This is a genomic window from Photorhabdus aegyptia (assembly GCF_000612035.1).
Lineage (GTDB): Bacteria > Pseudomonadota > Gammaproteobacteria > Enterobacterales > Enterobacteriaceae > Photorhabdus > Photorhabdus akhurstii.
In genome coordinates this window covers 1-57671 of sequence record NZ_JFGV01000016.1, presented here as the reverse complement: position 1 = coordinate 57671, position 57671 = coordinate 1, and the positions used below count along the sequence as shown (strand labels likewise).

Genomic DNA, 57671 nt, shown 5'->3' with positions numbered 1-57671 from the left:
TATTTCCGGACGTATCGTTAATGTAGAAATTTGGCCACTGGCAAGGATAGAATCAATATTACATCAAAATACTTCACTAAGTCGTGTACCAGAGGAAGAATCCGCGTTATTACCACTTATCACTGATACCAATAAAGATGAAAATGATGCGCCAGTTATTCAACTTATTAATCAAACCTTATTAACTGCAATTCAACGGCGTGCATCCGATATTCATTTTGAGCCATTTCAACAAGGTTATCGTATTCGTATCCGGGTTGATGGAGCATTACACCTCTTATCTTCGCCATCTCCTCAAATGAATGCAAGCATTGCCGCACGCCTTAAGATAATGGCTAAATTGAACATCGCTGAAAAACGGCTGCCTCAGGATGGACAATTTGATTGGTCTGACACCCGACACAACTATGCTATTCGTATGGCGACTTTGCCAACAATACACGGAGAAAAAGTTGTACTTAGAATATTAAATACAATGCAACAATTGTCGTTAGATCAACTAGGTATTCCTGATCCATTGTTAAATCAGCTTCGACAAAAACTCGCGTTACCACAAGGGATGATTTTAGTCACTGGACCGACAGGTAGCGGAAAAACTGTGACTTTATATAGCTGTTTACAATATCTGAATCAGAATAAAAAGAATATTTGCAGTGTAGAGGACCCAGTAGAGATCCCATTGAACGGTATTAACCAGACACAAACTAACAGCAAAATTGATCTCAATTTTGCCAAAGTATTACGGGCGCTATTACGCCAAGATCCTGATGTCATTATGGTGGGAGAAATACGTGATAGCGAAACAGCCGAAATTTCAGTAAAAGCGGCGCAAACAGGTCATCTGGTTCTTTCTACATTGCATACTAATTCAACCATAGATACATTGTCCCGCCTACAAAATCTGGGTATCTCAGGTTATATGGCTGCTTCTTGTATCAAATTAATTATCGCCCAACGGCTTGTCAGAAAATTATGTCTTCGTTGCCGCAAACAACAAACAGAAGAAACTATTATTAATACTGAAAACAATTCTCTATTTATTAAGCAATGGCTAGCCGTTGGTTGTGAGCATTGTTTTTCCGGTTATTACGGTCGAACAGCTATTTATGAGTTTTTAGAAATAACAGATGATATTAAACAGATATTATCAGAACAGAACTCCCAAAATGGGCAAAAAACCATTATAGCTCAAAGAAAAGATACTTTACTTTCATCCGGTATTTTATTAGTAGAACAAGGCATCACTACATTAGAAGAAATTTATCAAGTTACAGGTCAGGAATAATAATGAAAATTCATTATCTTTATAATTGGCAAGCAGTGAACAACAAAGGCGAAATATCAAAAGGAAAATCACTATGTGATAACCGAAAATCTTTATATCAGCAACTTATTCATTCTGGATTACAACCTTATAATATAAAGTGTGAAAAATTAATATTTTATCATCAACAACAAGTTGCTTACCGTCTGAATTTTATTCGTCAATTGGCAACACTATTATCATCAGGAATGCCATTACTAAATTGCCTCAATATTCTTATTCGTGAATGCGATCATCCACTATGGCACTGTGTATTATTAGATATTAGCAAGAAAATTACCCGTGGAGAATCATTTTCCTCCTCATTAAAAGATTATCCATTTCTATTTCCGCCTTTATTTTGTCAACTTATTACCGTTGGCGAATTGACCGGGCAATTAGAAGTCTGCTGTCAATTATTAGTTAAACAACAGGAGCAACAAGATAAATTACAGAAGAAAATAGCAAAAGCTCTACGTTACCCTCTGATTATTATCGTTGTTGCCAGTATCATTATTTTATTGATGCTTATTTTTGTTTTACCCGAATTTGAACATATTTATCATTCATTTGACGCACAACTTCCGCTACTCACTCGTAGTTTATTAATAACTTCCAACTGGCTAATTCAATATGGTGGCTATGGTGTTATTGGACTAATTATACTGCTTCTATTTTACCTACAATTACGTCAACGTCATACAATATGGATCACTCGTGAAAAAAATCTGATGTTACGTTTACCCGTTATTGCAAAATTAATTAGTTGCCAGCAATTAGGGCAACTTTTTCATATCCTATTTATGACACAAAAAGCGGGTCTGACACTCACCGCAGGGTTAGACAGTGCTATTGCATCAATAAATCATCCGGTATTTCTGCAAGCGACTAGATTCTTACGAGCTCAAATTAATCAAGGAATACCAATGAGCGAAACACTGAAACAACAATCTTGTTTTCCTGCTCTGTGTCAACAGTTTGTCAGTGTTGGCGAAGAATCTGGCAATCTGGAACTATTATTGGGAAATCTCGCTAACTGGTACCAACAACAAGCATTGGAAATTTCTGATAATATGACCCAGTTATTAGAACCAATACTTATAGTCATAATAGCAATTATTGTCGGTACACTATTGCTCGCAATGTATTTACCCATTTTTCAGCTAGGTACGATACTCACCTAAAGTAAAAACGATTCCATCGCTTTGTCTCTAGGTCATCTGCCCCCTTTCGGTTACAATCCCGAAATAGTATCAAGTAATATTAAGGGATAGGATGACTTATATTATTGCACTCACAGGTGGGATTGGCAGCGGTAAAACCACTATCGCCAATGCTTTTGCAGCTCTTGGCGTTCCTCTTGTTGATGCAGATATTATTGCCAGAGAAGTCGTTGCTCCTGGAACGTCGGCTCTACAAGCCATCACAGAACACTTTGGTCATGACATATTGACACCCGATGGCAGCCTTAACCGAGCACTGTTACGCCAGAAAATATTCACCAACAAACAAGAGAAACAGTGGGTTAATCAACTTCTTCACCCTTTAATACATCAAGAAACCCAACGGCAATTGAAACAGATAACTGCACCTTATGTTATTTGGGTTGTTCCATTATTAGTCGAAAATAATTTAGGGCATCTGGCGGATCGGATTCTAGTCGTTGACGTTTCACCTGAATTACAAATCAGCCGGGTAGCCACTCGTGATGGTATTAGCAACCAACAGGTTGAAAATATTTTGGCTGCCCAAACATCCCGTAGCGAGAGGCTGGCTTATGCCGATGACATTATCTCAAATCATGATAATGTACAGGCAATTGCTCCTCGTGTTGCCGAACTACATCAACAATATTTAAGGTTAGCTAGATCAGCCAGGCAGGATAATCATGATGAGTGACACAACTTCTACAATCATTTTTGAACACCCACTGAATGAAAAAATGCGGGCATGGTTGAGAATTGAATCTTCTCTGCAACAACTCACCAGTCAACGCCATTTAGACTCACTAGCAAGCAGCCTCGCCTTCTTCCGCACAGTGACTGAGTTACTTGAAGTGCTAGAACGAGGGGAAGTACGTTCAGAGTTGCTAAAAGAACTAGAACGCCAACAGGCAAAGTTAAAGCAATGGGCTGAAATACCCGATGTTGATATTAATATCGTCAATAGTTTCAGATTGAAATTGAAAGAGCGAGCTATCGCATTAAGTAAAGCACCACGGCTGGGACAATCCCTGAAAGAAGATAAAATTATCAGTATGGTGCGCCAACGTCTCAGTATTCCAAGTGGTTGTTGTGGTTTTGATCTACCCACTCTGCATCTATGGCTTCATTTACCGCAATCAGAAAGGGATAAAATGGTCGCATTCTGGATTGATAGTTTGCTACCTCTCCAACAAGCACTAGAAAGTATTTTAGAACTCATCCGCCAATCCGCTATTTTTCGTTCAGAAATCAGTAAAAACGGTTTTCATCAGAATACGGCAGAAGGCGCAGATTTACTGAGGTTACGCTTGCCATTAAAACCTTTACTGTTTCCTCAAATTTCCGGTCATAAGACCCGGTTTGCTATCCGTTTTTTACCATTGGATAATGAAAAAGGCTTCGTGCCTGCCCATTTACCATTTGAATTAGCACGTTGCTAATATTACGAACCAATTATTAGGAAAGTTATTATGTCTGAGTTATTAACGATTGAATGTCCAACATGCGGTAAAACCGTGGTTTGGGGAGAAATAAGCCCATATCGTCCATTTTGCAGTAAGCGCTGTCAATTAATTGACTTAGGCGGATGGGCAAATGAAGAGAAACGGATACCAAGCCAAAGTGAAAACTCCGATAGCGATGATTGGAGTGAACAACCTGAGCAATAACAAATAGCCGCGTTATTATAATGCGGCTATTAACAATTCAAGCGGTCAGTAATGCAACAATACTGCGATTAGCTGGCGGAAATTCATCAGCAATTAAATCTTTCTGTAATACCCACCGAGAAAGTTGGCCTTCTTTACCGAAAGGTTCATTTTCCCATCCATCCACCAAGAAGAAATACAGGGTAATCAACCTGTCAGGAAAATCATGTTCAACCGTTTTTACCAGCTCATAATGAGTAACAATAATACCAATTTCTTCCTGTAACTCACGTACTAAAGCCTGTTCAGGGGTTTCCTGTTTCTCAACTTTCCCGCCAGGGAATTCCCAGAAACCACCCATATGGGCATCAGCATGACGCTGAGTAATAAAAATTTCATGTTGCGTATTTCTAATGATCCCAGCGGCTATATGCAGGTGTTTCTTTTCCATATTACTCTTACTTCTTCATCTATATATTCGTTTTAATTGATCAACGACCAATAACCAAATGCTACATCCAACGTTATTCGCTTAAACCTAACAGCAAAAAGGCGGTTTCCCGCCTTTTCATCATTACTGCAAGCGCCCGTGGCAATGTTTATATTTTTTACCCGATCCACAAGGACAAGGATCATTACGGCCTACTTTACGAGCGCCGCTGGCAATCTGTGCTTCTGTTGTAGACATCAATGCGCCTTTTTCAACTTCATGGCTTAATTGCTGCTGCCTTGCCAAACGTTCAGCTTCCGCCCGGCGCTGTTGCTCCAATGCCTCTACTTCTTCCGGCAATCTCACTTGAACTTTGCTCAATGTACTAATCACTTCATATTTCAGCGATTCCAGCATGTTTGCAAACATAGCGAAAGATTCACGTTTATATTCCTGTTTTGGATCTTTCTGAGCATAACCACGTAAATGGATACCCTGACGTAGGTAATCCATTGCTGCCAGATGCTCTTTCCACAACATATCCAGAGTCTGCAGCATGATACCTTTTTCGAAGTTACGCATCATTTCAATGCCAACAATCTCTTCTTTACGTTTATAGACTTCAACAGCCTGTTCAAGGATACGCTCACGCAACGTCTCTTCATGTAGTTCAGGCTCTTTATCCAACCACTCTTTGATCGGCAGCTCTAAATCGAAATCAGTCATTAAACGTTGCTGCAAACCTTCCACATCCCACATCTCTTCCAGAGATTGAGGGGGAATATAAGCATCAATGGTTGCTTTAAATACATCTTCACGAATGCTGCTAATGGTTTCACTAACATCACTCACATCCAGCAAATCGTTACGTTGAGCATAAATAGCACGACGCTGATCGTTAGCAACATCATCGTACTCTAACAATTGCTTACGTATATCGAAGTTACGGCTCTCCACTTTACGTTGAGCATTGGCAATGGCTTTGGTTACCCACGGATGTTCAATTGCCTCACCGGGTTTCATACCCAGTTTACGCATCATGCCGGTGACACGATCAGAGGCGAAAATACGCATCAGTGAATCTTCCATTGATAAATAGAAACGGGACGATCCCGCATCCCCTTGACGACCGGAACGCCCACGTAACTGATTATCAATACGACGAGATTCATGACGTTCCGTACCGATAATATGCAAACCGCCTGCGGCCAGAACCATATCATGGCGTTCCTGCCATGCGGCTTTAATCTCTTCAATCTGAGCTTCTGTTGGCTCTGTCAGTTTAGCAATTTCTGCCTGCCAACTACCGCCTAGCATAATATCCGTACCACGACCAGCCATGTTAGTCGCAATGGTTACCGCGCCCACTTGACCAGCCTGAGCAATAATATCCGCTTCCATTGCATGAAACTTGGCGTTAAGTACGTTGTGCTTGATACCCGCTTTAGTCAGTTCATGAGAAACCAGTTCAGACTTTTCAATAGAAATAGTCCCCACTAATACAGGCTGCCCTTTACCGGTACGTTCGCGGATATCTTCAATGATAGCTTCAATTTTTTCAGCTTCGGTCATATAAACCAGATCCGGCAAATCATCACGGATCATTGGGCGGTTTGTCGGCACCACGATGGTATCGAGCTTATAAATAGAGCTAAACTCAAATGCTTCTGTATCGGCTGTACCGGTCATACCCGCCAGTTTTTCATACAACCGGAAGTAGTTTTGGAAAGTGATAGAAGCCAGGGTTTGGTTCTCATTCTGAATTTCTACACCTTCTTTAGCTTCAACAGCCTGATGCAATCCATCAGACCAACGACGCCCCTGCATGGTACGGCCAGTATGTTCATCAACAATAATGACTTCCCCCTCTTTCACGATATAGTCAACATCGCGGGTAAACAACGCATGGGCACGTAACGCAGCCGTAACATGGTGCATTAGCATAATATTGGTTGGTGAATATAGGGATTCACCTTCTTCCATCAATTTAGCTTCCGCCAATAATTGTTCAATCAAAACCAAACCGCGTTCCGTCAAGTTAACCTGACGGGACTTTTCGTCGACAGAAAAGTGACCTTCTCCCTGGAAAGTCTCTGAATCATCTTTTTCCTGACGAATCAATTTAGGGATCAACTTATTGACTTTGATATAAAGTTCAGAGCTATCTTCCGCGGGGCCAGAGATAATCAATGGCGTCCGCGCTTCGTCAATCAGAATGGAGTCAACTTCATCCACTAGCGCATAATGTAGTTTGCGCTGCACACGCTCTTCCGGACTAAACGCCATGTTGTCACGAAGATAATCAAAGCCATATTCGTTGTTAGTACCATAGGTAATATCCGCCGCATATGCCTGGCGTTTAACAGGTGCCGGCATACCTGGCAGGTTAATACCAACGCTCAACCCCAAAAATTCAAACAGTGGGCGGTTATTTTCAGCGTCGCGCTGTGCCAGATAATCATTTACTGTGACTACGTGAACACCACGCCCTGTTAATGCATTCAAATAAGCAGGCAAAGTCGCTGTTAGTGTTTTACCTTCACCAGTACGCATCTCAGCAATACAACGTTCATTCAGAACCATCCCCCCCAATAACTGAACGTCGAAATGACGCATAGCAAACACGCGCTTACTCGCTTCACGTACTGTTGCAAATGCTTCAGGCAACAAATTTTCCAGCGACTCCCCTTTTGCTAAACGGGCACGAAATTCGGCTGTTTTACCCTTCAATTCATCATCAGACAATTTTTCAAACTCTGGCTCCATGCGGTTGATCACATCAACAACTTTACGCATACGACGCAGTGTACGGTCATTACGACTACCAAAAACCTTTGTTAATAATTTAATCAGCATAGTTAATTACATCTCAGATAAGGCCGTTATCTCGCAGCCAACAAATAGTTATTTATTATTTCGGAATTTGTAAAAAAACGAAGATTCAGAGATAAGCAGTAGGACCTGCACGGATACCTTGGGCTTTAGCAATCCAAAACGTTGGAGTATAAGAAGATTGTGATGCAATATTCAGGAATGGTATATCTGAAACTGGTTCAGGCGGCTTAGGTTTCTGAGTTAATAGTGCATTCAGAGTTTCTAGTACAAGCTGCTGAATACTGGAAGAACTTAACCGGATACTTTGTTTTGTTGTTTCATCGTTCATAGGTTGAGAAACAGAAAAAACAAAAGAAAGCTGCCTGATCACATTGCGTACCGCATGTTGTTGCCAGTAATTAACGCCATTGGCAGGCTGATGTTGAACATTCTGCAATGAGAATAGGTTATCAAAAGCTGATAAAGCCTGATTTTGCCAACTCTGGCTAGGGGAGGTATTAGCTTGTGAAATATTATCGGCAGCACCCGCTAAAATGGTAGGAACGCCAATACTTGCCGCAACCACCCCTAATAACAGATGTGACCAGAAATAACGTCTGCCAAATTGTCGCCAAAGATTTAGAATACCCATTAATCCTTCATCATACCGGAGCTACTGTTATTATGCGCGATAGCCGCCCACAATCATTAGATGTTCTTTTTGAAGACGTCGCTGCCGTTGAGAAAAGCCCGCTTCATGTTATCCAGCAACGTACCGTCGCTTTGTTAAAACTCAACCGTGCCGTTATCAGCTTGCTTCCCGCACAATTACATCCGTGGTGTCGGGTCGCTAATTATCGCAAACAAATTCTGGTACTGGAAGCAGGAAACGCCAGTTGGATGACCAGATTACGTTACGAGCTGCCAACACTGCTCTCTACACTAAGAAGCGAAATTCTACCATCATTGTCATCTATCGACATCAGGATTAACCCATCACTTATGATTAAGCATGGCAATAGTGCGCAGAGCTTCGCAAAAACGATAAGCGATGATCACAAAACGTTACCGATACGTCAGTTAAGTCAAGAGAGTGCGAAAGAATTAATAGTGCTAGCAAACCGCAGCCCAAAAAAGTTGAAGGAAAAATTAGAGCGATTAGCTGCACTGGCCGGAGAGAGTGCCAGCACAGCTAAAAAATAAGCGCTAACGCTGAGTAAAAAACATCAGCGAGAACAAAATCACTGATAACATAACTCACTGATATATCATTGAATTATTCTCAGCACACGAGAGAGTTACGCCATTACAGTTGATGGAGCACGAAAAGCCAACGGCATTTCAGCTTCATCTTCGAAAGTGATCAGTTCCCATGCACTTTCTTGCGCCAGAACTGCCTGCAATAGCTTATTGTTCAACGCATGACCCGATTTGAACGCAGTAAACGCGCCAATGATGTTATAGCCACACATAAACAGATCACCAATTGCATCCAGCATTTTATGACGGACAAATTCGTCTTCAAAACGCAAGCCATCTTCATTCAGTACACGATAGTCATCAACAACAATCGCACAATCAAAGCTGCCGCCTAAACATAAGCCTTTAGATTGTAAGTATTCAATATCACGCATAAAGCCAAATGTACGTGCACGACTGATTTGACGAACAAACGCTTCTGCCGAGAAATCCATACAGTAACGTTGAGAACTTGAATCAATCGCAGGGTGATTGAAATCAATAGTGAAATCCAGACTGAAACCATTATAAGGTGTCATCTCCGCCCACTTATCACCCTCCTCCACACGTACAGTTTCCTTAATACGCAGGAATTTTTTCGCTACGTTCAGCTCTTCAATGCCCGCATCCAGCAGCAGGAAAACAAACGGGCTGGCGCTACCATCCATAATAGGAATTTCTGGCGCGTCAACGTCGATAATAATATTATCGATACCTAACCCCGCAAGCGCTGCATTCAGGTGCTCAACCGTTGAGATTCGCACGTCATGCTCATTTACCAGGCAAGTACAGAGCATAGTATCACGCACGGATTTTGCATCTGCCGGAAAATCAACCGGTGGATTCAAGTCAGTGCGGCGATAGATGACCCCGGTATTAGCCGGTGCTGGGCGCATTGTTAGCGTGACTTTTTTACCGGTGTGTAAACCGACGCCAGTCGCCTGAACAATACGTTTAAGTGTCCTTTGTTTGATCATCGTTTTATCTCGCAATGTTATCCATCCTGCCAACCACTATACACTATGGTTGGCGGGGGAGTTTAGCACAAAAAGCGGAGAATCCAATTTTTTAGCTATTAATCGGCCTGTTTACGTAAAAATGCAGGAATATCCAAATAATCTGGCTCCTTGCTAGTTTGTACGCTCTGGTCATTCACCACTTTTGCCGCTGGTTTATTTTCTTCAGACAATGAAGACATACCGCCAGACATGTGCTGATGACGGTGTTCCATTACACTTGACTGAGAAGACTTATTGGTAACCAACGTAATTTCAGGACGTTTATCCATACCAATACCGGTGGCAACCACAGTCACACGCAACTCATCGTTCATGTCTGGGTCCAGAGAGGTACCGATCACGACGGTTGCATTATCAGATGCAAATGCGCGGATCGTGTTACCCACTGTTTCGAACTCATCCAAACGCAGATCAAAGCCAGCAGTAATGTTAACCAGAACACCACGAGCGCCTGACAAGTCGATATCTTCCAGCAATGGACTGGAAATCGCCATCTCAGCGGCCTCTTCTGCACGATCTTCACCCTGTGCGATACCAGAACCCATCATAGCGTAACCCATTTCGGACATCACGGTACGCACGTCAGCAAAGTCAACATTCATCAGACCTGGACGCGTGATCAGTTCAGCGATACCCTGAACCGCACCTTTCAAAACGTCATTAGCTGCGCCGAAAGCATCCAGTAATGAAATGCCACGACCAAGCACTTTCAGCAGTTTGTCGTTAGGGATAGTAATCAATGAATCGACATGCTTGGACAATTCAGTGATCCCTTGCTCGGCAAACGCCATACGTTTCTTACCTTCGAAATTGAAAGGCTTAGTCACCACAGCAACTGTCAGAATTCCAAGCTCTTTTGCAATTTCAGCTACCACAGGCGCTGCGCCAGTACCAGTACCACCACCCATACCGGCAGCGATAAATACCATATCCGCGCCATCAAGCGCGGTGCGCAATGCATCCCGATCTTCTTGAGCAGCAGTACGACCAACTTCCGGGTTTGCCCCAGCGCCCAAACCTTTAGTAATACCATTACCAATCTGGATAGTCTGGCCGACAGCCGTTTTACGCAATGCCTGAGCATCCGTGTTCACTGCAAAGAATTCAACACCTTCGATGCGTTCACGCACCATGTGCTCAACAGCGTTACCGCCGCCACCGCCGACGCCGATGACCTTAATCACCGCGTCATTGGTTAATTCTATTGGTTCAAACATATAGTTTCTCTCCGCTTTGTGCCTTTATATCGAGGCTAAAGAAAACGCAGCCTCTGTATAAAATTAAAACTCTTTTTTCAGCCAGCTACTGACTCTCTTAAACCAGCGACTCACTGAAGCATGTTTTTCAATATCCGCATCACCATTAAGATGAGAGGCTTTCCCGTAATGCAGCAACCCTACCGCTGTTGAATAATAGGGTTGCTGCGCATAGTCCGTCAGACCAGTAATATTAAGAGGTTGACCAATACGCACCTGAGCGTGGAACACACGCTGGGCACATTCAGCCAAGCCATCAATCTGAGCGCCACCACCAGTCAAGACAATACCCGCAGCCAGATGGTGTTTAACCCCCTGCTGGCGTAACTGTTCCTGCAATCGCAAGATTTCATCATTCACTAAATTCAGTAATTCGATGTAACGCGGCTCAATGACCTCAGCCAACGTCTGACGCTGTAAGCTACGTGGTGGACGTCCCCCGACACTTGGCACTTCCACACTTTCATCTTTGCTGACTAACGAACCTAGTGCGCAACCGTGGCGTACTTTTATCGTTTCTGCATCGCTTGGCGGCGTACCAAAGGCATAAGCAATATCACTGGTGACAACGTTGCCGGCATAAGGGATAACTTTGGTATGACGCAGCGCTCCGCCGGTATACACCGCAATATCCATCGTCCCGCCGCCGATATCTACCACGCAAACGCCCAATTCACGCTCGTCTTCGGTCAAAACAGCATAGCTGGCGGCCAACCCGGAAAAAATAAGCTGGTCGACTTTCAAACCACAGCGCTCAACGGCTTTTGCAATATTTTTCGCCATGTCATTATGACAGGTAATCAAGTGAACTTTCGCCTGCATACGCACACCGGAAAGTCCCACCGGATTTTTAATGCCTTCCTGATAATCGATGGCATATTCTTGCGGAATAACATGCAGTATTCGGTATTCATCACGCACACGAACTGATTTGGCAGTATGAACAACATTGTCTACATCTTCCTGAGTAACCTCCTCTTCGGAAATAGGAACCATCCCGATTTCATTCTGACAACTAATATGTTTTCCAGATAACGCCAGATAAACAGAGGAAATTTGACAATCTGCCATCAATTCAGCCTGATCGATAGCCCGCTGTACACATTTAACAACCGACTCCAGGTCGTTTACACCGCCTTTATCCATACCGCGGGATGGACAGCTTCCCACCCCGATAATATTAACCATACCATCGGGCAGAATTTCACCAACAAGGGCAGATACCTTTGCTGTGCCAATTTCTAGGCCAACTACTAATTTTCTGTCCGTCGATTTGATCATCGTTGTTCTGCCTGCCTCATATAATTATTGCCAGTAATTGTTTATTGCCCTTTGGCCGGAGCATTAGGATCACCAATAGGTAAAGGCGCCCAACCTACCGCTGCGCCACTGTCATAACGCAAATCCACGTAATCTACCCTTTTCTCTGTGTTCTGCTGTAACAGCGGATAAAGCTCGATAAAACGTTTAATACGGCCTGTTGTATCCATTCTTCCCAGCTTTAGCTGGACACCATTATCCAGCGTCAGTTGCCAAGAACGACGCGCCGTCATTGCCGCCGCTTTTAATTTCAGTTTATTGGCAGCGAGAAGTTTAGCCATAGCTCGGTAACCATCAAGTACTTCTTTTTCATTGCCTTGTGGGCCATAAAGCATCGGGAAATACCCTTTAACTTCCCATTCAGCCGGAATGCTGAATACCTGACCTTCGGCGTCCAGCATCTGCGTATCATTCCAGCGCACATAAGGGACATATTCTACCAGATGAATTCTCAGTTCATCAGGCCACTGTTTACGAACAGTGACTTGCCTTATCCACGGCATCCGTTCAATTTGTTGCTGAATGATATTCACATCCTGCGTCATGAAAGTTCCCGGTTGCCCTAATGACAAAATTGCCTGCCGGATATCATCGTTGGTAGTGTAGTGACGCTCACCCGTTACCACCAATTTTGAAATAGGCAATCTGTTCGCATCTTTCATCCAGTTAAGGACGGCCCAACCTCCCCAAATAATGGTCCCAATTACCATCAGGAAGAAGATAAGCCCTGCCAGGTAAGAGCCGTTACTAGGACGAGAACTGCTATTTTCATTATCCCGTCCCCTTACTTTCAGGGCCGCTTGAGACATATCAATCAGCCAACTCCAAAATCTTTGCCACCAACTGTGAAAAACTTAATCCAGCCTGACGCGCAGCCATCGGCACCAAGCTGTGGCTGGTCATCCCTGGCGATGTATTCACCTCCAACAGATAAAAACCACCATCACTATCCATCATGATATCTACCCGTCCCCAACCACTACATCCTACTGATTGATAAGCTTTCAGCGCCATTTCCACCAATTGCTGCTCTTTTTCATCACTTAAGCCGCTTGGACAAAAATACTGTGTTTCTTCAGACAGATATTTTGCATCATAATCATAAAAAACAGCAGCGGGTTGAATACGAATAGAAGGTAAAGCTGCATCGCCAAGGATAGCTACCGTGTATTCCGGGCCGTACAACCACTTTTCTATCAGTAAATCAACGTCATAACGAAACGCTGCCTCTAATGCGCCACGCAACTCCGAAATCTCATTAACCTTAGTCATACCAACACTGGAACCTTCCAGACTTGGCTTAACAATTAATGGCAGACCTAAATCTGCTACATATTCTTGGAGTTGAAAATCCGTCAATCGTTCAAATTGCTGAGAATTCATTGAAACATATGGCGAAACAGTCAATCCAATCCCTTGCCATAACTGTTTTGTGCGCAATTTGTCCATTGACAATGCAGAGGCCATCACGCCACTACCGGTATAGGGTAACTGCAAAAATTCTAATACACCTTGCAAAGTACCATCTTCCCCACCGCGCCCATGAAGCGCGATAAAGACTTTCTCAAATCCGGCCTCTTTAAGTTGAGTCACAGGAAAATCTTTTGTATCAACTGGATGAGCATCAATACCTGCTTCTCTCAATCCAGCCAACACGGCTTGCCCCGATAACAGCGAAACTTCACGTTCAGCGGAAGTTCCCCCCAACAGTACCGCGACTTTCTCAGCCATTGTGTTTTTCCTCATTCAAAGATGGCTGTAATTTTGTTTCAGCCAGATTACGCGCTATTTTGCCTATATTGCCGGCCCCTTGAACCAGAATTAAATCATTACCATCCAGCACCTGTGCCAATGCAGCGGTCACCTTTGCCGGATCAGATACCAAAATCGGATCTAACTTACCGCGGCTACGGATAGTACGGCACAACGAACGACTATCTGCCCCTGGAATAACCGCTTCACCCGCAGAGTAAACGTCCAACATCAGCAATACATCTACCTGATTCAATACATTGGCAAAGTCATCGTACAAATCACGGGTTCGGGTATAACGATGAGGTTGGAATATCATCACAATACGTTTATCCGGCCAGCCAGCACGGGCGGCTTTAATGGTTGCATCCACTTCCGTTGGATGGTGGCCATAATCATCAACCAACATTGCACTGCCATCTTTGCCGTTAACACGTTCCAGAGAAAAATCGCCCAAAAAATCAAAACGGCGCCCAGTTCCCTGAAAACCTGCCAACGCAGCCAAAATATCACTGCCAGAAATCCCTTCTTCAGTCGCAACAGCCACTGCCGCCGCGGCATTCAGCGCATTATGACGACCAGGCGCATTCAATACGACTTTCAGATCCGCCATATCTTGGCGACTGACAGTAAAATATCCCTGAGCGCCTTTTTGCTCATAATGGGTAATACGCACATCTGCTTCTTCACTAAAACCATACGTCGTGATATAGCGCCCCACACGAGGAATTAACTCTTTGACAACCGGATCATCAATGCACATAACTGCACGCCCATAGAACGGTAAGTTGTGCAAGAAGTTAATAAACGTCTGTTTCAGGTTTTCGAAGTCACCATGATAGGTATCCATATGGTCTGCTTCGATATTCGTAATGACCGCCACCATCGGCTGCAAATGCAAGAAGGAGGCATCACTTTCGTCAGCTTCCGCAATTAAATAACGGCTACTGCCAAGACGAGCATGTGTTCCCGCGGCTTTAACCAAACCACCATTCACAAAAGTGGGATCTAAGCCAGCCTGTGCATAGATGCTAGAAATCATCGCCGTTGTGGTTGTTTTACCGTGAGTCCCGGCAATAGCAATACCATGACGATAGCGCATGAGTTCCGCCAACATCTCCGCTCTGCGAATAACCGGAATTCGGGCCTCACGAGCCGCAACAATTTCCGGGTTATCCGCCTGAATTGCGCTTGAAGCCACAACCACACTGGCGTCCAGTATATTTTCAGGGCGATGGTTAAAATAAATCTGAGCGCCCAACTTAGTCAGTTGCCGAGTTACCGGGTTTGGCGCCAAATCAGATCCACTAATCTGATAACCTTCATTAGCCAACACTTCGGCGATCCCCCCCATGCCAGCACCACCAATGCCAACAAAGTGGATGTGCCTGACTTTTCTCATCTCAGGCACGAAAGCTCTTAATTTCGCCAGTTGTTGTGTATTCACGTTTTCTTCTTCACTATGTATGTTTGCTTCACCGCCCCTTTTAAGGCGGTCTAAATCATTTTTTTGCCGCATCGATTAATGCCGCCGATACTCGCTCAGTTGCATCAACAATTGCTGCTGAACGGGCTTTTTCCGCCATTTCCAACAATTGTGGCCGTTGCCACTGAGTTAATAATTCGATTACTGCATCAACCGTAAATTGTGGTTGCTCCAGTATTTTTGCCGCACCAACCTTTTCTAGAGGTAGCGCATTCCAGTATTGCTGACGATCTTTATGCTGAAATGGCACAAAAATCCCAGGTAATCCCGCAGCAGACACTTCACTAACCGTCAACGCGCCAGAGCGACAAATCACCACATCAGCCCAGGCATAAGCTTGTGCCATATCGTCAATAAATTCAGTAATCTTATGTTCGCATTTAACTGAATTGTTATAGGCATGCTGAACACTTTCTTTAGCCCCTTTGCCTGTCTGATGCCAAAGAGTAATTTTATCACCCATACCGGCGGCAATTTCAGGCATTGCCTGGTTAAGAATTCTCGCCCCCTGACTGCCACCAACAACCAGAACCCGAATCGGACCTTCACGCCCTGCCAAACGTTGTTTAGGTACAGGCAGTGCCAACACATCTTCGCGAACAGGGTTGCCCACAACGGGGGCTTTTGGAAATGCACCGGGAAATGCTTGTAAAACGGTCGTAGCAATTTTAGCCAACCACCGGTTTGTCAGCCCGGCAATACCATTCTGTTCATGCAACACAACCGGAACACCACACATCCACGCAGCAATACCGCCGGGACCAGAAACATATCCCCCCATGCCAAGCACGACATCTGGCTGATAGCGACGTAGAATCGCCTTTGCCTGACGGATTGCTTTGAAAATTCGGACCGGGGCAGCTAGCAATGCTTTGATCCCTTTACCTCGCAGACCAGAAATCTGAATAAATTCAATGTCAATGCCATGTTTCGGTACTAAATCGGCTTCCATCCGATCCGCGGTTCCCAACCAGAGAACGTCCCAGCCCTGGTCTTTTAAATGATGAGCTACAGCCAGCCCTGGAAAGACATGTCCTCCGGTTCCACCTGCCATCACCATCAAACGCCGGGTTTTATCACTCATCGGGGACTCCTTACAAACGCCTGAGCTTTTGCCAAGCGTGTTTCAAAATCAATTCTTAATAGCAATACGATAGCTGTAGACATAATCAGCAAACTTGAACCACCGTAACTAATCAAAGGCAAAGTCAACCCTTTAGTCGGTAACATACCTGCGGCGGCCCCAACGTTAACCAGAGCCTGGAAACTAAACCAAATACCCACCGAACAAGCTAGAAAACCCGAAAAACGCTGATCCATCTGTAATGCGCGACGACCTATCGTCATTGCGCGAAAAGCGACGAAGAATATCATTAACAACACCAAAACCACACCTACGTAACCTAATTCTTCTGCCAAAACAGAGAAAATAAAGTCAGTATGCGCTTCCGGCAGGTATTCCAGTTTCTGTACTGAATTTCCCAGTCCTTGCCCTAAAAATTCGCCACGGCCAAAAGCCATCAAAGACTGCGTTAATTGATAACCTTTGCCGTATGGATCTTCCCAAGGGTCCAGAAAGGAAGTTACACGGCGTATACGGTAAGGTTCAGCAATGATTAACAGAACCACCGCGAATACCCCTGAGCCAATAATCGCGAGAAACTGCCATAACTTCGCCCCGGCCAGAAATAGCATCGCCAACGTTGTTACAAACAGTACAACCACCGTTCCCAAGTCAGGTTGAGCCAGAAGCAACACCGCTAACACGACCATCACGCCCATTGGCTTACAAAATCCCCAAAAGTTATTCCGCACTTCCTCTACTTTGCGCACCAAATAACTGGCGAGATAGCAAAATAGAGAAAGTTTCGATAACTCAGCCGGTTGAATTCTCAAAGGCCCAATGGCAATCCAACGCGATGCTCCATTGACTGAATTTCCCACTACCAGAACAACCAGCAACAAAATAACGGAAATAAGCAGCATCAGATTGCTATAACGTTGCCAAAAAACCATCGGGATACGCAGTGTGATCAATGACAACCCGAAAGCCAGCAAGAGATAAGTCGCATCACGCTTAGCAAACAGAAACGGATCTTCTGCAAGACGCTGCCCAACCGGCATCGATGCTGATGTCACCATAACAAAGCCGATAATTCCCAATCCGAGTGTCAGCCAAACCAGTGTGCGATCATACAACACCATATTGGCGGCATCAGTTTCACGGCCACCAACAACCCAGTCTTTTAATCTACTGAATCCCGGAATAGACATCAGCCCAACTCCTCTGCCAAACGGGTAAACTCATGACCACGCTGTTCAAAATTACGGAACTGATCAAGACTTGCACAAGCAGGAGATAACAGCACCATGTCACCCGCCACCAGCCGCGGAGCAATATCACGCATCGCCTGCTCCATAGTTTCAGTTAATGTCGCTATTTCCGGGTGTAGTTGCGCCAGTCGTTTCCCATCCCGACCAAAGCAATAAAGCCGAATTTTATCCCCACAAAGGAGAGGCTTGAGCGGAGAAAAGTCTGCTGACTTACCATCACCACCTAACAGTAAATACAGCGTACCCTCCGGGTTCAGACCATCGAGCGCCGCCACCGTACTGCCAACATTGGTCGCTTTAGAATCGTTAATCCAACGCACCCCGTTGTTCAGATGAACAAGTTGGAAACGATGGTCAAGCCCTGGATAAACCGTCAATGTCGCCAAACTGGCTTCACGAGGAATACCAACCGCATCAGCTAAAGCCAATGCAACCAACCCATTGACGTAGTTATGTCGTCCAGTCAGCTTAATTTCATTTGTCGCCAGCAGTGATTGGTTGTGAACTTTCAAATAGGCATTTTCACTATCAAGTTGGTAGTCGCCACAATCGACACCAAAGCTGACACAACGGCTGTCCATACCCGTTTCAGGCAGTGTCAGGGGATCTTGAGCATTCACAATGCATCTCTTCGCCTGACGATAAATCCTCAATTTAGCCGCTCGGTACTGAGATACCCCCTGAGGATAACGATCCATATGATCCTCAGTCACATTAAGCACAGCGGCAGCGGTTGCGTTCAGGCCATATGTGGTTTCCAACTGGAAACTGGAAAGTTCTAAGACATAAAGCTGACAAGATTTCTCCAACAATTCTAATGCAGGCAGGCCAATATTACCGCCAACCCCCACCTGCCAATTAGCCGCTTTCGCCATTTCACCGACAAGACTGGTAACGGTACTTTTACCATTAGAGCCAGTAATGGCGACTATCGGAGCTGTTGCTTCACGGCAAAACAACTCGATATCGCCAACAATTTCGATACCTGCATTAGCCGCAACCTGCAATTCCGCCGTTGCCAAAGCAACGCCTGGGCTTACAACAATCAAGTCAGCATCCATCAACCAACCCGTATTCAGGCTTCCACTGTGACAATCAACACCATCGGGCAGCTTATCCTTGCCGGGTGGCGCCGCACGCGTATCCATCACTCGCGGGATCACACCTCGCGCCATAAAAAAGTCAACACAGGAGAGACCTGTCAGCCCCAACCCGACAATGACGACTTTTTTACCCAAATAATCTGCCATGATTAACGCACCTTCAATGTTGCCAGGCCAATCAGCACTAGCATCAGAGAAATAATCCAAAAACGCACAATAACACGCGGTTCTGGCCAGCCTTTCAATTCATAGTGATGGTGAATAGGCGCCATACGGAAAATACGCTGCCCGCGCAGTTTAAAAGAACCCACCTGTAAAATAACTGACAGGGTTTCTACCACAAACACACCGCCCATAATCACCAGTAGAAACTCCTGGCGTAGCAACACAGCAATCGTCCCCAATGCGCCACCTAATGCCAAAGAACCCACATCACCCATGAAAACTTGCGCCGGATAAGTGTTGAACCACAAGAAGCCTAGCCCGGCGCCAACAATCGCAGTACAGACGATAACCAGTTCGCCAGCATGGCTCAGATAAGGGATATGCAGATAGTTAGCAAAATTGACGTTACCTGTCGCCCATGCCACCAAAGCAAAACCCGCCGCGACAAAAACGGTTGGCATAATTGCCAAACCATCCAATCCGTCCGTCAGATTCACTGCGTTACTGGTTCCGACAATCACAAAGTAGGTCAACAGAATGTAAAGTACGCCCAGTTGCGGCATCACATCTTTAAAGAATGGCACGACCAATTGCGTTGCAGGAGTATCTTTACCGACGCTGTACATGGCAAACGCCACCCCTAATGCCAAGACGGACTGCCAAAAATACTTCCAGCGGGCAATTAACCCTTTAGTATCTTTGCGCACGACTTTGCGGTAATCATCCACAAAACCAACAATGCCGTAACCAATCAGCACAATCAGCACGCACCAAACATAGGGGTTATTCAAACGCACCCACAACAGTGTAGAAATCGTAATTGAAAGTAAGATCAGCAAACCGCCCATTGTCGGCGTACCACGTTTGCTAAAGTGAGATTCCGGCCCATCGTTGCGAACAACCTGCCCAATTTGTAATTTTTGCAGGAAGGCTATCATGCGCGGCCCCATCCACAATGCGATAGCCAAAGCAGTCAGCAGGCTGACGATAGCCCTAAACGTCAAGTAAGAAAAGACGTTAAAGCCGGTGTGATATTTGACCAAATATTCGGCCAGCCAAACTAACATGTGAAGCTCTCCTGTAATGCGTGGACAATATCTTCCATTGTGGTATTGCGCGAACCTTTAACTAACACTGAAATGACCTTGTGTTGTTGTAATAGCGGAACCAATGTTGCGATCAATGCGGCTTTATCCGCAAAATGCTGACCACAACCGCTTGCCTCACTAACATGAATACTTAATTTGCCGACACTGAACACACTATCGATACCGCAAGAAGCTGCGGTTTTACCAATCTGACGATGGTAATCTTCTGACTGTTCACCCAATGCTCCTATATCGCCGACTACCAGCACTCGATAACCCGGCATCTGTGATAACACCTGGACCGCAACAGTCATTGAACCAACATTGGCGTTATACGTGTCATCAAGCAGCAATTTTCCTTCTGCCAGATTGATTGGAAACAACCGCCCCGGTACCGCTTTCAGCTCCAACAAGCCCAGACGAATATCTCGTAAAGTCGCGCCAACAGAGATTGCCAACGCACTTGCCGCTAACGCATTAGCGACATTGTGTTTCCCAGGCAACGGCAAATTGATTTCTGTACTACCAATAGGCGTGTGCAGACAAAAATCTGTCGTCAGTTGTTTAACCTGAATATCCGTAGCGTAAAAATCAGCATCTGATGCTTGTTGCATGGAAAAACGCTGTACTGTTTTGTCGCCAATAACCTGTTGCCAGTGAGTCCAGTCACTGCTTTCCAGATTGATAATCGCCGTACCTTTTTCTGGCAGGCCGGTAAAAATCTCGCCCTTAGCTTTTGCAATACTCGCAAGAGAACCAAAATCCGCTAAGTGCGCAGCAAACAGGTTATTGACTAATGCCGTTTCTGGCCGGACCATTTCTACGGTATAGGCAATTTCACCGACATGGCTTGCACCTAATTCAACCACAGCAAACTCATGTTGTTCCGTCAATCTGAACAATGTCAGCGGTACGCCGATATCATTATTCAGGTTACCCGCGGTATAGAGCGTGTTGCCACACTGACGCAAAATCGCCGCAGTCATCTCTTTCACCGATGTTTTACCGGACGACCCCGTTAACGCAACAACACGCGCATTACTCTGCTGGCGAACCCAACCCGCTAATTTACCCATTGCTAAACGCGTATCTTTAACCACGACCTGTGGAAAGTTAACATCCAACACACGGCTGACAAGCAAAGCATCGGCACCAGCTTTTACTGCATCAGCAAAAAAATCATGCGCATCAAAGCGCTCACCTTTCAAGGCAATAAACAGGCTGCCATTGCCAGCCCGACGGCTGTCAGTAGTCACATCACTGATACAAATATTTGCTGCCTGCTGTTCAGTCACCTGATTCAATACGCCATTCGTGATTTGTGCCAGTTGTTGCAAAGTGAGGGAAATCATGCAATCACCCCCAATAACCGAGCAACAGTTAACCGATCCGAATAATCCAAGCGACGATGGCCGACCAATTGATAATCTTCATGGCCTTTACCCGCTATCAATACAACATCATCTGCTTTTGCCTGCATAATAGCGCTAGTTACCGCTTCAACACGTCCATGAATCGCTATCGCTCTCCCCGGGTCAAGAAAACCCGTCAGAATGTCAGCAACAATTGCCTGTGGTTCTTCATTGCGCGGATTATCATCAGTCACAATCACACAATCGGCCCACTGTTCCGCAACGCCTCCCATCAATGGGCGTTTACCTTTATCACGATCACCACCACAGCCAAAAACACACCAAAGCTTACCTTGACAATGCAAACGTGCAGCCATCAAAGCTTTTTCCAGCGCGTCAGGTGTGTGAGCATAATCAACAACGACAACGGGTTTGCCCGGCGCAGTGAATACTTCCATTCGTCCACAGACAGGTTCCAGGCAAGAAGCTGTTTCAAGCAGTTTTTCCAACGGATAATCCAGAGCTAATAGGGTGGAAAGCGCCAACAACAGATTGCTGACATTAAATGCCCCCATTAAAGAACTATCAATTGTACCGCCACCCCAGCTAGACTCGAAGGTGATAGATACCCCTTTATCGTGATACTTTATTTCACGCGCCGCCAACCAACGGCCCTGCCAATTTTCCGGCAGACGGTTTTCCATCGTTACAGCAACCGCTTGTGGTAAATGGGATAACCATTTCAATCCAATCTCATCATCAGCATTAATAATTTGTTGCTTCACATTATGAGTGGAAAATAGCAGCCATTTAGCGGCTTCGTAGTGTTCCATATCACCGTGATAATCAAGATGGTCACGGCTCAAATTGGTAAACACTGCCGCCTCAAACGGCAACGCAACCACACGCCCCTGAACCAGTCCATGAGAAGAGACTTCCATTGCCGCAAAAGTCGCCCCTTGCCGAACAAGTTGTTGCAAATCCAGTTGGATATCAACAGCCGAGCCTGTGGTATTTTCACTTGGCGCCACATGCCCCAGTAAACCATTGCCAACAGTTCCCATCACGGCACTGGTTTCCCCTAACCCGTGACTCCACTGCGCAAGTAATTGAGTAGTGGTTGTTTTACCATTGGTTCCGGTTACACCAATCAAGTGCAATTTATCACCAGGGTGACAATAAAACTCACCAGCTAACTGTGACAACTTATTATTCAAATCGTTCACATAAACAACCGGAATACCATGCATAATTTGTACGGTTCCGTTATCAGCCTCGCCCTGGGCTTCTGCAATAACCGCCGCAACCCCTTGTGCGATGGCTTGAGGAATGTAGTGTCGACCATCTGTCTGGTGCCCTTTAATAGCAACAAACAGATCTCCGGCAGACGATTTACGGCTGTCCAATGTCATTTCGCGTAACTCACGCACTGGGGTGTCAATACCCAACGGCGCGAGTAAATCGCGTAGATTACGATCTGCCACCTGTATCCTCTTTCTTATTAATCACAAATTCGTTTTTATCACCTGCCGCCAAAGCATCCGGCTCCACATTCATGATGCGTAGAACGCCCCCCATAATGGCGCCAAATACCGGCGCAGAAACCACACCACCGTAATACTTACCTGTCTGTGGATCATTAATGACCACAACCAGTGCAAATCTTGGGTTACTTGCCGGGGCAACACCTGCGGCGTAAGAGATATATCGATTAGCGTATTTGCCATCCGGCCCGACTTTCTTAGCTGTACCCGTCTTGATTGCAATCCGATAACCTTTTATCGCCGCCCGCACTCCACCACCGCCAGGCAGAGCCACACTCTCCATCATATGAACGACTGTTCGCATGATAGGCTCAGGAAATACTCTTGTGCCGGGCACAGGTGGATCAACTTTGGTAATTGACAGAGGACGATAAATACCCAAGCTACCAATCGTTGCATAGACCCGCGCTAACTGTAATGGTGTTACCATCAGCCCATAACCGTAAGAAAAGGTCGCTCTATCAAGATCTGACCACCGTTGTTTTCCTGTTGGATATAAGCCACTACTTTCTCCAACCAACCCCAGATTGGTCGCCTTTCCTAACCCAAAACGTGAATAAACATCCACCAATTCTGTTGCAGGCATGGCTAACGCTAGCTTAGAGACACCGACGTTACTCGATTTCTGTAAAATACCAGTGATAGATAATTCTGGATAACGGGATACATCCCTAATTTCCTTACCGCTTATCCTATAAGGTACGGTATTAATAACCGTATTTTCTTTGATGATACCATCATTCAACGCAGCCATTACCACCATCGGCTTAACAGTGGAACCTGGCTCGAAAATATCGGTGATAGCACGGTTGCGCATCGCGTCTTTTGGTGTATTGACGAGATTATTTGGGTTATAAGACGGGCTGTTTGCCATTGCCAGCACTTCTCCGGTATTAACATCTACCAATACCGCTGTACCGGATTCTGCTTTGTTAAAGGCCACCGCATTGGTTAATTCGCGGTAAACTAGCGCCTGTAAGCGTTCATCGATACTCAATACCAGATTGTGGGCCGCCAGACTATCAACAGATGAGATATCTTCAATGACACGACCAAAGCGATCTTTACGTACAGTTCGTTCACCCGGTTGACCCGTCAGCCAACGATCAAAACTTTTTTCTATACCTTCAATACCCTGACCATCAACGTTGGTCACGCCAATAATATGTGCCGTTACTTGACCTGCCGGATAATAACGCCGGGATTCCTGACGCAAATAAATCCCCGGCAATTTCAGTTTATGAATGTAATCGCCAACCGATGGATTAACCTGACGCGCTAAATAAACAAAACGGCCTTTCGGATTAGCACTAACTTTGTCGGTAAGTTGCTCAAGAGGTAAATTAATGGCATCAGATAAAGCTTTCCAGCGGGTATCATCCGTAATTCCCCCTTTTTCAAATACCTCTTTCGGATCTGCCCAAACTGCATTGACTGGAACGCTGACAGCCAGAGGCCGCCCCATACGGTCACTGATCATACCGCGAGCGGTAGGGATTGATTGCACGCGCAGAGAACGTAAATCACCCTCTTTAACCAGTTGATCCGGGTTAATGACCTGCAAATAAGTCACCCTCAGCAATAAACCAATTAAAGCCACGGCAATCCCCCCGCACAACAAAGCAAAACGCCAGCTAACAAAACTGGCTTTATCTTCTTGCCGTTTTAATTTCACGGAGCGTGCTGCTTTCATCGCTTACCTTTTAATAATTAAATTAACTCACTGTGAAACAACAATGTTTTCCTGAGCAGGATTAACATGCTGCATATGCATTTTTTCAACAGCTATCCGCTCAACTCGACTGTGATCACCTAAGGCATTTTCTTCGAGGATCAGATTGCGCCACTCGATATCTAATGCATCTCGTTCCACGACCAAATGTTCTCTTTCAGCCGTCAATAAGCGGGTTTCATGTGCAATGGTTACAACGACTATGGCCGAAACCAATACAGCGACTAGAAGAATCAACGGTATTTTGGCATTCTTGAGTAAATCGTTGCCGATAATACTGGTTAATCCGTGACGTTCACCTGCCATTATTCACTAACTTTTTCAGCAAAACGCAAAACAGAACTGCGAGCCCGTGGATTATCAGCCACTTCTTCCTCTGAAGGTTTCATCTTGCCAATCGATTTCAAGCTACGCCCACCTTGCGCTTTCAGTTGCTCTTCTGTTAATGGCAATCCTGCCGGTACTTGTGGCCCTCGACTATTCTGACGAATAAATCGTTTAACAATACGATCTTCCAGCGAATGGAAACTGATAACTGAAAGTCTCCCCTGTGGCGCAAGCACTTGTAATGCCCCTTCCAGCGCCTGCTCAATCTCTTCCAGCTCACTATTAATATAAATCCTAATCGCCTGGAAGCTCCTGGTTGCTGGATGCTTATGTTTCTCTTTTACTGGGCTAGCCTGAGCAATTAAATCGGCTAGCGCTTTTGTTCGGGTAATGGGATCTTCCTGATTGCGTGCCACAATTGCTCTGGCAATACGTTTGGCGAAACGCTCTTCACCAAATGTTTTCAATACCCAGGCAATATCATCTGCTGTTGCATACATCAGCCATTCTGCCGCTGATTGCCCGCGAGTCGGGTCCATCCGCATATCTAGCGGCCCATCACGCATAAAAGAAAAACCGCGTTCTGGATCATCCAACTGAGGCGAAGAAACACCTAAATCCAGCAATACACCATCAATTTTGCCAATCAGTCCGGCATTTTCTATATAGTGAGCCAATTTAGAAAATGGCCCATGTACAATTGAAAAACGCGGATCTGTGATCGCTTTTGCCACTTCAATCGCCTGCGGATCTCGATCAATTGCAATTAAACGACCTGCCGTTCCCAATTGCGACAAAATCAGACGTGAATGCCCACCACGACCAAACGTGCCGTCAATATAGATTCCATTTTCACGAATATTCAGTCCGTTGACTGCTTCATCCAGCAATACGCTGGTATGTTTAAAATGACTATTTGCCATATTTATAGTGATAATTCCTGTAGCCGTACTGATAAAGGTTCCTGTGTGGATTGCTCAGCCGCAATGTCATCCTTAACCTGTTGATACCAAGCCTGCTCATCCCACAGTTCAAATTTGTTAAACTGACCAACCAGCATAACCTCTTTGACTAGCCCTGCATGCTGGCGCAATGTACCGGCTAGCAAAAGACGTCCTGCACTATCCATCTGACATTCACTGGCATGACCTAAAAGCAAACGTTGCACCCGACGCTCCGCCGGATTCATGCTGGATAAGCGAGAAAGTTTTTCTTCAATAATTTCCCATTCAGATAATGTATAGAGCAACAGGCACGGCTGATGAAGGTCGATGGTACAAACCATTTGCCCTTGCGACTCCTCATTTAGCATAGCCCGGTATCGGGTAGGCACGGTGAGCCGCCCCTTACTATCGAGATTAATCTGCGTTGCTCCACGAAACATACTCAGGTCGCCCCTGGTGATCAAGAATTACCACTTTATCCCACTAATCCCCACAATAAGGAGTTTACGGATGGGACGAAAACCTTGTCAAGCCAGAGCCGATGCGCTTTAGCTATATTTGATGGCAGGATTTTGGCTGTTGGGAGGCATAATTATTAAATTTAGCAATATCAATAATAATTAACACCATGATAATTCTGAATAATTTTACAAGCACAAGGAGAGTAAATGTTTACGATAAAATAATAAAAAAATAGTTGTGTGATTAATTTATTTACATAATTTACATTTCATTACTATTTAACCACCGTGCAGCAATGTTTATCATTCTATTTGATGAACTCAACACTCAAACTAACTAGCAGCAAAAAACCACAAGATAAATATTATTAAAATCAATTTAATATATAAAAGAGGGTAAAAAAACGGGGGTAAATAGACAAATCCCAAACTCAAATAAGCGCTGTTCCATGCGCTTCTTCCTACTGAATAATTTATGTATGAACGAAATTGCTATTTGCTCGCGCTGAAACACCCAACGTAAGGATTGCTTGAAAGTTGCCTTTACACACTTCTTTTATGACAAATCCGACAACCAAAACCCCTCATCAGAAAATTAATGAGGGGTTTTTATCATATTTTTCGACTCAGGCTTCCTCGACGACATAAGTCGCGATGTATCCGTGTGATACCTGGCCCTGGCTTCTGCTTTTCATCCAGACTCGCTAACACCAGTTCCAATACCCGTTCAGCAATTTCACGATGACGCTGCGCTACAGAGAGCACTGGACATTCAAGGAAATCCAATAATTCATGATCACCAAAAGTCGCGATAACCAATTGATTTGGTAAACGGCCGCTGTGTTTAAGGGTAACATCCATGACCCCTTGCAACAGGGCAAAAGAGGTGGTGAACAACGCTTGCGGCATTGGATGAGTTTCTAACCATTTGGAGTACACTTCAGCAGCCGCATCACGCTCATAGCTGTTTGAGTAAAGATACATCACTTTACGAGGATCATCTTTCCATGCTTCACGGAACCCCTGTTCACGCAGGAAACTGACTGATAATTCAGGTAATGCGCCGAGATAAAGCACAGATTCAGCCGGAAATTGACGAAATTCTTGCGCCAACATCTTTGCATCTTCAAAATCATCACCCACTACGCTGATAAAGTGTTCATTTTCAAGCGCCCGATCGAGAGCAATAATAGGCAAAGAACGATTTGCCCAGCGTTGATAAAAAGGATGCTCCGGCGGTAATGCGGTAGAAACAATAATTGCATCCACCTGACGTTGCAACAGGTGTTCAACACAGCGCATTTCATTATCAGGTTGGTCTTCCGAACAGGCTATCAATAACTGATAGCCACGTTGACGAGCCTGACGTTCCAAATAATTAGCAATACGGGTATAGCTGGTATTTTCTAAATCTGGAATAACCAAACCAATAGAACGGGTACGTCCTGCACGGAGACCGGCTGCCACAGCATTAGGATGGTAATTATGCTCTCTAACCACTGCCATCACTTTTTCTACCGTTTTATCACTGACACGGTATTGCTTGGCTTTACCATTAATTACATAACTGGCCGTTGTGCGTGAAACACCTGCAAGGCGGGCGATTTCATCCAGTTTCACATTAACTCCTTATAGACCCCAGAAAGGCCCTACTTTATCGCAGAGCCTGATAAATGTATGCATATTGCCCCGCAGTTTGCGATTTTTCATCGCATAATTTTATCCCCGCGAGATACGCCGACAATACCTGAACGAGCAACTTCAACAATTTCAGCAACATCTCGAACAGCATCGAGAAATGCATCCAATTTATCGCTGGTTCCTACCAATTGCACAGTATATAAGGTCGAAGTCACATCAATGATCTGCCCACGGAAGATGTCAGTGCTGCGTTTGATCTCTTCACGTCCATATCCGCTGGCCTGTAATTTAACTAACATGATTTCACGCTCTACGTGAGAACCCGACACCAATTCGCTGACTCGTAACACATCCACCAACTTGTGCAACTGTTTTTCAATCTGTTCAAGTACCCTTGCATCGCCTTTAGTCTGAATTGTCATTCGCGATAATGTCGGATCATCAGTTGGAGCGACTGTTAAACTTTCAATGTTGTAGCCACGTTGGGAAAACAGACCAACAACCCGGGACAAAGCCCCTGATTCGTTTTCAAGTAATACAGATAAAATCCGGCGCATAATCAGGTTCTCTCCGTTTTGCTTAACCACATCTCATCCATTGCTCCTCCACGGATCTGCATAGGATATACATGTTCAGTTTCATCCACTGTGACATCAACAAATACCAGCCGCTGATTTTCAGTCACTTCTTTCAGGGCCTCCGCCAATTTACTTTCCAATTCATCATAACGTTGGATAGAAATGCCAATATGACCATAAGCCTCAGCCAATTTGACAAAATCAGGTAAGGATTCCATATAAGATTGAGAGTGACGACCGGCATAAATCATGTCTTGCCACTGTCTTATCATCCCCAGGAAACGGTTATTCAAATTCAGAACTAGTATCGGCAGCCCATATTGCAATGCGGTAGACAGCTCCTGAATATTCATCTGAATACTGCCATCCCCGGTAACACAAACTACCGTCGCTTCCGGTTTCACCAGTTTAACGCCCAAAGCCGCCGGTAAACCAAATCCCATCGTTCCCAAACCACCGGAACTGATCCAACGCCTTGGTTTATCAAATGGGTAATGCAATGCAACAAACATCTGATGCTGTCCAACATCGGAAGTGACATAAGCTTCCCCCTTCGTCAGACGATAGAGAACTTCAATAGCAGCTTGTGGTTTAATTTTTTCACCACTGCGATCAAAACTGAGACATTTACGGCTGCGCCATTGCTGAATAGATAACCACCAATCTTTTAGCGCATCGGGATCTTGTGTGTCTTCCACTGTCTCCAGCAACGCCAGCATTTGCCCAAGCACCTGTTTAGCATCACCAACAATAGGTACATCTGCGGAAACCGTTTTCGAAATTGATGTCGGATCAATATCAATATGTAATACCGTTGCTCCCGGGCAATACTTTTCCAGATTATTGGTAGTACGATCATCAAAACGTACACCGACAGCAAAAATGACATCTGAATTATGGATTGCTTTGTTAGCTTCGAATGTACCATGCATACCGAGCATGCCCAGGCTTTGCGGATGAGTTGCAGGGAAACTGCCTAATCCCATCAGGGAGCTAACAACAGGGATATTGAATTTTTCTGCCAATACCAATAATTCTGCTGAACAATCTGCGTTAATCGCCCCCCCGCCTACATATATGACCGGTTTTTTCGCATTCAATAGTTTTCTTAATGCCCGCTTAATCTGCCCTTTGTGTCCTTGAATCGTTGGACTATAAGAACGCATACTGATCTGATCAGGATAAATATAGGGTAATTTTACTGCCGGATTTACCGTATCTTTCGGTAAATCAATCACTACAGGTCCCGGACGGCCACTGGAGGCTAGATAGAAGGCTTTTTTCAGTACCTTCGGAATATCCTCTGCTTTTTTCACTAAAAAACTATGTTTTACGATCGGACGGGATATCCCTACCATGTCACATTCCTGAAATGCATCATTGCCAATCAGGGAACTGGCGACTTGACCGGACAATACAACCATCGGAATTGAATCCATATAAGCTGTAGCAATACCGGTAATGGCATTGGTTGCTCCAGGACCGGAGGTGATCAATACCACACCAACCTTCCCGGTAGAACGGGCATAGCCATCAGCCATATGAACTGCCCCCTGCTCATGACGTACCAAGATATGCTCAATACCCCCAACCGTATGCAGGGCATCATAAATATCCAGTACTGCCCCTCCCGGATAACCGAATATATGCTCAACGCCCTGATCAATTAACGATCGGACGACCATTTCAGCTCCTGATAACATCTCCATAGGTTTTCCTCCAGGCTCTGTTTGCAAGTTAATAAATCGGAAGTGACTTCCACTTTTATTTTAGTAAGACGAATAGCCTCTCAGCGATATATTGATGCTGAGTTAATTAACATAACGCTAGAAACAGGCGTTAGCAATGTGAGTAAAGGCAGAATAGCAATTTTATGACAATTCCAAATGTCTCCGGTAAGCGTTATCTTACTATCAAGAAGCTAAAAATAAGTAGAATATGAGCGGCTATACCTAAAAAGAACGACAACATATAGGTATTATCCAGTATATATACGATAAAAAACTAAAAAGCAGTTTTCAAAATCGTTTAAGTCACCGAAGTATGAAGCTGATAAAGGAAATGCCGACAAACGCCTCAGATAATTTGACCGTCATTTCCTCGTTTTTGGATAGCCATTGCAAATAATGCATTCGAGTAAAATCTTTTTACTCCATTTTAATTAGATAATATGATGGAAGCTATTATTTTTCCTGCCGTCCCAGCCTCAACTATTCAATATTTGCCCAGAGATTTTAATATATGATTTTTATACTCATATACGCAAATTAAATAATAAATAAAAGATCATCTCCCAAGAAAATGATTTAAGGCTGACTATTAAATGGTAATTTAAATTAATCAGATTATTTGGCCGCAATACAATCAAACCATATCATTAAAATTATTTACAAAAGGCAATAATGAGTTATGATATAGATAGTTCAATTTTAACTTCTAATATTAGATAAAACCCAGTGGTTACTTGCAACTAATAAGTTGGGTTTAAAGGCTATGGATTTAAAGACTAAAAGTATCAAAAAAGATTTTTTCCGCCTGCCTTATGTAGGGCTGTCTGGAATACAGATAAACAACATTTCATTTCGTGCCAAGGAAACCAAGTTGTGTCCCTCAATTCAATAATCGTCCTAAGAAATATAAACGGATACAACCTAATTTATTCGACTATCATTCAGTTAGATAAAAATCATCTGACTGTTAATGGTGAACAAATGATGCTAGTTGCCAATATGAACATAAAGGTAGAAACAAAAACTAACCGACTGAGAATTATTGACTATGTGCTCAGCCCGTTAAAAACCAAAACCGAAGAAAGCCTTTAGGAATGATAATGACTTCTCAATTCATTTTTTAAAACAAAAAGAACCAATTTAGTGACACTTTATCTGAAAGATAAGAATTATTTTTAAATCAATGAGGAAGAAACCACATATGCCTGATGAAACGCTACAACAACCTAAACATAAAACAATAGGAATATTTGAAAACTATCAAGAAATTATGCCCGACGATAAACTTTCATACTTTGAAAACACGCCATCTATAACCTTGCATGTAGCCCCCCAAGGTGCTCCTATAGCAGGAGAAAATGGAATCAATATGGGTAAATCACTTACGAGTCATGTTTTCTATACCATCAGAAATAACAACCCCAAAACTGGTAATTTTGAGTCCATTACCGCAGGATTAAGTCCGGGGGAAGATTGGGGTACCGTTAAAGACAATTTGTCGTTTAATGACCATATACGCTACCCTACCGCCTCATCACTAACAATGGTATCCCAAAACCTTCAATTCTTGATGGACCTTGATATGGTTTTTCAGAAAACTATTGATTACCGGGATGGAAAAACGCAACCACCATCCTATAATTTATTAACAAATAACTGTATTGATTTTGTAAAAGACACGTTTCACAGAGAGGGAGGACATGCTGGTTACTCTGGCATTACTCTAAACTTAGAGAAGACTCCTAATCAAGTACTCAATCAAATTTTCCCAAACCCGAAAAAAGTTACGAAAACTTACATAACACCATTAGTAATTGATTTAAATGGCGATGGCGTTCAAACAGTAACCAGTGAATTAGGAGTAGTATTTGATTTTGACGGTCAAGGGCATAAAGTCAATACAGGTTGGATCGATGCAAATGATAGCTTATTAGTCTGGGATAAAAACAATGACGGATTAATCAATAATGGCACCGAATTGTTTGGGGAAAATTCCCAACTGTCATCTGGAGTAAAAGCACAACATGGTTTTATGGCTTTAGCTGATATAGACAGCAATCAGGACGGTATTATTGATAACCAAGATGTAACTTGGAACACATTAAAAATCTGGCAGGATAGGAATTTAGACGGACTCAGTACCCCAGATGAACTTAACAGCCTTGAAGAAACCGATATTAAATCTATTCAACTAAACTATCAGGAGAGCGATTATTTTGATCTACAAGGTAATTACCACGGACTGACATCTACCGTCAACTGGTCAAATGGATATCAGACAGAGATCACGGATGTCTGGTTTAAACAGGAGCCAATATCTATACACGAAGCTGAACTAAGTAACGAATTACATAATCTAATTAATGCGATGGCCTGCTTTGTCAGCCAGCAAACAGAAGAAATTAACAACACTATCTCTGTCGGGATAACACCAATTCAACTTCTTACCGTCAACCCGATAGGATAAACTAGTAGAATGAAATATATACTTTTGCTGATAATCGTATTATTTACCAATGCATGTGCAGAACCGACGAAAACAAATATTCCTAGAACTGTATTTGATGGAATTAAATATACAGGTATGGTTAAGGAACTTCCACTAAAAGTACCGAGAACAGTTGAAGAGTTTCGGGAACTGGAAAAACAAGCTCAGAATGGTAGCGTTGATGCCTATTTTTTATTAGGAAAACTTTATACTGACAATTCATTAAAGGAATCAGAAAGGGATTACCAAAAAGCCATCGAGTATTATAGCAAGGCATTAAAGTTAGATAAAAACCATGCGGAATCTTTATATAATCTCGGCATAATTTATAGTTTTGGTTATGGAGTACAAGAAGATCAAATAAAAGCCAATGATCTGCTTCAAAGAGCTGGAGATTCTGGAATAATAAATGGGTATCAGATAATAGGAGTGAATTATTTACATGGTTTAGGGAATAGCCCACAAGATTTAGAAAAGGCATTTCATTATATTAAAATAAATGCTGAAAAGGGCACCGTGGAAAAAGAAATATCTCAAGAAATAATAAATAATTGGGATGAATTTTTAATTCTAATGAGATATAAACCCATCCCATCAGTAGAAAAAAGCAACTAAAAATACACTTATAATCCCGCTCTGTATTCAGAGCGGGTTATTTTACAGTAGGCAAATGATATTTTGAAAAATTATTTAAAACACACAAAATCTATCATAATTACATAAGACATGAAAAAACTGCCATATTAATTTATATAATAAAATTCCCATTTAAAACATTGAATTATTTTTTAATATCTTTTCTAGCTTAGGAAAAACAGTAAAACCGTCGCGATCTAAAAAGTGCCCGCCATCAGGGAAACCATATAATTCAGCATCGAGCTGCTGACTTAAATTTAATGTAAACTGTGGAGGTACAATCTCATCATTAAGCGATAATATTACTATTCGTTGGTTTATTTTGTGTATAAGAGGACGAAAATCCAAATACTCCTCAGTAAATATACTTAATTCGGGTAAAGTCGATAATTTTTCATAAAATCCTGCAATTAATACAATCCCGCCAATATTTACATTATCAGGTAAAGATGAAATATAACGGAGTGCGGCAATACAACCCAAGCTATGCCCAATAAAAAGCGTTTTTTCATTAGGATTAGGTACACTCTCCTGCAACTTTTCTTGCCATAAATGAGGTGAAGGAGCGTGAGATTCAGGCATTTCCGGCACTATTACCCGAACATTTGACCTTTCATATTGACTTTTAAGCCAAGGAAACCAATGATGATCAGGAGTCGCCATAAGGCCATGAACAATAACTATATTATCAAAATTCATCAATTCACCTCATTATACAAAATATGTCTTATTTACTATACATGCGCACCGCACAAGTACAAAATACTATTATTTCATTTTTATAACCATCTTTTTCATCATGACGTTTAAAGTCAGATAATTATACCTTGCCCTAACCTATTAAATAACAAGTGCTCTATTCCAAGCATAGAATGATACCCGTGAATATAATTTATTTATAATTTTTAAAATTAAACTACAGCTTATTCATCTAATATTGAAATTTTAAAAACCGGATACTCCTGAGATAAATTGAAAGTAGAATACTTACCTTAAATTTCCCTTGAATAGCCGGTCTCGCTCTATAAAGCTCCAGAAATTAATCTCGATACATGGATTCAATTTCGTTATGGTAACGCTGCATAATAATTTTCCTTCGCAATTTTAGCGTTGGCGTTAATTCCCCTGTTTCCATTGAAAATGGATTTGGCAATAATGTGAAACGCTTTACCTGATCGAAGTGAGCAAAGTTTTTCTGCATCTCTTTCAAGCGTTGCTCAAACATATTGATAATTTGACTATGACGCAGCAATTCAACTCGATCATGATATTTGATATTAATTGACCTTGCATACTCTTCCAATACATCATAACAAGGCACTATAAGGGCGGATACAAATTTACGAGCATCAGCAATAACAGCAATATGTTCAATAAAACGATCTTGTCCCAAAATACCTTCAATCATTTGAGGGGCAATATATTTGCCATTCGATGTTTTCATCAAATCTTTCAGACGTTCAGTAATGAACAAATGACCATTTTCATCCAATTTACCGGCGTCACCGGTACGCAACCAACCGTCTTGAGTAAATGCTTTGGCGGTTTCTTGCTGATTATTGAAATAGCCTTTCATCACAATTGGGCCACGCACTTGTATCTCATCTTCTTCACCGATACGGACGTCAATGCCAGGCAATGGTTTGCCAATAGAACCAAGTACATAACCTTGCTCTCCCCAACAAGAAACAGTGGCGCAAGTCTCTGTCATACCATAGCCATATTTGATATTTATCCCAACAGCGAGAAAAAATAGGATAATCGTTTCGTCCAGACGCGCGCCAGCAGCAGGTAAAAACCGAACTCTGCCCCCCAATACATTACGCAATTTACTCAATACCAATTTATCAGCCAGTCGATGCATTGCTGTCGACCAAGGGCAGCTTTTTTTACCTTGCAACTTACGTAAAAACTGACGCTCACCACATTTAATCGCCCAATTAAAGAGTTTTCTTCGATGCCAAGGAGCCTGAGAAACCTTTTCAAAAACCGCACTATAAATTTTTTCATAAAATCTCGGCACTGCGCACATCACGGTCGGGCGAATATCGGCCATAGCTTGACGAACAAAGTTAGTGTCGGTCAGATAAACATTTTGCGCACCTACATGCATGACATAAAAACTCCATGCGCGTTCAAAGACATGGGATAACGGCAGAAAACTCAAAGAAACATCCTGATCAGTTAACGCCAGGACATGATCATGTGAATACAACTGATAGGCTAAATTACGGTAATCAAGCATGACGCCTTTAGGCTCGCCAGTTGTACCAGACGTATAAATAAGCGTAAAAAGATCATCCAGATTGTGGTTAGCGATACGGGTTTCCAACTCCGACTGATGTTGTAATTTATCATCAGCCATGAAATCAGATAAATGTTGAGCTAATGAACAATCCCGCAAATCGACTGATTCATCTAAGACAATAATGTGACTTAACTGAGGGCAACGTTCTGTCAAAGTAATAGCAACATCATACTGCGGCTGCCCACCGACAAACAGAATACGCACACTAGCATCATTCAGTATGAAACTCGCTTGTTCTTGACTACTAGTCGCATACAGCGGAACAGTAACCGCCCGAAGTTGTAATACAGCAATATCTGTCAATGACCACGCCATGCTGTTATGTGCAAAGAGACCAATTTTTTCTTGCACATCAACACCAATCTCCAACAATGCCCGGCTAATAGCATTGGTCTTTTTGCCAATATCATTCCAATTTAGTTCGAGTTGTTCAGCCGGAGACCATTGGCGAAAAGCAATTTTCTCTGGGTGTCGTTTGATTTGTTGTTGCAATCGGTTTATCAAGTGATAAGGATGTAAATTTTTAGTTATCACAATTTTTTTCCTGTTCGAAAATTTTTTTTCTTATCGGAGAAAAAACAGTAATTTTATTCTCTGATAATACCTTTTCGCATCACTTATTCGCTTTTCAGCTTACAGGTGTTAGCTATTTCCTCGCAGTCTACCGATTCCTGAACAACAGGAAAAGCCTATTTATCAAAAGTTGAAAAATTTGTGATAAAATAAAAAAACTCACCACCCTTATGCAGTAGTGAGTTTCAAATTAATTATCTGTTACTAAGTTGACTCAACAACGACTTCATCCACTGATGCCCTTTATCTTTCGTTGTAGATTCGTGCCAAATCAAATAACACGGACGACTTACTTGATCCCACGGTAATGAAACCGCCCTTATTGCTAATTGTTCGCTATAATGCTCAACCAGCCATTTTGGCGCAATTGCAACCAAATAAGTTTGAGAGACAATGTGCAACACACTATTCAAGTCGGTACCCTGATAAACAACCGAACGCAGACGTTCACCTCCATCATAATAGGGAACGCTGAATGAACATATATTATCCAATGATACAACTGCATGATGTTCCTCATACAATTGCTGCTCACTAATACTATTTTCAATTCTTGGATGATGATTAGAAACAGCCAAAACCAACTCATCATTGAATAACGGGTAATGATGAAAATCCATGCGTTCTAGCTGCGTATAGCTAATGACAAACTCAGTTTCCTGGTATCTGAGCTGATGCTCAATATTATCATGTAAATATGATCTAATCGTCACACCCAGATTAGGTGTATTTTGTTTTACCTGTTCAACTATTTTTGCAGCCAGCCTAATATCCAAAGGGCTACAAATTGAAAGACTAAAAACCCTATCACTATTATCAGGTTCAAAACCAACCCCAGGTAACTCATTATATACCAGTTGTAATGCCTGACGGACTGGACCAAATAATTGATGGGCCCTTGCTGTCGGTTGTATTCCACGCCCATAGCGTACAAATAATTCGTCATTGAACATTAGCTTCAAACGAGAAACCGCATTACTGACCGCCGGTTGTGACATTCCTAATATCTGTGCCGCACGTGTCACATTCTGCATTTGCATAACTGCATCAAAAACAGTCAGCAGATTGAGATCCACATTACGCAAATGAATTTCATTTGGATCTTTTTTGGTTGCAGTTACTGAGGTGTATTCAGCCATTGTTTAACTCCACTAAACTCATGCAGATGATCCCGGCTAATAACAAAACATCGGAAATACCTTCATTTATTACTCAGATATTACGATGACTATAACTATTAACGAGATCAATTGTCTTAATCATTTCGATAACAAATAATTAAGACTCGTCCTTGTACAAATCTGAATACGCATAGCTAACCAGCGCATCCCCCTATTAGTGTTAAAAATATATAATTTCAATTAGTAGACAATGTAATGCTCATTATTTATTCACAAAAAAGTACAATTATGTTAACAATTTATTCACCCTGCTATTCTGTATATGATGATAAATCAAAGAATGACACAATTCATAATAAAATTACTGACTTATTATTATTAAACAATTTTATCAGAGTTATTATGTTATAGAATTATTTTTTCAAAGATATATAACATAACTTCCTATTTGTATCTATTTTTCCAATGACAAATGATGTTTTTCAGAAAAATACAAATCCACTTCCAGCTCACCAAACGGAAAATACTTAATTTTAATTAATCAGTATAATGCACTATTTTTATATAAATCTTAGCTCATCACGAAAGTCAAACCCAAACAAAAAAGGATAAAATAAAATCTTTTTAAATATAAACAGATCAACACTTCAATTTACCGCCATAAGAAAAGTAAAACCAAGAATCATATGCCTAAATGAATTCTTGACATCACTTTTAAGATAACGTATCAATAAAAGCATACGAATCACGAACACTCATTAATACTACTGAAAGGTTGGATCGATATGATTCACTCAATTTGTCTATTAAACCTACTACTTATCGTATCTGATATGCGCGGTATGCTGGTGGACAGAAAACAGAGTTGATTCAAAACAGAGTTGGTCCAAACCAGACATTCACAAGAACCCGCGCCATGCGCGGGTTTTTTTTACCTGCTGGGCGCAAAAAATAACCACGAGAGGAACGTACATATGAACCAGCAAGTTATTATCTTCGACACCACGTTACGTGACGGAGAACAAGCATTACAAGCCAGCTTATGTGTGAACGAAAAACTCCAAATTGCCTTGGCTCTGGAAAGAATGGGTGTTGATATCATGGAAGTCGGTTTTCCAGTTTCCTCTCCTGGTGATTTTGAATCTGTCCAAACGATAGCTAAGCAGATAAAAAACAGCCGTGTTTGTGCTTTGGCGCGTTGCGTAGAAAAAGATATCGATGTGGCCGCAGAAGCATTAAAAGTTGCGGAAGCCTTTCGAATCCACGTTTTTTTAGCCACTTCCAATTTACATATTGAATCTAAGCTGAAAAAGACATTCGAAAATGTTATGGAAATGGCAGCTCAATCAATCAAACGAGCACGTCGTTACACTGATGATGTCGAATTCTCCTGTGAAGATGCGGGCCGTACACCTATTGATAATCTGTGTCGGATCGTTGAAAACGCTATCAAAGCTGGCGCAACGACTATCAATATCCCAGATACTGTCGGTTACACCGTGCCATATCAATTCGGCGGCATCATTACCAATTTGATCGAACGCGTTCCTAATATCGATAAAGCGATATTATCCGTCCATTGCCACGATGATTTGGGGATGTCGGTCGCCAACTCGATCTCAGCAGTACAATCCGGCGCCCGTCAGATAGAAGGGACGATAAACGGTTTGGGTGAACGTGCCGGCAACTGCTCACTGGAAGAAGTCATTATGGCGATTAAAGTTCGTCAGCAAACGTTAGGCGTTTATACCAATATCAACCATCAAGAAATTTACCGCACCAGTCAGTTGGTCAGTCAATTATGCAATATGCCGATCCCCGCGAATAAAGCAGTTGTTGGTAGCAATGCATTTTCCCACTCATCCGGGATTCATCAGGACGGAGTACTGAAAAATCGTGAAACTTACGAGATTATGACACCAGAGTCCATCGGCCTGAAAGAAATTCAATTGAATCTGACTTCCCGATCCGGTCGTGCCGCAGTGAAACACCGTATGGAGGAGATGGGATATCAGGATAAAGATTACGATCTGGATAGCTTATACGAAGCCTTTTTACGCCTGGCAGATAAAAAAGGTCAGGTATTTGACTATGATTTGGAAGCCTTAGCTTTCATGAACCTGCAACAGCAAGAACCCGAATTTTTCCATCTTGATCACTTTAATATCCAATCTGGCTCCAATGTGATGGCAACAGCCGCTGTACGTTTAGTGTGTGGCAAAGAGCTGAAATCAGAAGCTGCCACAGGTAATGGCCCGGTAGATGCGGTTTATCAGGCAATTAGCCGAATAACTGAATACCCAATTGAACTGGTTTCTTATCAGTTATCAGGTAAAGGACACGGGAAAAATGCACTGGGCCAGGTAAATATCGTTGTCGAATGCTTTGGGCGTCGCTTCCACGGCATGGGGTTGGAAACCGATATTGTTGAATCTTCGGCCAAAGCAATGGTTCATGCTCTGAACTGCGTTTGGCGTACAGAGCAAGTTAAGAAAGAGAAACAACGCATACAGCAAAATACAAAGGAAATGGTGTAAACATGTCGAACAATTATCATATTGCAGTTTTACCCGGTGATGGTATTGGCCCCGAAGTTATGGCACAAGCCTATAAGATATTGGATGCAATCCGTAAGCGTTTCAATATCCGCATCACCACCAGCGAATATGATGTGGGGGGGATTGCTATCGATCGCCACGGCTGTCCACTACCGGCAAAAACCATAGCAGGTTGTGAACAGGCTGATGCCATATTGTTCGGCTCCGTGGGAGGGCCTAAATGGGAACATTTACCACCAACAGAGCAACCTGAGCGTGGCGCACTGTTGCCATTACGCAAACATTTCAAACTGTTCAGTAATTTACGCCCTGCCCGCTTATATGCCGGATTAGAGGTATTTTGCCCTTTACGCAGTGATATTGCCGCCAAAGGCTTTGATATTTTATGTGTCCGTGAATTAACCGGCGGTATCTATTTTGGTCAACCCAAAGGACGTGAAGGCCAAGGTAAATATGAACGAGCATTTGATACTGAGATTTATCACCGTTTTGAAATCGAGCGCATTGCCCGTATCGCCTTCGAATCCGCCCGCAAACGTAGTAATAAAGTTACATCTATTGATAAAGCAAATGTGTTGCAGAGTTCTGTATTGTGGCGAGAAGTGGTTACTGAGATTGCAAAAGAGTATCCAGATGTAGAAATCAATCACATGTACATTGATAACGCCACCATGCAGTTAATTAAAGATCCATCTCAGTTTGATGTAATGCTGTGCTCCAATATTTTTGGCGATATCTTATCTGATGAATGCGCCATGATTACCGGTTCAATGGGCATGTTACCTTCCGCCAGCCTGAATGAAAAAGGTTTTGGCCTGTATGAGCCCGCAGGCGGTTCTGCTCCAGATATTGCCGGAAAAGGTATTGCTAACCCGATAGCCCAAATCCTGTCTGCCGCCTTACTATTGCGTTACAGCTTAGGTCACAATGACGCCGCAAATGCGATTGAACAGGCGGTTAACTACGCGCTGGAACAGGGCTATCGCACAACAGATTTAGCCGGAAACGGTAAAGCAATTAGTACTGATGAAATGGGCAGCGCTATCGCCCGTTATATAGCCGAGGGTATTTAGCATGGCTAAAACTTTATATCAAAAATTATATGACGCCCATATTGTCCGGGAAGTACCGAATGAAACCCCGTTACTCTATATTGATCGTCATCTGGTTCATGAAGTGACCTCGCCGCAAGCCTTTGATGGTTTGCGCACCAAAGGCCGCCCAGTGCACCAGCCAGGTAAAACGTTCGCAACAATGGATCATAACGTATCCACGCAAACAAAAGATATTAACGCCTGTGGTGACATGGCTCGTATTCAAATGCAGGAGTTGATGAAAAACTGTGCCGAATTCGGTATCACATTATATGATCTCAACCACCCTTATCAGGGAATTGTTCATGTCATCGGACCTGAACAGGGTATAACCCTGCCGGGCATGACGATTGTTTGTGGTGATTCCCATACCGCGACGCATGGGGCATTCGGCTCACTGGCTTTCGGCATTGGCACTTCTGAAGTTGAACATGTACTCGCCACCCAAACCCTAAAACAAGCCCGCGCTAAAACTATGAAAATCGAAGTGATGGGTGGTGTCGGTAATGCTATCACCGCCAAAGATATCGTTCTGGCGATCATCGGCAAAACAGGTAGCGCGGGTGGTACCGGGTATGTGGTGGAATTCTGTGGTAAGGCGATTGAAGCGCTTAGCATGGAAGGCCGTATGACTTTATGTAACATGGCAATTGAAATGGGCGCTAAAGCTGGTTTGGTCGCACCGGATGAAACCACTTTTACTTATATGAAAGGCCGCCAGTTCTCACCAAAAGGAGAGCTGTGGGAACAAGCTGTTGCTTACTGGAAAACATTGAAATCCGATCCTGATGCACAATATGACACCGTTATTACCATTAATGCAGAAGAGATCTCTCCGCAGGTCACATGGGGAACAAACCCTGGACAAGTGATCGCCATTGATCAAGCCATTCCTGCGCCAGAATCTTTTAGTGATCCTGTCGAACGTGCCTCTGCTGAAAAAGCACTGGCTTATATGGATTTGAAACCCGGTATTAAGCTAACAGATGTGAAGATCGATAAAGTCTTTATCGGTTCTTGCACCAACTCCCGGATTGAAGATTTACGGGCTGCCGCAGCCATCGCACAAGGCCATAAAGTGGCTCCTGGCGTTCAAGCAATCGTTGTTCCCGGATCAGGCCCTGTTCAAGCACAAGCAGAAGCAGAGGGTTTGGATAAAATTTTCATAGAGGCTGGTTTTGAATGGCGCTTACCCGGATGTTCCATGTGTCTGGCAATGAATAACGACCGCCTGCAACCCGGTGAACGCTGCGCTTCTACCAGTAACCGCAACTTTGAAGGGCGCCAAGGACGTGGTGGACGCACCCATTTGGTTAGCCCAGCGATGGCAGCAGCGGCGGCGATTAATGGTCATTTTATCGATATACGCCATCCAGCACAGAAGTCATAAAGGAGAGAATGATGGAAAAGTTTATTCAACATACCGGCTTGGTTGCTCCTTTAGATGCAGCAAACGTCGATACTGATGCCATTATTCCCAAACAATTCTTGCAGAAAGTCACTCGTACAGGATTTGGTCAACATCTGTTTCATGACTGGCGTTTTCTTGATGATGAAGGGCAAAAACCTAACCCTGAATTCGTATTAAATCAGCCTTGTTATCAGGGTGCCAGTATCCTTCTGGCTCGTGAAAACTTTGGTTGCGGCTCCTCCCGTGAACATGCGCCTTGGGCACTGACGGATTATGGTTTTAAAGTGGTTATCGCCCCAAGTTTTGCGGATATTTTCTACGGTAACGCTTTCAACAACCAATTACTGCCAGTTAAGCTGAACGATAAAGATGTCAACGAACTATTTGAGTTGATTCAGCAAAACAAAGCTTGCCGTTTTACTGTCGATCTAGAACAACAGAAAGTTCACGCTGGCAATAAAAGTTATGCTTTTGAAATCGATAGCTTCCGGCGTCACTGTATGATGAATGGTCTGGACAGTATCGGCCTGACATTACAACATCTGGACGCCATAACAACCTACGAGCAGGAACAACCGGTTTTTCTGCGTTAATTTTTCCTTTATTGATTCATCCCGTAGTTTTCTACTACGGGATTTTTCTATCGACGCAAAGGCAAGAACAATCCCACCACGTCTATACTCATACAGGCAGTCACTTTTCAGCCACATACAATGTCTTAACTAATATTTAATCACGCCACATCACATTTAAAAGAAATTTACAGATAAAATAGCGATAGTAGCTGGACAAATCGCCACCAATGCCAGATTATTACTCGTTTTAAGCTAACCTGTAAAAAAGAAGCGAGGAGTACATAATGTATAATAAGAAAAAAAGCCAGTAAGTTTTCTTACTGGCTGGCAAATCACCATTACTCAAGAAAATTGGGGGAGAAGCCAGATTTCGTCTGGCCTATTGAGCTACTTTCAATATGGATAATTATCGTCTCAATATAAGGAAATAAAAATTGATGAAAAATACTCTGGAGTTCCTCTTTTATGCCCAGTTCACGCTTACAACAACAATTCATTCGATTATGGCAACACCATCAAGGAAAAGAGGCTGAAACAACGTTACAAGAGCTGGCAAATGTACTGCATTGTTCAAAACGTCATATCCGTTCACTGCTCAACAATATGCAGAAAGCAGGCTGGTTACAGTGGCAGGCAGAGTCCGGTCGAGGAAAACGTTCTCAACTGAATTTCTTACGCGATGGCTGGGAACTTCAACAACAACGGGCTGAAGAGTTACTTGAGCAACATAACGTTGAGAAGTTGGTCCAACTGGTTGGTGATAAAGATACAGTCCGTCACATGGTACTATCCCAGATTGAACGCCGTTTCCGTCAGGGAAAAAACTTACTGCGGATACTCTATTATCGCCCCTTTCCTAATCTTCTACCCGGTTCACCGTTACGCCGTTCTGAAATTCATCTGGTCAGGCAGATATTTAATAGCTTAACTCGCATAAATGAGGAAAATGGGGAACCAGAAGCTGACTTAGCTCATCATTGGCAACAATTATCCTCAAATCATTGGCGATTTTATCTACGGCCGGCCATCCATTTTCACCACGGCAGAGAATTACAGATGGCGGATGTCATCGCTTCGCTACAAAGATTACGCAACCTGCCTCTTTTTTCTCATCTTGAAAAAGTCACCACGCCCACACCCTATGTGATTGATATTTTTCTTTCAGAACCCGATCTCTGGCTCCCTTTATTAATCGGCAGCCCACATGCCATGATCTTGCCTCAAGAATGGCAAAAGTTACCGAACTTCTCTCGTATGCCAGTGGGAACCGGCCCTTACCAGGTCATAAAAAACAGCGCTCAGAAACTACAAATTCGGGCCTTTGATAATTACTTTGGCTTTCGGGCGCTGATTGATCAGGTGAATATATGGTTCCTACCGGAACTCGCCGAGAAACTGGTTTGTACAACTCTGCATCTGGAAAGTGACAGCACAGGTAATAACTCGTTAGATAGCAGGATAGAAGAGGGCTGTTATTTTCTACTACACGACCACCGTTCAACTAAATGTAAGAGAGAAGAGGTTCGCCAATGGCTATGCAGCCTGCTAACACCGATAAATCTACTAGCGCACTGTGACCCCTTTTATCAACGCCATTGGTCACCCGCTTATGGTTTATTACTACGCTGGCATCACAGTAAACTGATATCCGAATTGAACAAACCAGAGGATATTACCCATCTGACCGTCACGCTTTGTCATCAACATCATGAATACCACACAATCAGCCAGATCCTGCAAGCCATACTGGCCAAATGCGGCGTCGAATTGAAAATCAACATCGTGGATTATGACACATGGTTCAATGGCAACACCGAAAGTGACCTCTGGCTTGCTACCGCCAACTTTTATAACCCTCTGGAGTTTTCGCTGTTCGCTACGCTGTACGAGATGCCATTATTGAAAAAGTGCCTTGGTAATGATTTAAGTAAAGAAGTATCACAATGGCGACAACAAGCGTTATCGCTTGAAGAGTGGTGTGAAAAAATAATTGATGAACATTGGCTGCATCCACTGTTCCACCACTGGCTTGAGTTACAGGGACAGAGAAGTATGAGGGGAGTCAAAATGAACACCTTTGGTTGGTTTGATTTCAAATCTGCCTGGTTCAACCCATCTGAAGGGTAATTCACAGAAAAGGCCAGAGTTATGAACATACACAGGTGTACAAACTCGCTTTTATTCACTTTTTCTGTGGATATCTATGTGAAAAAGGCAGGGGTAATTCAGGTATAGCTTTATATTATGAATTATCAATTTATAGACAAAAAATGAAATAGTATTTATTTTTCATTGAAATAGCAGCTATTTACCTCGTTATTTCTAACGTCAGTCACGGCTATAATGGACAACGTTAGTTGATGAGAACAAAAAACAACCAAACATCATGTTATCCACAGGTTATGCTTTTTAGTTAAGCAAAAAACAGCGTTTTTTGTAGAAAAAAGTGTTAGTCAAACCTGTAAATCAAACCAGTGATCTCATTTTTGTCTACTTATCCCATAAAACTGTGGATAACATGGTGTAAGATCCTGTTCATTATTACCAGCAATAGGTGAACAAGAACGGCAGTCAATTTTACAACTTTTGAAACAACAATAAAAAATGTTTGTATATCATGCTATTATCACTTGTTAGCTATTGTATGAACCTCAGATTTATTATTCACAGAAACTAAGGCTGTTTTTTGACCTAAAAAACGGATATCCCAAATGAGCACTCTTTTTTCCCCTCCTCCACCACCAGACAACGAGCAACAATTGCTTGAATGCGCCCACCTTCTGGCTGGCTTATCAATGGGAGAACTCGCGGCAAAAGCAAATTTACCTATCCCGCCCAATCTGAAACGAGATAAAGGCTGGGTGGGCATGTTGCTAGAATATTACCTCGGTGCAAGTGCCGGCAGTAAGCCGGAGCAAGATTTCGAACATATCGGTATTGAGCTTAAAACCATCCCCGTGGACAGAAGAGGTTATCCACTGGAGACAACATTTGTCTGCGTTGCACCATTAACAGGGAACAGTGGTATTACCTGGGAAAGTTGTCATGTCAGACGCAAATTATCGCGAGTGCTGTGGATACCTGTTGAAGGCGAACGGGAAATTCCTTTAGCCAAACGTCGAGTTGGTTCCCCTTTATTGTGGAGTCCCAATCAACAAGAGGAAGAGTTACTGCGTCGTGACTGGGAAGAATTGATGGATTTCATCGTGCTTGGCAAAGTAGAGAGCATTACCGCCCGTCATGGCGAAGTATTACAGTTACGCCCAAAAGCGGCTAACAGCAAAGCATTAACCGAAGCAATTGGAATACACGGCCAACCTATTATGACTCTGCCTCGTGGGTTCTATCTGAGGAAAAATTTCACCGCCCCTCTATTGGCCCGTCATTTTTTGATTTAACGTTTTAGCTCTGACTGATTTTTACATTGGCATACTTACCTTGCACCTAATCGCGCGTATAATTAGATTTTTACCTTAAGGTTTTAATAAGCAATGTTAGAATGGATTGCTGATCCCCACGCTTGGATGGCGCTTGCCACCCTGACAATTCTAGAAATCGTTTTAGGGATTGATAACATTATCTTTTTGTCACTTGTTGTGGCAAAACTCCCTAACCATCAACAAAATAGAGCACGTAAGATCGGACTAATGGGGGCAATGCTAATGCGCTTAGCGCTGTTAGCATCTATTGCCTGGGTTATTCGGCTAACCTACCCGATATTGACAGTTTTTGAACATGACATTTCTGCCCGTGACTTAATCCTATTCTTTGGCGGTCTGTTCCTAATCTGGAAAGCCAGCAAAGAAATCCACGAAGCTATCGAAGGTGACAATGAAGGAGAGCTAAAACGTCCTGTTCACTCTTTCTTGGGAGCCATCATCCAGATTATGTTGCTGGACATTATTTTCAGCCTGGATTCAGTCATTACCGCTGTTGGTCTGTCCGATCATCTATTCATTATGATGGCAGCCGTTATCATAGCGGTCGGTGTTATGATGCTAGCCGCTCGTCCTATCGGCGAATTCGTTGATCGTCACCCCTCCGTCAAAATGCTGGCGCTGTCGTTCTTAATCCTTGTGGGCTTTACCCTTATTCTGGAAAGCGTACAAGTGCATATACCTAAAGGTTACATCTATTTCGCTATGTTCTTCTCAATGGCAGTAGAAACACTGAATCTCATGCGTGGGAAAAAGAAAAGAAATTAGAAACAGTGCTAAATAACGCTAAAAAATATCATTCTTTGATTTAAAAAGTACACCATAGATGCCCAGTTCAGAACTGCGGCATCTCAATTCTATGCAGCAAAAAAATTGCCGGTTATTTCAGCATTTTTTATTGTACTCAACTAACCTAGCCAAGTATGAAGGCTTTATTATGACTATCCAAGCAAATATGCATGAAGCTAAAAGTAACTTAAGCCAACTAGCTGACAAACTTTATGTCCAACTTGTACCAATAACCCAACCAGATAGAATTCCTGGAGGATTCGAAGATCTTATTACCATAGGAGAGGATTTTTTTAATACAGATAGGGAAGTTCAGTTCATATTTGAAGGTAGCAAGTGAAGCATAATAAAAGGTACCAGAAAAGCATATTAAAGGTTACACCAATCCAAATAATTGCCGAGTTTCAAGGGGATAGCGCCACAACTCAGTACGAGTTTATTTCACTATCCCCTAAGACTATATTAAAACTATGTACTACTTAGCGCTTCTTAGCCGCCTGTAAATAAAGCATCTCCAGCGCAATAGTCGCACCTGCCAGAGCCGTAATTTCAGACTGATCATAAGCTGGAGCAACTTCCACCACATCCATACCGACAATATTTAGCGGTTGCAAACCACGCAGTAATTTCAGTGCCCGATCGGTTGTCAAACCACCAATGACGGGTGTCCCCGTACCTGGCGCAAAAGCCGGATCAAGACAATCGATATCGAAAGTCAGGTAAACCGGCATATCACCAACCTTCTCTTTTATCTGAGCAAGCACATCATCCACACTACGATCATTAACCTGATCAGCATCCAGCACCGTAAAACCATTATCCCGTCCATGTTCAGTACGAATACCAATTTGTACTGAATGATGCGGGTCAATCAACCCTTCATTTGGCGCATGATAGAACATGGTACCGTGATCAAATTGACTGCCATTTGGATAAGTATCAGCATGAGCATCAAAATGAACCAGAGCCATTTTGCCGAAATGTTTGGCATGAGCGCGCAGCAAAGGCAAAGTAATAAAGTGGTCCCCACCAAAAGAGAGCATACGCTTACCGGAAGCCAGCACTTTTTCAGCATGAGCTTGTAACTTATCACTCATATCCTGAGCATCGCCAAAGTTGAAGACTAAATCACCACAATCCACAACGTTAAGACAATTGCGTAATTTAAAATCCCACGGCCAACGGCGGCTTTCCCATGCCAAGTTAGTAGAAACCTGACGAATAGCCGCAGGCCCGTGGCGGCTACCTGCACGGCCTGATGTTGCCATATCAAATGGCACCCCGGTAATTACCCACTCTGCATCGCTAGAATATGGCTGAAAATTCAACGGAAAGCGCAGGAAACCGAAGGCATTAGAAACCAAAGAGTCATCTTGTTGGTTGCCCAAGGTACTTATTGTCATGAGATATATCCTCAAAAGTTTCCTGACAGAACAAAGTCATTTAATACCAGAATACTCATGTCACGACGAAATGGGGTATTTCTGAGATAACCCCATTTTCTGCATTCCGTATCTGATTTATATAAATAACATTATCTGTATACAGGAGGCTTAATTAACACCAGAAGATTATTCATCTTCCAGATATGTGTAGCCATAAAGACCACTTTCAAATTCCAGTAAAAATTGCTCTTGCAAACCTGTATCCAAATCCGTGCCCTTTACTTGATCACGGAAGCGAGCCATCAGTACGTTAGGGTCCAGTTTCACATATTGCAGCATATCGGCGACTGAATCCCCCTCTTCACTTTGGTTATAGGTCACTTCGCCATTATCGAATACATAAACATCAATGGCCGCTGTATCGCCAAACAGGTTATGCATATTGCCAAGAATTTCCTGATATGCTCCCACCATAAAGAAACCAATCATTGGCGGACAATCAGGATCATAAGCGGGCATCGGCATTGTCGCGGCTACACCATCACCATCCACATAATGATCAATAATACCATCGGAGTCACAGGTGATATCTAACAATACCGCACGGCGATCCAACGGTTTATCCAGTCCCTCAATAGGTAACACAGGAAACAACTGGTCGATACCCCATGCATCAGGCATAGACTGAAACAGTGAGAAATTCACATAGAATTTGTCTGCCATACGCTCTTGCAGCTCATCAATAATTGGCCGGTGAGCACGGTTGCTTGGATCAAGATCCTGTTGAATACGGCGACAGATATTCAGATATAACTCTTCCGCCCACGCTCGTTCTGTCAAATCCAACATGCCATGAGCATATTGTGTATGAACATCATGCAGATCAAGCTGACCATCATGCAGAGATTCACGTAAAGAGCGTCTATTTCCTTCTGAATGCATCTCCTGCCATGTTTCCCACAAACTGGCGAGTGGGCGGGAAGCATCCTCTGCCGGTGGCGTCGTCTGCGTAAATTCATTACGCTCAACCCCGATAACATTGGAGACCAAGACGGTATGATGAGCGGTCAGAGCGCGACCGGATTCGGTAATAACTGTCGGATGGGGTAAACCATGCTCATCACAAGCATCACCAATACCCCAAATGACATTGTTGGCATATTCATTCAACCCATAGTTCACGGAACAATCAGATTGAGAACGGGTCCCTTCATAATCAACACCTAATCCACCACCAACATCAAAACATTGAATATTTACCCCGAGTTTATGTAACTCGACATAAAAACGCGCTGACTCACGGACACCTGTTGCGATATCACGGATATTCGCCAACTGTGAGCCAAGATGAAAATGCAACAATTGCAGACTATCAAGTCGATCCACTGTGCGCAAAGTCTCAACCAATTGCAATACCTGAGTTGCCGCCAGCCCAAACTTCGATTTTTCACCGCCACTGGCCTGCCATTTACCTGATCCCTGAGATGCCAAACGTGCACGGACTCCCAAACGAGGGATCACATTTAATCGTTCAGCTTCTTCCAATACCTGGGCAATCTCAGACATTTTTTCGATCACCAAATAAACCTTGTGACCTAACTTTTCACCTATTAGCGCCAAACGAATATATTCACGATCTTTATATCCATTACACACGATAACGGTACGAGTCATACCCGCATGCGCTAACACCGCCATTAGCTCTGCTTTGGAACCAGCCTCAAGCCCTAAAGGTTCGCCGGAACTGGCCAGTGATTCAATAACGCGGCGTTGTTGGTTAACTTTAATGGGATAAACTAAAAAGTAATCGCCTTTATAGCCATATGACTCTCTAGCACGTTTAAATGCCGCATTAATTGAACGCAAACGATGTTGCAGGATTTGAGGGAAACAAAACAGCGCCGGTAAACGCAAATTTTTTTGCTCCTGCTGAACTCTTTTCACCAATTCCGCAAGATCAATTCTTGCCCCCGGCAAATCAGGATTTGGACACACACTAACATTGCCAAGATCATTGACGTAGTAGTAACTCCCTCCCCAATATGCAATATTGTAAGTCTGTTGCATTTTACGAGCGATATTATCATTCATGGCAGTCTCCTTAAGGGAGTTAGAGTTTTTCGCCTTCGCCTGTAATTAATAAATAACCCAAAACGCTATAATCTCGCGCGTTGAGAAATATCAGGGAACAGCATGCTCTCAGGTTGTAAAAAGCGTTTAGTTACTACTAAACAATGACAAAATTACCGAGTGACAATACGTCTGTCCGACATATCCGGCCTGTTTGCAGACAACAGATAACATCGAATTAAAGACATATTGAAAAGAAAGGAAAAAGACGCGGATATATCCGACGACAAGTGTGGCTGTTGGCCATTAGCAATCAGCAGATAATGGTTCATTACCCCATTCACCCCCACACATGACTCATATTTAAGGAGCCATTTTCTCGATTGAGAAACAGAAGCTATTTAGCTTTCTGCGAGACTGTAGCACAAATCATTCAACTACGGCCGCTGTTTATACTCGCAATCACACAAAATTGCAAAATGAAATTGCACAAAACTGGCATATAAACCAAGAAATTATTCATTCACCAGATGAAAATTACTCGCTGAACTAAAAAAATCTAGCACCCGGATAAGAACTATCCTAAAATAGCCATCTAGATGTTAATCCATCCATTTCCAAACTGAAATTATATTTTAAGGTAACGTTATATAATGACCACATACCTTTTCACTTCCGAATCTGTTTCCGAAGGGCATCCTGATAAAATTGCAGACCAAATATCTGATGCCGTTCTTGATGCTATTCTGGAACAAGATCCAAAAGCACGAGTTGCCTGTGAAACCTACGTTAAAACTGGCATGGTTATGGTTGGTGGTGAAATTACTACCAGCGCTTGGGTTGATATTGAAGAAATTACGCGACAAACAGTTCGAGAGATTGGTTATGTTAATTCTGAAATGGGTTTTGATGCAAACTCATGTGCAGTATTAAGTGCCATTGGTAAACAGTCACCGGATATTAACCAAGGTGTTGACCGTGAAGATCCCCTGCAACAAGGCGCTGGCGACCAAGGGCTAATGTTTGGTTATGCAACCAACGAAACTGACGTACTCATGCCTGCGCCTATCACCTATGCGCACCGTTTGGTTCAGCGTCAAGCTGAAGTTCGGAAAAATGGTGTACTACCGTGGTTACGCCCCGATGCAAAAAGCCAAGTCACTTTCCAATACAATAACGACAAAATTGTCGGCGTTGACGCGGTTGTACTTTCCACACAGCATGCTGAAAATATTAGTCAGAAAGATCTGCAAGAAGCCGTTATGGAAGAGATCATCAAGCCGGTTCTGCCTGCTGAATGGTTAAATCCAACAACCAAATATTTCATTAACCCAACAGGTCGTTTTGTTATTGGTGGCCCAATGGGGGACTGTGGTCTGACTGGCCGTAAAATTATCGTAGATACTTACGGTGGTATGGCACGTCATGGTGGTGGAGCATTCTCCGGTAAAGATCCATCCAAGGTCGACCGTTCAGCGGCTTATGCGGCACGCTATGTAGCAAAAAATATTGTTGCTGCTGGCCTGGCTGATCGTTGTGAAATTCAAGTTTCTTACGCTATCGGCGTTGCAGAACCCACGTCTATCATGGTGGAAACATTCGGTACTGAAAAAGTTTCAACAGCAACTCTAACGCTGCTGGTACGTGAATTCTTTGACTTACGCCCTCACGGTTTGATTCAGATGCTGGATCTACTACACCCAATCTATCGTGACACTGCCGCTTATGGTCATTTTGGTCGTCCACAGTTCCCGTGGGAAGCCACTGATAAAGCAGAAGCACTGCGTGATGCTGCGGGTCTGAAACTATCGGCGATGAATATGTAAAAATATAAAAGCCCGGTTTAGATAACTAAACCAGGCTTTTTTTAGCATTAGCTGACGATAGAATAATCCTTAAAAATATTATTATCGGTTGTTCAAGGATTTCTAATAAAATTCACTAATCCTCATTTATTTATTTTCAACACATGAAATCAGCTAGCGTTCCAATTTCTCTACAACAAGCCGTTATGAATACTTTGCGGCAAAAACTTCTACAGGCAAACTTATATCTCAACCGTGACTTTCCTGAACCTACAATAAACTACCGCCAGCGGGGAACTACCGCAGGCAGTGCCTATATAAAAAATTGGGAAATCCGCCTGAATCCCGTGTTACTGATTGAAAACCAACAAGCTTTTATTGATGAAGTTGTGCCTCACGAATTAGCTCATCTATTGGTTTATCGCTACTTTGGGAAAGTACCTCCACATGGGAAACAGTGGCGTTGGATGATGGAAGAAGTACTAAACATTCCAGCTAACCGTACACACAAATTTAAAATCGACTCAGTACGCAGTCAAACTTTTACTTATTACTGTAGTTGCCAGCAACATGAACTAACCCTGCGACGCCATAATAAAATTCTGCGAGGAGAGAGTCATTATATCTGCCAAAAATGTGGAAAAAAGCTTATTGCTAAATCAATAGATTCTCTCAATCCTAATTTATACCCTATGGATTTCAAGATGCATCGCGACGGCAAGGGAGTGAATCCCCGGGAGCATAGATAACGATGTGACCGGGGTGAGCGAGTGCAGCCAACAAAGAGGCAACTTGAAAGATAACGGGTATATAACAATTAAATAGTCTGAACCCAGTAAAATACAGGATTCAGACCTTAATGTACGCGTGATTTAAATTTTCTAATTTTTGTAAGCAATTCACAAGGCTAGGGCAATTTTGACTGTCATATTTTTTGAACAAATATGGGTTGCAAAAAACTCACCTAATCTTATTGAATATTGCTTGCAAAATAGTTTAATTTTAATCATTACTTTATAAATATTCTTTTAACTCGAATATACCCAATGGATTTCAAGATGCATCGCGGCGGCAAGGGAGTGAATCCAACAAAGAAGCAACGGTCGCGGTAGGAATAGCCGTTACCGGCTACCCCCCGCACAGATCCGGACGTGCGCTACTAACGCATCCGGCTCCTACCTCGGGTGTTTGGCGTAAAAGCGCTGCAAAGGATAAGGATGTACAATTCGGGGGGGCGGTATCCATTTATTCACCAGCTGACTGTAACGGGCCCACGTCATTTTGTGCCGCTGGCTTCGCCGTCTCAGTGACTTCAGCCACATCCGCTTCACTTCTTCCACAAATTGACACAATGCTCTACTGTTGAAGGGGACGCCATAGTAATTGATGTGCCCTTCTACCACTCGTTTCTGCCACCGGCCCGTTTCTTCCGGGCGGTTGTGCAGCCGTTGCCGCAGCCCCTGTTTTATTCGCTTCAGTTGTGTTTGGCGCCGTTTTCGTTGGGTTTTGCGCATCACCGCATCCTTGCCCGTGTGTAATCGTCCTATATAATGCGTAAATCCCAGAAAATCGAACGTCCCCGGCTTGCCCCTCTTCGGTCGCTCCTCATATTGCTTTAACGCAAAGCGGCCAAATCGTACCAGCCGGGTTTTCGCTGGGTGTACCTTCAGCCCAAACTGCATCAGACGTCGTTGTAGCAGGGATTGGCACGCCCGTGCATCCTGATGTTTCTGGAAGCCCAGAACCGCATCATCGGCATATCGGATCATCACTACCTCTCCTTGCGGCGTGCCACAATGCGACTTCTGTCGGTGACCGTGTTCATCAACTATCCCCACCGTAACCCACTGCCTGATTAATCGCACCATCCGACCGTCCCTTATCCTGTGCTGAATAAACCGGATGAGCCAGTCATGTTCCACGGTATCGAAGAACCGACTGATGTCCAGATCCAGCACCCAATTGACTTTCCTCTCCATAACGGCCACATTCAGCGCGTCCAGAGCATCGTGCTGCCCTCTGCCCGGTCTGAACCCATACGAGAAGCTGAGAAAATCGGTCTCGTAGATTTGATTTAAGACCGTGACAGCCGCTTGCTGCACGATTTTGTCCTCCAGACACAGGATACTCAATGGCCTTTCTGTCCCGTCTTCTTTCAGGATCATCACCCGCCTTGCCGGCTGCGGCCTGTATTGCCCCCGATGAAGTTTGCCGTGGAGCGCATGGAGGTTATTTTGCAGATTTTCCGCATAGTTTTCCCATGTGATACCATCGCGACCCGGGGCAGACTGACGTTTAAGTTGCTGAAAACTCTGACATAAAAGTTCTTCACTGATGTGATGGAAAAGGTGAGTAAACTGTTGTTTCCTATCCCTCTTTGCTGCTTTTCGCACAGCCAGCAGGCGTAACGTCGTATTTCCCCGGCTCTGTGTCCGGATACGGGCGCACTGTTGGCTGTTCCCCTTGGTCGGGAGCCTTCCCTCCATCAATTCCGCCACATTGTTTTCTGTTTTGTTCACTGATTTCTCCGGTACTATACTCCCGTCCGACTTCCTGAACTCCCTAAGGCTTTTGCTTTGACACTTAGACCTTATCGTCCCAACTGCTCACGATGGGAAACCGTTCAGGATCTCCCAGGTTCCGCACGACGAACTTCCTCACATGCACAGGGTCTCCGACCCCGGGAGGTATGATCAGGTTTCGCCAATACAACCTGACCATTATAGGTTTCCGCCTCGCTTAACTGCGTCACCACCTCCGATTTACCGATTTCGTGGCTCAATACCTGGCCTGTGAGTGCCTTCGCTAACACTTCACGACAGGAGTTACCTACAGTCGCGCATAGCTAAAGGACCGGGCGAGTGGCTGGCTCTTACCCGGGAGGGACTTTCACCCTCTGTTCTATCGCCAGCTTGCCTGGCGTACTAAACGTCTGGTAACCCTGCGTAAAGACCGCAAGCTTACTCAGGCCGCACTGGCGGAGAAAGTCGGTTGTCACGTGACAATGATCCGGCGTTATGAAGCTGACGAAGTACAACCGACACTGGAGATTATCCGCAAGCTCTCCCGTGCACTTTCTGTCAGTGCAGATACGCTGGTTTTTGACGAGAATGAGCGCAACCCGGATGAAGAACTGCGTTTGCAGTTTGAGGCTATCAGCCAGTTCACGCCGGAAGAGAAAGAAGTGGCAAGGGTGTTACTGGAGTCATTGATTTTAAAACACGATGCCAACCGTTTTGCCCGTAACAACAGCAGAGCGGGCACCGAGAAGTAAGACATAAAACATGTGCGGCGATCCCGTGTTGGAGCACGGAACCGCCGCTAACCGTAAGCAACTATTGGAGTAGTTACTATGGCTAACCGCGATTGTAATGCAGATTGGAAGATTTCAAAAGCCCGGCGCAGCTATAAGGTGGGGTATGCCAGCACCCGCCACGAAGACCGCAGCACCGGTATGACCCGCTATTACAGCCAGTATCCCAGCCTGCATCTTAAAGGCAACTGGCTGGAAGAAGCTGGGTTTACCACCGGACAGGCAGTGAACATCACCGTTGAACGGGGGCAGTTGATTATCCGGCTTGTTGAGAACAGTTGACGACTCAAAAAAGATCCCAGCGCTTGGACTGGGATCTTTTTACTAACTGATTTTTAATCTTTTATGTCCATTTTAATGCTTGCCCCATCGGGAATATTTCGTATTTGTAGAGCCAAATCAGCTCTGGCTCTCATTGATTCGCCTGTTCGAGCTAAGTAAAGATTTTCCAATTCATATTCTCCGCCTAAAACAAAGGGAATTTTAGGGACTAAACGATAGCCAGATTGAATATGGCCGTAAATGTTTTGCCAATTATGAGCCAAAGAATATCCAGTTAAGACTTCATAATCTTCCAAGATAATCCCACTCCATTCATTTATACTCTCGGCTAATTTATCAAATAATCCCGTTTCAGGATCGAATGTATGAATACAATCATCTTTTAAACAAAACTGATTTCCAAAGATATCTTCTGCAAAGAAAAGAGCATCCTTAGCCATATCTTCGTACGAGTTAATCCATAACCTATTGTTGTTCCATTCAATTAAGCCGATCTCTTCACCTATCGTTTCATATGGAAAAACGCGTAATGCAGACTCAAAGCCATAAAATCCATTTTTTTTAGTCAATAAACAGCTCAATTCATCTACCAATGATTTTCCATAATTAGAAGCAATATATTTTTCTGATCTAACCGAAGAAATATCATGACTACAAATTGAGAGTAATTTGTCAGTTAAAGGCCACATTTTTCTATTTCTCCGTTTCTATTTTGCCTGATTTGTCTGTCTTTTCTGTCTTTTCTGTCTTTATAATTACAGTCGCACCATTAGGTAATCCGCGACATTGTTGACCAATACATGATCCAGCCCCTCTATTATCAGAAGGGGTAATTGGTCGAACCAAAGCGTCTGAGCCACCTTCTTTAAACATAGCAGGAGGATATTCATCACGATCTGCACCTTTCACCGGAGGAGTATTTTTCAAGGATTCTCTTCTCCTCTGAGCAGCGCCCCCACGATCAATCGTCAACACATTAGGATGCCCTGCTTTCTGAGCATCTTCAATATGCTTCGCTGATTCTGGATATTTTGTTTTATCTACAACAATAACTTTATGCTCATTAGTATGTTGTTCAGAGCTACTGCCTTTGTTAACAGTCGAACCTTTTATTAACGGTACAGATGATGGTTTCGCCTGCATTTTATCACTGGCTTTTGCCCCAATAATTCCCGTCGCGGTCTCCAGCAACAACAGGTTACGCTGTTCTTCCTTCACGTACTGCGCCGCATCCGCCTTGGATAACCCGGCGTTTTCCAGCTCTTTTTAGCGCAGTTCCGTGTTAAAGAACCCGGAAAGGGGTCCGCTGCCGCCATTTAACCAGCTGCTCTGCTCTGAACGACCTATCTTATCATTG

The 57671-nt window shown here is 43.4% G+C and carries 51 protein-coding genes (1 of these 51 running past the window's edge); 20 read left to right on the top strand and 31 right to left on the bottom strand.

From position 1 onward, the window contains the following. The 5 genes from gspE to yacG all read left to right on the top strand — a co-directional run. Positions 1 to 1285, top strand: the 3' portion of a protein-coding gene (gspE, locus tag BA1DRAFT_RS07210) for a type II secretion system protein GspE (protein ID WP_082303646.1). 158 nt of this gene lie to the left of the window's left edge; 1285 of the gene's 1443 nt are visible here — the last part of the coding sequence; its start codon lies beyond the left edge, outside the window; it ends in the stop codon at positions 1283 to 1285. 2 nt (positions 1286 to 1287) lie between these two features. Beyond that, complete coding sequence (gene hofC, locus BA1DRAFT_RS07205) at positions 1288 to 2487, top strand: protein transport protein HofC (RefSeq protein ID WP_036777509.1); 1200 nt, start codon at positions 1288 to 1290, stop codon at positions 2485 to 2487. A 91-nt stretch (positions 2488 to 2578) separates the two neighbouring features. Beyond that, positions 2579 to 3202: a dephospho-CoA kinase gene (gene coaE, locus BA1DRAFT_RS07200; RefSeq protein ID WP_036777507.1), complete on the top strand. Its 624-nt coding sequence runs from the start codon at positions 2579 to 2581 to the stop codon at positions 3200 to 3202. Beyond that, positions 3195 to 3947 carry a cell division protein ZapD gene (gene zapD, locus BA1DRAFT_RS07195; RefSeq protein WP_036777506.1) on the top strand — a complete coding sequence of 251 codons (753 nt, stop codon included), beginning with the start codon at positions 3195 to 3197 and terminating at the stop codon, positions 3945 to 3947. Before coaE ends, zapD begins: the two co-directional genes overlap by 8 nt. A gap of 30 nt (positions 3948 to 3977) precedes the next feature. Further along, positions 3978 to 4175, top strand: coding sequence for a DNA gyrase inhibitor YacG (gene yacG, locus BA1DRAFT_RS07190; RefSeq protein WP_036777504.1), 198 nt, complete (start codon positions 3978 to 3980; stop codon positions 4173 to 4175). Between the two features lie 37 nt (positions 4176 to 4212). Here yacG and mutT read toward each other — a convergent pair whose 3' ends face one another. From mutT to secM, 3 genes are all read right to left on the bottom strand, one after another. Beyond that, complete coding sequence (mutT, locus tag BA1DRAFT_RS07185; RefSeq protein ID WP_036777502.1) at positions 4213 to 4605, bottom strand: 8-oxo-dGTP diphosphatase MutT; 393 nt, start codon at positions 4603 to 4605, stop codon at positions 4213 to 4215. 123 nt (positions 4606 to 4728) lie between these two features. Continuing rightward, positions 4729 to 7440, bottom strand: a complete 2712-nt coding sequence (gene secA, locus BA1DRAFT_RS07180) for a preprotein translocase subunit SecA (RefSeq protein WP_036777501.1) — start codon at positions 7438 to 7440, stop codon at positions 4729 to 4731. An 85-nt stretch (positions 7441 to 7525) separates the two neighbouring features. Then, positions 7526 to 8050, bottom strand: a complete 525-nt coding sequence (gene secM / locus BA1DRAFT_RS07175; protein ID WP_036777500.1) for a secA translation cis-regulator SecM — start codon at positions 8048 to 8050, stop codon at positions 7526 to 7528. A gap of 32 nt (positions 8051 to 8082) precedes the next feature. On the opposite strand from secM, the gene BA1DRAFT_RS07170 reads away from it, so the two are divergent. Beyond that, positions 8083 to 8601 carry a DUF721 domain-containing protein gene (locus BA1DRAFT_RS07170; protein ID WP_036777499.1) on the top strand — a complete coding sequence of 173 codons (519 nt, stop codon included), beginning with the start codon at positions 8083 to 8085 and terminating at the stop codon, positions 8599 to 8601. 95 nt (positions 8602 to 8696) lie between these two features. Here the strand turns inward: BA1DRAFT_RS07170 and lpxC are convergent, their stop codons facing one another. The 19 genes from lpxC to ilvI all read right to left on the bottom strand — a co-directional run bounded on the left by lpxC (position 8697) and on the right by ilvI (position 30448). Then, positions 8697 to 9614, bottom strand: coding sequence for a UDP-3-O-acyl-N-acetylglucosamine deacetylase (gene lpxC, locus BA1DRAFT_RS07165; RefSeq protein ID WP_036777498.1), 918 nt, complete (start codon positions 9612 to 9614; stop codon positions 8697 to 8699). Positions 9615 to 9712: 98 nt separating this feature from the next. Further along, positions 9713 to 10873: a cell division protein FtsZ gene (ftsZ, locus tag BA1DRAFT_RS07160; protein ID WP_036777497.1), complete on the bottom strand. Its 1161-nt coding sequence runs from the start codon at positions 10871 to 10873 to the stop codon at positions 9713 to 9715. Positions 10874 to 10936: 63 nt separating this feature from the next. Beyond that, positions 10937 to 12193 (bottom strand): cell division protein FtsA, encoded by a 1257-nt coding sequence (ftsA, locus tag BA1DRAFT_RS07155; protein WP_036777496.1) that lies wholly within the window; start codon positions 12191 to 12193, stop codon positions 10937 to 10939. A 41-nt stretch (positions 12194 to 12234) separates the two neighbouring features. Next, positions 12235 to 13041, bottom strand: a complete 807-nt coding sequence (ftsQ, locus tag BA1DRAFT_RS07150) for a cell division protein FtsQ (protein WP_036777495.1) — start codon at positions 13039 to 13041, stop codon at positions 12235 to 12237. A 1-nt stretch (position 13042) separates the two neighbouring features. Continuing rightward, positions 13043 to 13963 (bottom strand): D-alanine--D-alanine ligase, encoded by a 921-nt coding sequence (locus tag BA1DRAFT_RS07145; protein ID WP_036777493.1) that lies wholly within the window; start codon positions 13961 to 13963, stop codon positions 13043 to 13045. Continuing rightward, the gene (gene murC / locus BA1DRAFT_RS07140) at positions 13956 to 15431 is read right to left on the bottom strand and encodes a UDP-N-acetylmuramate--L-alanine ligase (RefSeq protein ID WP_036777543.1); all 1476 of its coding nucleotides are present in this window, start codon (positions 15429 to 15431) and stop codon (positions 13956 to 13958) included. The genes BA1DRAFT_RS07145 and murC overlap by 8 nt, the downstream gene beginning before the upstream one ends. A 55-nt stretch (positions 15432 to 15486) precedes the next feature. Then, positions 15487 to 16554, bottom strand: coding sequence for an undecaprenyldiphospho-muramoylpentapeptide beta-N-acetylglucosaminyltransferase (gene murG, locus BA1DRAFT_RS07135; RefSeq protein WP_036777492.1), 1068 nt, complete (start codon positions 16552 to 16554; stop codon positions 15487 to 15489). After that, positions 16551 to 17744, bottom strand: coding sequence for a cell division protein FtsW (gene ftsW / locus BA1DRAFT_RS07130; protein ID WP_036777490.1), 1194 nt, complete (start codon positions 17742 to 17744; stop codon positions 16551 to 16553). Before ftsW ends, murG begins: the two co-directional genes overlap by 4 nt. Continuing rightward, positions 17744 to 19054 (bottom strand): UDP-N-acetylmuramoyl-L-alanine--D-glutamate ligase, encoded by a 1311-nt coding sequence (gene murD, locus BA1DRAFT_RS07125; protein ID WP_036777489.1) that lies wholly within the window; start codon positions 19052 to 19054, stop codon positions 17744 to 17746. The genes ftsW and murD overlap by 1 nt, the downstream gene beginning before the upstream one ends. A gap of 2 nt (positions 19055 to 19056) precedes the next feature. Continuing rightward, complete coding sequence (gene mraY / locus BA1DRAFT_RS07120; protein WP_036777487.1) at positions 19057 to 20139, bottom strand: phospho-N-acetylmuramoyl-pentapeptide-transferase; 1083 nt, start codon at positions 20137 to 20139, stop codon at positions 19057 to 19059. Beyond that, a complete protein-coding gene (gene murF, locus BA1DRAFT_RS07115; RefSeq protein ID WP_036777486.1) occupies positions 20133 to 21512 on the bottom strand; it encodes a UDP-N-acetylmuramoyl-tripeptide--D-alanyl-D-alanine ligase in 1380 nt (459 codons plus the stop codon). Before murF ends, mraY begins: the two co-directional genes overlap by 7 nt. After that, positions 21509 to 22996 carry a UDP-N-acetylmuramoyl-L-alanyl-D-glutamate--2,6-diaminopimelate ligase gene (gene murE / locus BA1DRAFT_RS07110; protein ID WP_036777484.1) on the bottom strand — a complete coding sequence of 496 codons (1488 nt, stop codon included), beginning with the start codon at positions 22994 to 22996 and terminating at the stop codon, positions 21509 to 21511. Before murE ends, murF begins: the two co-directional genes overlap by 4 nt. Continuing rightward, the gene (locus tag BA1DRAFT_RS07105; RefSeq protein WP_036777483.1) at positions 22983 to 24749 is read right to left on the bottom strand and encodes a peptidoglycan glycosyltransferase FtsI; all 1767 of its coding nucleotides are present in this window, start codon (positions 24747 to 24749) and stop codon (positions 22983 to 22985) included. Before BA1DRAFT_RS07105 ends, murE begins: the two co-directional genes overlap by 14 nt. Positions 24750 to 24776: 27 nt before the next feature. Next, entirely contained in the window at positions 24777 to 25097 is a 321-nt protein-coding gene (gene ftsL, locus BA1DRAFT_RS07100) for a cell division protein FtsL (protein ID WP_036777482.1), read from the bottom strand. Beyond that, entirely contained in the window at positions 25094 to 26038 is a 945-nt protein-coding gene (rsmH, locus tag BA1DRAFT_RS07095) for a 16S rRNA (cytosine(1402)-N(4))-methyltransferase RsmH (RefSeq protein ID WP_036777481.1), read from the bottom strand. The genes ftsL and rsmH overlap by 4 nt, the downstream gene beginning before the upstream one ends. Positions 26039 to 26040: 2 nt before the next feature. Next, positions 26041 to 26499, bottom strand: a complete 459-nt coding sequence (gene mraZ / locus BA1DRAFT_RS07090) for a division/cell wall cluster transcriptional repressor MraZ (RefSeq protein WP_036777480.1) — start codon at positions 26497 to 26499, stop codon at positions 26041 to 26043. Positions 26500 to 27132: 633 nt separating this feature from the next. Continuing rightward, on the bottom strand, positions 27133 to 28140 hold the full coding sequence (gene cra, locus BA1DRAFT_RS07085) for a catabolite repressor/activator (protein WP_036777478.1): 1008 nt from the start codon (positions 28138 to 28140) through the stop codon (positions 27133 to 27135). Positions 28141 to 28226: 86 nt separating this feature from the next. Then, complete coding sequence (ilvN, locus tag BA1DRAFT_RS07080) at positions 28227 to 28718, bottom strand: acetolactate synthase small subunit (protein WP_036777477.1); 492 nt, start codon at positions 28716 to 28718, stop codon at positions 28227 to 28229. A gap of 2 nt (positions 28719 to 28720) precedes the next feature. Further along, positions 28721 to 30448, bottom strand: a complete 1728-nt coding sequence (gene ilvI, locus BA1DRAFT_RS07075) for an acetolactate synthase 3 large subunit (RefSeq protein ID WP_036777476.1) — start codon at positions 30446 to 30448, stop codon at positions 28721 to 28723. A gap of 1222 nt (positions 30449 to 31670) precedes the next feature. Here ilvI and BA1DRAFT_RS07065 point away from each other — a divergent pair. Together BA1DRAFT_RS07065 and BA1DRAFT_RS07060 are read left to right on the top strand one after the other, a co-directional pair. Then, positions 31671 to 32936, top strand: coding sequence for a hypothetical protein (locus BA1DRAFT_RS07065; RefSeq protein WP_051560688.1), 1266 nt, complete (start codon positions 31671 to 31673; stop codon positions 32934 to 32936). Between the two features lie 9 nt (positions 32937 to 32945). Further along, complete coding sequence (locus tag BA1DRAFT_RS07060) at positions 32946 to 33572, top strand: tetratricopeptide repeat protein (RefSeq protein WP_036777474.1); 627 nt, start codon at positions 32946 to 32948, stop codon at positions 33570 to 33572. Positions 33573 to 33725: 153 nt separating this feature from the next. Here the strand turns inward: BA1DRAFT_RS07060 and BA1DRAFT_RS07055 are convergent, their stop codons facing one another. The 3 genes from BA1DRAFT_RS07055 to leuO form a co-directional block, all read right to left on the bottom strand. After that, positions 33726 to 34292 carry an RBBP9/YdeN family alpha/beta hydrolase gene (locus BA1DRAFT_RS07055; RefSeq protein WP_036777472.1) on the bottom strand — a complete coding sequence of 189 codons (567 nt, stop codon included), beginning with the start codon at positions 34290 to 34292 and terminating at the stop codon, positions 33726 to 33728. Between the two features lie 340 nt (positions 34293 to 34632). Continuing rightward, positions 34633 to 36432, bottom strand: coding sequence for an AMP-dependent synthetase/ligase (locus BA1DRAFT_RS07050; protein ID WP_200868768.1), 1800 nt, complete (start codon positions 36430 to 36432; stop codon positions 34633 to 34635). A gap of 236 nt (positions 36433 to 36668) precedes the next feature. Continuing rightward, complete coding sequence (gene leuO, locus BA1DRAFT_RS07045) at positions 36669 to 37613, bottom strand: transcriptional regulator LeuO (protein ID WP_036777467.1); 945 nt, start codon at positions 37611 to 37613, stop codon at positions 36669 to 36671. 956 nt (positions 37614 to 38569) lie between these two features. On the opposite strand from leuO, the gene leuA reads away from it, so the two are divergent. From leuA to BA1DRAFT_RS07005, 8 genes are all read left to right on the top strand, one after another. Further along, the gene (gene leuA, locus BA1DRAFT_RS07040; protein WP_036777464.1) at positions 38570 to 40132 is read left to right on the top strand and encodes a 2-isopropylmalate synthase; all 1563 of its coding nucleotides are present in this window, start codon (positions 38570 to 38572) and stop codon (positions 40130 to 40132) included. A gap of 2 nt (positions 40133 to 40134) precedes the next feature. Beyond that, positions 40135 to 41226: a 3-isopropylmalate dehydrogenase gene (gene leuB, locus BA1DRAFT_RS07035; protein WP_036777462.1), complete on the top strand. Its 1092-nt coding sequence runs from the start codon at positions 40135 to 40137 to the stop codon at positions 41224 to 41226. A 1-nt stretch (position 41227) separates the two neighbouring features. Then, entirely contained in the window at positions 41228 to 42637 is a 1410-nt protein-coding gene (leuC, locus tag BA1DRAFT_RS07030; protein ID WP_036777460.1) for a 3-isopropylmalate dehydratase large subunit, read from the top strand. Positions 42638 to 42645: 8 nt separating this feature from the next. Continuing rightward, on the top strand, positions 42646 to 43251 hold the full coding sequence (leuD, locus tag BA1DRAFT_RS07025) for a 3-isopropylmalate dehydratase small subunit (protein ID WP_072164775.1): 606 nt from the start codon (positions 42646 to 42648) through the stop codon (positions 43249 to 43251). A gap of 447 nt (positions 43252 to 43698) precedes the next feature. Continuing rightward, complete coding sequence (gene sgrR / locus BA1DRAFT_RS07020; protein WP_036777455.1) at positions 43699 to 45360, top strand: HTH-type transcriptional regulator SgrR; 1662 nt, start codon at positions 43699 to 43701, stop codon at positions 45358 to 45360. Positions 45361 to 45944: 584 nt separating this feature from the next. Then, complete coding sequence (gene mutH, locus BA1DRAFT_RS07015; protein ID WP_036777452.1) at positions 45945 to 46631, top strand: DNA mismatch repair endonuclease MutH; 687 nt, start codon at positions 45945 to 45947, stop codon at positions 46629 to 46631. Positions 46632 to 46724: 93 nt separating this feature from the next. Beyond that, entirely contained in the window at positions 46725 to 47438 is a 714-nt protein-coding gene (locus tag BA1DRAFT_RS07010; protein ID WP_036777450.1) for a TerC family protein, read from the top strand. A 169-nt stretch (positions 47439 to 47607) separates the two neighbouring features. Then, a complete protein-coding gene (locus BA1DRAFT_RS07005; protein WP_036777539.1) occupies positions 47608 to 47799 on the top strand; it encodes a hypothetical protein in 192 nt (63 codons plus the stop codon). A 139-nt stretch (positions 47800 to 47938) separates the two neighbouring features. On the opposite strand, the gene speB is transcribed toward BA1DRAFT_RS07005, so the two are convergent. After that, complete coding sequence (gene speB, locus BA1DRAFT_RS07000) at positions 47939 to 48862, bottom strand: agmatinase (RefSeq protein ID WP_036777448.1); 924 nt, start codon at positions 48860 to 48862, stop codon at positions 47939 to 47941. A 168-nt stretch (positions 48863 to 49030) separates the two neighbouring features. After that, on the bottom strand, positions 49031 to 50935 hold the full coding sequence (gene speA, locus BA1DRAFT_RS06995) for a biosynthetic arginine decarboxylase (RefSeq protein ID WP_036777446.1): 1905 nt from the start codon (positions 50933 to 50935) through the stop codon (positions 49031 to 49033). 632 nt (positions 50936 to 51567) lie between these two features. On the opposite strand from speA, the gene metK reads away from it, so the two are divergent. Both metK and BA1DRAFT_RS06985 read left to right on the top strand, forming a co-directional pair. Continuing rightward, on the top strand, positions 51568 to 52740 hold the full coding sequence (gene metK / locus BA1DRAFT_RS06990) for a methionine adenosyltransferase (RefSeq protein WP_011147846.1): 1173 nt from the start codon (positions 51568 to 51570) through the stop codon (positions 52738 to 52740). Positions 52741 to 52883: 143 nt separating this feature from the next. Beyond that, complete coding sequence (locus tag BA1DRAFT_RS06985) at positions 52884 to 53468, top strand: SprT family zinc-dependent metalloprotease (protein WP_036777443.1); 585 nt, start codon at positions 52884 to 52886, stop codon at positions 53466 to 53468. A gap of 426 nt (positions 53469 to 53894) precedes the next feature. Here the strand turns inward: BA1DRAFT_RS06985 and BA1DRAFT_RS06980 are convergent, their stop codons facing one another. Together BA1DRAFT_RS06980 and BA1DRAFT_RS23485 are read right to left on the bottom strand one after the other, a co-directional pair. Then, complete coding sequence (locus tag BA1DRAFT_RS06980; RefSeq protein WP_200868766.1) at positions 53895 to 55238, bottom strand: reverse transcriptase domain-containing protein; 1344 nt, start codon at positions 55236 to 55238, stop codon at positions 53895 to 53897. 104 nt (positions 55239 to 55342) lie between these two features. After that, positions 55343 to 55501: a hypothetical protein gene (locus BA1DRAFT_RS23485; RefSeq protein ID WP_160169992.1), complete on the bottom strand. Its 159-nt coding sequence runs from the start codon at positions 55499 to 55501 to the stop codon at positions 55343 to 55345. 114 nt (positions 55502 to 55615) lie between these two features. Between BA1DRAFT_RS23485 and BA1DRAFT_RS06970 the strand changes: the two genes are divergently transcribed. Next, complete coding sequence (locus BA1DRAFT_RS06970) at positions 55616 to 55993, top strand: RstR family transcriptional repressor (protein ID WP_036777437.1); 378 nt, start codon at positions 55616 to 55618, stop codon at positions 55991 to 55993. Positions 55994 to 56071: 78 nt separating this feature from the next. Beyond that, on the top strand, positions 56072 to 56314 hold the full coding sequence (locus BA1DRAFT_RS06965) for a SymE family type I addiction module toxin (protein ID WP_036777434.1): 243 nt from the start codon (positions 56072 to 56074) through the stop codon (positions 56312 to 56314). 53 nt (positions 56315 to 56367) lie between these two features. On the opposite strand, the gene BA1DRAFT_RS06960 is transcribed toward BA1DRAFT_RS06965, so the two are convergent. Beyond that, positions 56368 to 57003: an SMI1/KNR4 family protein gene (locus tag BA1DRAFT_RS06960; RefSeq protein ID WP_036777432.1), complete on the bottom strand. Its 636-nt coding sequence runs from the start codon at positions 57001 to 57003 to the stop codon at positions 56368 to 56370. A 4-nt stretch (positions 57004 to 57007) separates the two neighbouring features. Further along, complete coding sequence (locus tag BA1DRAFT_RS06955) at positions 57008 to 57532, bottom strand: NucA/NucB deoxyribonuclease domain-containing protein (protein WP_200868765.1); 525 nt, start codon at positions 57530 to 57532, stop codon at positions 57008 to 57010. Positions 57533 to 57671: the final 139 nt, after the last annotated feature.

Bases quoted from the DNA above. Each gene is read 5' to 3' on its own strand.
- hofC (WP_036777509.1), top strand. From the start codon at position 1,288: ATGAAAATTCATTATCTTTATAATTGGCAAGCAGTGAACAACAAAGGC.
- coaE (WP_036777507.1), top strand. From the start codon at position 2,579: ATGACTTATATTATTGCACTCACAGGTGGGATTGGCAGCGGTAAAACC.
- zapD (WP_036777506.1), top strand. From the start codon at position 3,195: ATGAGTGACACAACTTCTACAATCATTTTTGAACACCCACTGAATGAA.
- yacG (WP_036777504.1), top strand. From the start codon at position 3,978: ATGTCTGAGTTATTAACGATTGAATGTCCAACATGCGGTAAAACCGTG.
- mutT (WP_036777502.1), bottom strand. From the start codon at position 4,605: ATGGAAAAGAAACACCTGCATATAGCCGCTGGGATCATTAGAAATACG.
- secA (WP_036777501.1), bottom strand. From the start codon at position 7,440: ATGCTGATTAAATTATTAACAAAGGTTTTTGGTAGTCGTAATGACCGT.
- secM (WP_036777500.1), bottom strand. From the start codon at position 8,050: ATGGGTATTCTAAATCTTTGGCGACAATTTGGCAGACGTTATTTCTGG.
- BA1DRAFT_RS07170 (WP_036777499.1), top strand. From the start codon at position 8,083: ATGCGCGATAGCCGCCCACAATCATTAGATGTTCTTTTTGAAGACGTC.
- lpxC (WP_036777498.1), bottom strand. From the start codon at position 9,614: ATGATCAAACAAAGGACACTTAAACGTATTGTTCAGGCGACTGGCGTC.
- ftsZ (WP_036777497.1), bottom strand. From the start codon at position 10,873: ATGTTTGAACCAATAGAATTAACCAATGACGCGGTGATTAAGGTCATC.
- ftsA (WP_036777496.1), bottom strand. From the start codon at position 12,193: ATGATCAAATCGACGGACAGAAAATTAGTAGTTGGCCTAGAAATTGGC.
- ftsQ (WP_036777495.1), bottom strand. From the start codon at position 13,041: ATGTCTCAAGCGGCCCTGAAAGTAAGGGGACGGGATAATGAAAATAGC.
- BA1DRAFT_RS07145 (WP_036777493.1), bottom strand. From the start codon at position 13,963: ATGGCTGAGAAAGTCGCGGTACTGTTGGGGGGAACTTCCGCTGAACGT.
- murG (WP_036777492.1), bottom strand. From the start codon at position 16,554: ATGAGTGATAAAACCCGGCGTTTGATGGTGATGGCAGGTGGAACCGGA.
- ftsW (WP_036777490.1), bottom strand. From the start codon at position 17,744: ATGTCTATTCCGGGATTCAGTAGATTAAAAGACTGGGTTGTTGGTGGC.
- murD (WP_036777489.1), bottom strand. From the start codon at position 19,054: ATGGCAGATTATTTGGGTAAAAAAGTCGTCATTGTCGGGTTGGGGCTG.
- mraY (WP_036777487.1), bottom strand. From the start codon at position 20,139: ATGTTAGTTTGGCTGGCCGAATATTTGGTCAAATATCACACCGGCTTT.
- murF (WP_036777486.1), bottom strand. From the start codon at position 21,512: ATGATTTCCCTCACTTTGCAACAACTGGCACAAATCACGAATGGCGTA.
- BA1DRAFT_RS07105 (WP_036777483.1), bottom strand. From the start codon at position 24,749: ATGAAAGCAGCACGCTCCGTGAAATTAAAACGGCAAGAAGATAAAGCC.
- rsmH (WP_036777481.1), bottom strand. From the start codon at position 26,038: ATGGCAAATAGTCATTTTAAACATACCAGCGTATTGCTGGATGAAGCA.
- mraZ (WP_036777480.1), bottom strand. From the start codon at position 26,499: ATGTTTCGTGGAGCAACGCAGATTAATCTCGATAGTAAGGGGCGGCTC.
- ilvN (WP_036777477.1), bottom strand. From the start codon at position 28,718: ATGCGCCGGATTTTATCTGTATTACTTGAAAACGAATCAGGGGCTTTG.
- ilvI (WP_036777476.1), bottom strand. From the start codon at position 30,448: ATGGAGATGTTATCAGGAGCTGAAATGGTCGTCCGATCGTTAATTGAT.
- BA1DRAFT_RS07065 (WP_051560688.1), top strand. From the start codon at position 31,671: ATGCCTGATGAAACGCTACAACAACCTAAACATAAAACAATAGGAATA.
- BA1DRAFT_RS07060 (WP_036777474.1), top strand. From the start codon at position 32,946: ATGAAATATATACTTTTGCTGATAATCGTATTATTTACCAATGCATGT.
- BA1DRAFT_RS07055 (WP_036777472.1), bottom strand. From the start codon at position 34,292: ATGAATTTTGATAATATAGTTATTGTTCATGGCCTTATGGCGACTCCT.
- leuO (WP_036777467.1), bottom strand. From the start codon at position 37,613: ATGGCTGAATACACCTCAGTAACTGCAACCAAAAAAGATCCAAATGAA.
- leuA (WP_036777464.1), top strand. From the start codon at position 38,570: ATGAACCAGCAAGTTATTATCTTCGACACCACGTTACGTGACGGAGAA.
- leuB (WP_036777462.1), top strand. From the start codon at position 40,135: ATGTCGAACAATTATCATATTGCAGTTTTACCCGGTGATGGTATTGGC.
- leuC (WP_036777460.1), top strand. From the start codon at position 41,228: ATGGCTAAAACTTTATATCAAAAATTATATGACGCCCATATTGTCCGG.
- leuD (WP_072164775.1), top strand. From the start codon at position 42,646: ATGATGGAAAAGTTTATTCAACATACCGGCTTGGTTGCTCCTTTAGAT.
- sgrR (WP_036777455.1), top strand. From the start codon at position 43,699: ATGCCCAGTTCACGCTTACAACAACAATTCATTCGATTATGGCAACAC.
- mutH (WP_036777452.1), top strand. From the start codon at position 45,945: ATGAGCACTCTTTTTTCCCCTCCTCCACCACCAGACAACGAGCAACAA.
- BA1DRAFT_RS07010 (WP_036777450.1), top strand. From the start codon at position 46,725: ATGTTAGAATGGATTGCTGATCCCCACGCTTGGATGGCGCTTGCCACC.
- BA1DRAFT_RS07005 (WP_036777539.1), top strand. From the start codon at position 47,608: ATGACTATCCAAGCAAATATGCATGAAGCTAAAAGTAACTTAAGCCAA.
- speB (WP_036777448.1), bottom strand. From the start codon at position 48,862: ATGACAATAAGTACCTTGGGCAACCAACAAGATGACTCTTTGGTTTCT.
- speA (WP_036777446.1), bottom strand. From the start codon at position 50,935: ATGAATGATAATATCGCTCGTAAAATGCAACAGACTTACAATATTGCA.
- metK (WP_011147846.1), top strand. From the start codon at position 51,568: ATGACCACATACCTTTTCACTTCCGAATCTGTTTCCGAAGGGCATCCT.
- BA1DRAFT_RS06985 (WP_036777443.1), top strand. From the start codon at position 52,884: ATGAAATCAGCTAGCGTTCCAATTTCTCTACAACAAGCCGTTATGAAT.
- BA1DRAFT_RS06965 (WP_036777434.1), top strand. From the start codon at position 56,072: ATGGCTAACCGCGATTGTAATGCAGATTGGAAGATTTCAAAAGCCCGG.
- BA1DRAFT_RS06960 (WP_036777432.1), bottom strand. From the start codon at position 57,003: ATGTGGCCTTTAACTGACAAATTACTCTCAATTTGTAGTCATGATATT.